Annotated in this window: 53 protein-coding genes; 28 read left to right on the forward strand and 25 right to left on the reverse strand. The window is 50.9% G+C overall.

Annotated elements, in window-relative coordinates; all coding sequences use genetic code 11:
• Positions 1 to 110: 110 nt before the first annotated feature.
• From CLV60_RS28265 to CLV60_RS28285, 5 genes are all read right to left on the reverse strand, one after another.
• Positions 111 to 1829, reverse strand: coding sequence for a RagB/SusD family nutrient uptake outer membrane protein (locus CLV60_RS28265; protein ID WP_106598766.1), 1719 nt, complete (start codon positions 1827 to 1829; stop codon positions 111 to 113).
• A gap of 10 nt (positions 1830 to 1839) precedes the next feature.
• Positions 1840 to 5415: a TonB-dependent receptor gene (locus CLV60_RS28270; protein WP_229211167.1), complete on the reverse strand. Its 3576-nt coding sequence runs from the start codon at positions 5413 to 5415 to the stop codon at positions 1840 to 1842.
• Positions 5416 to 5655: 240 nt separating this feature from the next.
• Entirely contained in the window at positions 5656 to 6741 is a 1086-nt protein-coding gene (locus CLV60_RS28275; RefSeq protein WP_170118887.1) for a FecR family protein, read from the reverse strand.
• Positions 6742 to 6847: 106 nt separating this feature from the next.
• Positions 6848 to 7420: an RNA polymerase sigma factor gene (locus tag CLV60_RS28280; RefSeq protein ID WP_170118888.1), complete on the reverse strand. Its 573-nt coding sequence runs from the start codon at positions 7418 to 7420 to the stop codon at positions 6848 to 6850.
• 110 nt (positions 7421 to 7530) lie between these two features.
• Complete coding sequence (locus CLV60_RS28285; protein WP_229211180.1) at positions 7531 to 8877, reverse strand: glycoside hydrolase family 140 protein; 1347 nt, start codon at positions 8875 to 8877, stop codon at positions 7531 to 7533.
• Between the two features lie 544 nt (positions 8878 to 9421).
• Between CLV60_RS28285 and CLV60_RS28290 the strand changes: the two genes are divergently transcribed.
• From CLV60_RS28290 to CLV60_RS28365, 16 genes are all read left to right on the forward strand, one after another.
• Positions 9422 to 9931: a phage tail protein gene (locus tag CLV60_RS28290; protein ID WP_106598771.1), complete on the forward strand. Its 510-nt coding sequence runs from the start codon at positions 9422 to 9424 to the stop codon at positions 9929 to 9931.
• A 54-nt stretch (positions 9932 to 9985) separates the two neighbouring features.
• Positions 9986 to 10504, forward strand: a complete 519-nt coding sequence (locus CLV60_RS28295; RefSeq protein WP_106598772.1) for a phage tail protein — start codon at positions 9986 to 9988, stop codon at positions 10502 to 10504.
• A gap of 45 nt (positions 10505 to 10549) precedes the next feature.
• A complete protein-coding gene (locus CLV60_RS28300) occupies positions 10550 to 11071 on the forward strand; it encodes a phage tail protein (protein ID WP_106598773.1) in 522 nt (173 codons plus the stop codon).
• 48 nt (positions 11072 to 11119) lie between these two features.
• Complete coding sequence (locus tag CLV60_RS28305) at positions 11120 to 11617, forward strand: GNAT family N-acetyltransferase (protein WP_106598774.1); 498 nt, start codon at positions 11120 to 11122, stop codon at positions 11615 to 11617.
• Entirely contained in the window at positions 11599 to 11907 is a 309-nt protein-coding gene (locus CLV60_RS28310; RefSeq protein WP_106598775.1) for a DUF6916 family protein, read from the forward strand. The genes CLV60_RS28305 and CLV60_RS28310 overlap by 19 nt, the downstream gene beginning before the upstream one ends.
• Positions 11908 to 11972: 65 nt before the next feature.
• Positions 11973 to 16988 carry a cadherin-like domain-containing protein gene (locus CLV60_RS28315; RefSeq protein WP_106598776.1) on the forward strand — a complete coding sequence of 1672 codons (5016 nt, stop codon included), beginning with the start codon at positions 11973 to 11975 and terminating at the stop codon, positions 16986 to 16988.
• A gap of 143 nt (positions 16989 to 17131) precedes the next feature.
• A complete protein-coding gene (locus CLV60_RS28320) occupies positions 17132 to 18154 on the forward strand; it encodes a sensor histidine kinase (protein WP_106598777.1) in 1023 nt (340 codons plus the stop codon).
• Entirely contained in the window at positions 18151 to 18867 is a 717-nt protein-coding gene (locus CLV60_RS28325) for a LytR/AlgR family response regulator transcription factor (protein WP_106598778.1), read from the forward strand. The genes CLV60_RS28320 and CLV60_RS28325 overlap by 4 nt, the downstream gene beginning before the upstream one ends.
• A 106-nt stretch (positions 18868 to 18973) precedes the next feature.
• Positions 18974 to 21214: a TonB-dependent receptor gene (locus tag CLV60_RS28330; protein ID WP_106598779.1), complete on the forward strand. Its 2241-nt coding sequence runs from the start codon at positions 18974 to 18976 to the stop codon at positions 21212 to 21214.
• 88 nt (positions 21215 to 21302) lie between these two features.
• Complete coding sequence (locus CLV60_RS28335) at positions 21303 to 21941, forward strand: hypothetical protein (RefSeq protein WP_106598780.1); 639 nt, start codon at positions 21303 to 21305, stop codon at positions 21939 to 21941.
• Between the two features lie 42 nt (positions 21942 to 21983).
• The gene (locus CLV60_RS28340) at positions 21984 to 22244 is read left to right on the forward strand and encodes a hypothetical protein (protein WP_106598781.1); all 261 of its coding nucleotides are present in this window, start codon (positions 21984 to 21986) and stop codon (positions 22242 to 22244) included.
• A 226-nt stretch (positions 22245 to 22470) separates the two neighbouring features.
• The gene (locus CLV60_RS28345; protein ID WP_106598782.1) at positions 22471 to 25614 is read left to right on the forward strand and encodes a SusC/RagA family TonB-linked outer membrane protein; all 3144 of its coding nucleotides are present in this window, start codon (positions 22471 to 22473) and stop codon (positions 25612 to 25614) included.
• Between the two features lie 12 nt (positions 25615 to 25626).
• Complete coding sequence (locus tag CLV60_RS28350; protein WP_106598783.1) at positions 25627 to 27522, forward strand: RagB/SusD family nutrient uptake outer membrane protein; 1896 nt, start codon at positions 25627 to 25629, stop codon at positions 27520 to 27522.
• A gap of 5 nt (positions 27523 to 27527) precedes the next feature.
• Entirely contained in the window at positions 27528 to 28217 is a 690-nt protein-coding gene (locus CLV60_RS28355) for a DUF3823 domain-containing protein (protein ID WP_106598784.1), read from the forward strand.
• Positions 28218 to 28275: 58 nt separating this feature from the next.
• On the forward strand, positions 28276 to 29583 hold the full coding sequence (locus tag CLV60_RS28360; RefSeq protein ID WP_106598785.1) for a glycoside hydrolase family 99 protein: 1308 nt from the start codon (positions 28276 to 28278) through the stop codon (positions 29581 to 29583).
• A gap of 78 nt (positions 29584 to 29661) precedes the next feature.
• The gene (locus tag CLV60_RS28365) at positions 29662 to 31230 is read left to right on the forward strand and encodes a M81 family metallopeptidase (RefSeq protein ID WP_106598786.1); all 1569 of its coding nucleotides are present in this window, start codon (positions 29662 to 29664) and stop codon (positions 31228 to 31230) included.
• A 63-nt stretch (positions 31231 to 31293) separates the two neighbouring features.
• Here CLV60_RS28365 and CLV60_RS28370 read toward each other — a convergent pair whose 3' ends face one another.
• From CLV60_RS28370 to CLV60_RS28390, 5 genes are all read right to left on the reverse strand, one after another.
• Positions 31294 to 31989 (reverse strand): aspartate/glutamate racemase family protein, encoded by a 696-nt coding sequence (locus CLV60_RS28370; RefSeq protein WP_106598787.1) that lies wholly within the window; start codon positions 31987 to 31989, stop codon positions 31294 to 31296.
• A 26-nt stretch (positions 31990 to 32015) separates the two neighbouring features.
• Positions 32016 to 32597, reverse strand: coding sequence for a hypothetical protein (locus CLV60_RS28375; protein WP_106598788.1), 582 nt, complete (start codon positions 32595 to 32597; stop codon positions 32016 to 32018).
• A gap of 48 nt (positions 32598 to 32645) precedes the next feature.
• On the reverse strand, positions 32646 to 34298 hold the full coding sequence (locus CLV60_RS28380; protein WP_106598789.1) for a PQQ-dependent sugar dehydrogenase: 1653 nt from the start codon (positions 34296 to 34298) through the stop codon (positions 32646 to 32648).
• 51 nt (positions 34299 to 34349) lie between these two features.
• Positions 34350 to 34760, reverse strand: a complete 411-nt coding sequence (locus CLV60_RS28385) for a DUF6157 family protein (protein ID WP_106598790.1) — start codon at positions 34758 to 34760, stop codon at positions 34350 to 34352.
• Between the two features lie 90 nt (positions 34761 to 34850).
• Complete coding sequence (locus tag CLV60_RS28390; RefSeq protein ID WP_106598791.1) at positions 34851 to 35237, reverse strand: winged helix-turn-helix transcriptional regulator; 387 nt, start codon at positions 35235 to 35237, stop codon at positions 34851 to 34853.
• Positions 35238 to 35314: 77 nt separating this feature from the next.
• Here CLV60_RS28390 and CLV60_RS28395 point away from each other — a divergent pair, with 77 nt between their 5' ends.
• On the forward strand, positions 35315 to 36205 hold the full coding sequence (locus CLV60_RS28395) for an NAD(P)H-binding protein (protein ID WP_106598792.1): 891 nt from the start codon (positions 35315 to 35317) through the stop codon (positions 36203 to 36205).
• 33 nt (positions 36206 to 36238) lie between these two features.
• On the opposite strand, the gene CLV60_RS28400 is transcribed toward CLV60_RS28395, so the two are convergent.
• The 4 genes from CLV60_RS28400 to CLV60_RS28415 are packed head-to-tail and all read right to left on the reverse strand — an operon-like array spanning position 36239 to position 38854.
• Entirely contained in the window at positions 36239 to 36652 is a 414-nt protein-coding gene (locus tag CLV60_RS28400) for a putative toxin-antitoxin system toxin component, PIN family (RefSeq protein ID WP_106598793.1), read from the reverse strand.
• Positions 36642 to 36854: a hypothetical protein gene (locus CLV60_RS28405; RefSeq protein ID WP_106598794.1), complete on the reverse strand. Its 213-nt coding sequence runs from the start codon at positions 36852 to 36854 to the stop codon at positions 36642 to 36644. Before CLV60_RS28405 ends, CLV60_RS28400 begins: the two co-directional genes overlap by 11 nt.
• A gap of 44 nt (positions 36855 to 36898) precedes the next feature.
• Complete coding sequence (locus tag CLV60_RS28410; RefSeq protein WP_106598795.1) at positions 36899 to 37663, reverse strand: methyltransferase domain-containing protein; 765 nt, start codon at positions 37661 to 37663, stop codon at positions 36899 to 36901.
• A 6-nt stretch (positions 37664 to 37669) separates the two neighbouring features.
• Positions 37670 to 38854, reverse strand: a complete 1185-nt coding sequence (locus CLV60_RS28415) for an ATP-binding protein (RefSeq protein ID WP_106598796.1) — start codon at positions 38852 to 38854, stop codon at positions 37670 to 37672.
• A gap of 216 nt (positions 38855 to 39070) precedes the next feature.
• Here CLV60_RS28415 and CLV60_RS28420 point away from each other — a divergent pair, with 216 nt between their 5' ends.
• Positions 39071 to 40543: a BNR-4 repeat-containing protein gene (locus tag CLV60_RS28420; RefSeq protein ID WP_229211168.1), complete on the forward strand. Its 1473-nt coding sequence runs from the start codon at positions 39071 to 39073 to the stop codon at positions 40541 to 40543.
• Positions 40544 to 40602: 59 nt separating this feature from the next.
• Here CLV60_RS28420 and CLV60_RS28425 read toward each other — a convergent pair whose 3' ends face one another.
• Positions 40603 to 41064 (reverse strand): glycine zipper family protein, encoded by a 462-nt coding sequence (locus tag CLV60_RS28425; protein ID WP_106598798.1) that lies wholly within the window; start codon positions 41062 to 41064, stop codon positions 40603 to 40605.
• A 171-nt stretch (positions 41065 to 41235) separates the two neighbouring features.
• Here CLV60_RS28425 and CLV60_RS28430 point away from each other — a divergent pair, with 171 nt between their 5' ends.
• Positions 41236 to 42603, forward strand: a complete 1368-nt coding sequence (locus CLV60_RS28430; RefSeq protein ID WP_106598799.1) for an alpha/beta hydrolase — start codon at positions 41236 to 41238, stop codon at positions 42601 to 42603.
• A 133-nt stretch (positions 42604 to 42736) separates the two neighbouring features.
• Here CLV60_RS28430 and CLV60_RS28435 read toward each other — a convergent pair whose 3' ends face one another.
• The 3 genes from CLV60_RS28435 to CLV60_RS28445 all read right to left on the reverse strand — a co-directional run bounded on the left by CLV60_RS28435 (position 42737) and on the right by CLV60_RS28445 (position 44703).
• Complete coding sequence (locus CLV60_RS28435) at positions 42737 to 43375, reverse strand: hypothetical protein (protein WP_211302284.1); 639 nt, start codon at positions 43373 to 43375, stop codon at positions 42737 to 42739.
• Positions 43376 to 43450: 75 nt separating this feature from the next.
• Positions 43451 to 43903: an SRPBCC family protein gene (locus tag CLV60_RS28440; RefSeq protein WP_106598800.1), complete on the reverse strand. Its 453-nt coding sequence runs from the start codon at positions 43901 to 43903 to the stop codon at positions 43451 to 43453.
• A 2-nt stretch (positions 43904 to 43905) separates the two neighbouring features.
• A complete protein-coding gene (locus tag CLV60_RS28445; RefSeq protein ID WP_229211169.1) occupies positions 43906 to 44703 on the reverse strand; it encodes a hypothetical protein in 798 nt (265 codons plus the stop codon).
• Between the two features lie 135 nt (positions 44704 to 44838).
• Between CLV60_RS28445 and CLV60_RS28450 the strand changes: the two genes are divergently transcribed.
• Positions 44839 to 45594, forward strand: coding sequence for an MBL fold metallo-hydrolase (locus CLV60_RS28450; RefSeq protein ID WP_106598801.1), 756 nt, complete (start codon positions 44839 to 44841; stop codon positions 45592 to 45594).
• Between the two features lie 211 nt (positions 45595 to 45805).
• A complete protein-coding gene (locus CLV60_RS28455) occupies positions 45806 to 45979 on the forward strand; it encodes a type II toxin-antitoxin system ParD family antitoxin (protein ID WP_106598802.1) in 174 nt (57 codons plus the stop codon).
• A 4-nt stretch (positions 45980 to 45983) separates the two neighbouring features.
• On the opposite strand, the gene CLV60_RS28460 is transcribed toward CLV60_RS28455, so the two are convergent.
• Positions 45984 to 46259: a SymE family type I addiction module toxin gene (locus CLV60_RS28460; protein ID WP_106598803.1), complete on the reverse strand. Its 276-nt coding sequence runs from the start codon at positions 46257 to 46259 to the stop codon at positions 45984 to 45986.
• 148 nt (positions 46260 to 46407) lie between these two features.
• On the opposite strand from CLV60_RS28460, the gene CLV60_RS28465 reads away from it, so the two are divergent.
• From CLV60_RS28465 to darG, 3 genes are all read left to right on the forward strand, one after another.
• Positions 46408 to 46608, forward strand: a complete 201-nt coding sequence (locus tag CLV60_RS28465; protein ID WP_106598914.1) for a helix-turn-helix transcriptional regulator — start codon at positions 46408 to 46410, stop codon at positions 46606 to 46608.
• A gap of 78 nt (positions 46609 to 46686) precedes the next feature.
• Positions 46687 to 47328 carry a type II toxin-antitoxin system toxin DNA ADP-ribosyl transferase DarT gene (darT, locus tag CLV60_RS28470; protein ID WP_106598804.1) on the forward strand — a complete coding sequence of 214 codons (642 nt, stop codon included), beginning with the start codon at positions 46687 to 46689 and terminating at the stop codon, positions 47326 to 47328.
• Between the two features lie 7 nt (positions 47329 to 47335).
• Positions 47336 to 48394, forward strand: coding sequence for a type II toxin-antitoxin system antitoxin DNA ADP-ribosyl glycohydrolase DarG (gene darG, locus CLV60_RS28475; protein WP_106598805.1), 1059 nt, complete (start codon positions 47336 to 47338; stop codon positions 48392 to 48394).
• A 263-nt stretch (positions 48395 to 48657) separates the two neighbouring features.
• On the opposite strand, the gene CLV60_RS28480 is transcribed toward darG, so the two are convergent.
• Both CLV60_RS28480 and CLV60_RS28485 read right to left on the reverse strand, forming a co-directional pair.
• Positions 48658 to 50418: a hypothetical protein gene (locus CLV60_RS28480; RefSeq protein ID WP_106598806.1), complete on the reverse strand. Its 1761-nt coding sequence runs from the start codon at positions 50416 to 50418 to the stop codon at positions 48658 to 48660.
• Positions 50419 to 50584: 166 nt separating this feature from the next.
• The gene (locus CLV60_RS28485; protein ID WP_106598807.1) at positions 50585 to 52828 is read right to left on the reverse strand and encodes a M28 family metallopeptidase; all 2244 of its coding nucleotides are present in this window, start codon (positions 52826 to 52828) and stop codon (positions 50585 to 50587) included.
• A gap of 153 nt (positions 52829 to 52981) precedes the next feature.
• On the opposite strand from CLV60_RS28485, the gene CLV60_RS34375 reads away from it, so the two are divergent.
• From CLV60_RS34375 to CLV60_RS28500, 3 genes are all read left to right on the forward strand, one after another.
• Positions 52982 to 53167 carry a hypothetical protein gene (locus tag CLV60_RS34375; RefSeq protein ID WP_106598808.1) on the forward strand — a complete coding sequence of 62 codons (186 nt, stop codon included), beginning with the start codon at positions 52982 to 52984 and terminating at the stop codon, positions 53165 to 53167.
• Positions 53168 to 53188: 21 nt separating this feature from the next.
• On the forward strand, positions 53189 to 53503 hold the full coding sequence (locus tag CLV60_RS28495; RefSeq protein WP_106598809.1) for a GIY-YIG nuclease family protein: 315 nt from the start codon (positions 53189 to 53191) through the stop codon (positions 53501 to 53503).
• Between the two features lie 119 nt (positions 53504 to 53622).
• Positions 53623 to 54192, forward strand: a complete 570-nt coding sequence (locus CLV60_RS28500; RefSeq protein ID WP_106598810.1) for a helix-turn-helix domain-containing protein — start codon at positions 53623 to 53625, stop codon at positions 54190 to 54192.
• Positions 54193 to 54210: 18 nt separating this feature from the next.
• On the opposite strand, the gene CLV60_RS28505 is transcribed toward CLV60_RS28500, so the two are convergent.
• The 3 genes from CLV60_RS28505 to CLV60_RS28515 are packed head-to-tail and all read right to left on the reverse strand — an operon-like array spanning position 54211 to position 55594.
• On the reverse strand, positions 54211 to 54573 hold the full coding sequence (locus CLV60_RS28505) for a DUF1304 domain-containing protein (RefSeq protein ID WP_019943105.1): 363 nt from the start codon (positions 54571 to 54573) through the stop codon (positions 54211 to 54213).
• 39 nt (positions 54574 to 54612) lie between these two features.
• Entirely contained in the window at positions 54613 to 55173 is a 561-nt protein-coding gene (locus CLV60_RS28510) for a hypothetical protein (protein ID WP_106598811.1), read from the reverse strand.
• A gap of 13 nt (positions 55174 to 55186) precedes the next feature.
• Positions 55187 to 55594, reverse strand: a complete 408-nt coding sequence (locus CLV60_RS28515) for a hypothetical protein (protein ID WP_106598812.1) — start codon at positions 55592 to 55594, stop codon at positions 55187 to 55189.
• A 206-nt stretch (positions 55595 to 55800) separates the two neighbouring features.
• On the opposite strand from CLV60_RS28515, the gene bla reads away from it, so the two are divergent.
• Positions 55801 to 56535 (forward strand): subclass B1 metallo-beta-lactamase, encoded by a 735-nt coding sequence (gene bla / locus CLV60_RS28520; RefSeq protein ID WP_106598813.1) that lies wholly within the window; start codon positions 55801 to 55803, stop codon positions 56533 to 56535.
• Positions 56536 to 56761: 226 nt separating this feature from the next.
• Here bla and CLV60_RS28525 read toward each other — a convergent pair whose 3' ends face one another.
• The gene (locus CLV60_RS28525) at positions 56762 to 57505 is read right to left on the reverse strand and encodes a ThuA domain-containing protein (protein WP_106598814.1); all 744 of its coding nucleotides are present in this window, start codon (positions 57503 to 57505) and stop codon (positions 56762 to 56764) included.
• Positions 57506 to 57671 lie beyond the last annotated feature (166 nt).

Below are 57671 nucleotides of genomic sequence, written 5' to 3' on the forward strand. Positions count from 1 at the left end.
TGACCCCTTGTTAATTTAACCAGGCTTCTATCAGTCTCAAAAATCCAAAAAGCCTATTTACAGCCAAATTGACTCGGGCCTTTTTAGTCAGCCCCAGGGATTCTATCATACTAATAGCCAGGATTTTGTATCAATGTAGCTTTGCCATTTTTAGTGCTGTAAACAATGGCCTGTTGAGGGATCGGATAGTACTGGTGCTTCTCCTCGAATTTGGCGCCGCTGAGATAGGTGCGGAGATTTTTTTCCTTTTCGAGGTAAGTATTCAATACCTGCACGGCCACTCCCCATCGCACGAGATCGAAGAAACGATGCCCCTCCATCGCGAATTCCAGCCTTGTTTCGAACCGGACGGCATCGCGTGCGGAAGCGGCGTCTTTCCACGGATCATTGTAAAGGCCTACCATGTAGTTCGCCGCGGCCTTCCCGGCATCAGTTTTCACGAAACCGTCCGGATTCGCGGCGCGTTTACGGATCAGGTTGACATATTCGCGGGCTTTTTCAAGATTACCCAGCTCCACTTCGCATTCGGCCAGCCAGAGGAGCACGTGATCATAGCGGATCAGGCGGTAATTGTTAGTACTGAGCCGCGGGTTGCCTGTTTTGCCGGACTCGCCTTTGCTTACAATCTGCTTTTTGGAGGAATAAGGTCCCGCATAAGACTGATCACGGATCCAGAACCGGCCCGGATGCACACCCCAATCGATATAAGGAATGCCCCGACGACCAAGCGTCCAGTCCAGGCGTGAATCGAGACGACCGGTATACGGCTCAAACGGCGCCGAAGAAAGCAGTCCTTCATCATTCTTGACATTCTCGTCATTGAATGTCCCGATCATCGGTAAACCCTTTTCGTCGGTTTTGTAAGCATTCACCAGGTTCTGGGATGCCTGAAAAAAGCCGCAGCATCCACCCGGACCATTCGGGTACATATAGGTAAGCTCGTCGCCTGCATTCCCTCCCGAGCCGTCGGCGGCCGTAACAGTATATTGTACCTCAAAAACCGATTCGGCATTATTCCGGGTCTCAGCTGCGAAATTGTCATGAAAACGATCCATCAGCTTGTACTTTCCACTGTTGACCACTTGCAGCAATGCTTCCTTCGCCGCCGTCAGGTGCTGTGCATTCGGCTGTCCTTTTGGGAAACCCTGAAACATATGGCATTTACCCAGGTAAGCGTATGCCGCATTTTTGGTCGGCCTGCCGGGGTCGGTTTGCGTCACCGGCAAGGTCTCCGCCGCAAACTTGAAATCGGCTTCGATCTTCGGCCATACGTCCTCGGTGTTAGGCAGCAACACGCTTTCCGGATTTTCCGGATCCCACGTCTGCTCATCGAGATAGGAAATATTCCCCCACATTTTTTTGGCTTCGAAGTGGTAATGCCCCCGCAGGAACCGGGCTTCGGCCATAATCTGCGTCTTCCGCTGCTCCGAAAGGCCCTGTACCTTGGGCAGCGATCTCAAAACGTCGTTCGTACGTGCGATGCCGTCATACAGCGTGCGCCATTTCCCGTAAATGTGGGTGTTGGTCGAAAGCCATACGTAGCGTTCGAGGAACGTTTGTTCGGGCTGGTCACCGGCGTCGGAGCCTTTGTAGGCGTCGTCGGAAACGACGCTGCCGAAAATCCAGTTCGAAACTGCGCCGTGCCACGAAGTAACGCCGCTGGTGCCGATGCCATCAAGTAATGCGTATGCACCCACGAGCGCGCCCTCAATGCCCGCGGTGGTAAGGATAATATCAGGACTGTATTGCCCCTGGGGCCGCTTTTCGAGAAAATCGTCGCCGCATGAGGTAGCGAACAGCAGGAGTACCGGTATGAATATCTTTTTCATGGTAATGATTTTAAAAGCCGAGACTGATACCTACGATGAATGCTTTGGGTGTGGGATAAACCCCTTCGTCCACGCCGATCTGGCGATCGGAGCCGCTGTTGAAATTGCGGAGGTTGATTTCGGGATCCAGACCGGTGTATTTCGTGAAAGTGAGCAGGTTTTGTCCCTGTACATAAACCCTCAGATGATCGGCGCCGATTTTGGACAAAACCGATTTCGGCAAGGTGTAACCGAGCTGGATATTCTTGAATCGCAGGTAAGAACCGTTCTCTACGAAATAGGTCGACGGCTCACCGCTCTGGGCATCGTTCGCGTCCAGAATCGGTAATTTGGCATTAGGGTTACCGGGCCGCCACGAATCGTAAAGCATTCTTTTGGAACGGTTTCCCTGAAAAACCTCAAAGTCGGTCCAATAGCGCACATGGTTGAAAATATCATTCCCCTGCACGCCCTGGGCGAAAATGGCGAGATCGAAACCCTTGTAGCCCACATTCACATTGAGGCCGTAGGTAAAATCCGGGTGCGGGTTGCCGATGTAGGTTTGATCCTGCGCGTTAATAATGCCATCGCCGTTCACATCGCGGTATTTGAACTTGCCAACGCCTTGCGTCCGCTGGCCATCGATATAAATGTTGGAATCGTAGTAACCAGGAAATTTGGCGTGATTTTGTACTTCTTCCTCATTCTGCATGATACCATCGATGATGTAGCCGTAAAATGAAGAGATCGGCCGGCCGGCAATGGAGCGTGTTACAGCTGGGGTACGAAGTGAGAAACCGGGCAGGAAGTCGTCGGCATTTTGGGGGTCGAGCGCGATGATTTTGTTGCGGTAAGTCGAGAAATTGACGCCAATGCTATACGTCAGCTGTCCGTCCAATGCATGATCCTGGTAGTTCAGGGCGAGGTCTACGCCCCGGTTTTGCATGGAAGCAATGTTCTGAGCAGGAATGGCGGCGTCGCCGAGGCGCGGATCGTACGCTTTGGTATACAACAAATTCTTCGTCTGCCGGTCGAAAACGTCGAGGCTCAGATCCAATTTGCCTTTGAAGAAATTAGCGTCTACCCCTACATTGACTGTCGTCGTAGTCTCCCATTTAGCATTCGGATTACCAAAGCGACCGAGATCAAAACCTTGCATATAGCCGATTGGGCTGCTGCCGAGTCCGTACCCACTGCTGTTCGGATTGCTCTGGTAGGTTGAATAAGCATTAAAATCCCCGATTTCCTGATTGCCCGTTTGCCCCCAGCCTGCGCGGATCTTCAAATCACTCACAAAATCGACACCCGACATAAAGCCCTCCTTCGAAATGCGCCAGCCTACACTCGCAGCCGGAAATGTGGCGTAGCGCGACGCTGCCTGAAAGCGCGAGGACGCATCGCGGCGCAAGGTGGCTTGGAGCAGGTATTTATCATCGAATGCATAATCCACCCGCCCGAAATACGAGAACAACGACCAGGACGAAGACGCATAACCGCTGTTGGTAGCCGTAGCAGGATTACCGGCATCAATGTACCGCAAATCGATATTGTTGGAAAAGAAGCCCTGACGGTAAGCATTTACGAAATCGCCAAAGGAATCGATGGATTCCAGGCCCACAAATGCATTCAAATGGTGTGCCTCTCCGAATGTCTTGTCATACGTGAGGGTATTGGTCCAGGTCCAGGAATAACCATAACCCCGGTTCTCACTCAGGCTGTTCACGTTGGTTCCGTGCGCGAGCTCGATCTCAACCGGCGTGTAGTACTTGCCGGCGGAGGCGGTCAGGTCAAGTCCGAAACTGGTTTTAGCCGTGAGATTTTTTAAAATATCAAACTCCGCATAGGCATTACCAAACAGCCGCAGGTCTTTGTAGCCGTTATCCTTATTACGCACGAGCTGTCCAACGGGGTTGTTCGCATTACCCAGGTTACTACCCAGCGTACCCGCGAAATTACCGCCAATATCATACACCGGAATGATCGGCTGCGCGCGATAGGTGTTCGAAACCTGGCTCGTTTCGCTGTTGTTGCCGTAGTTGCCCTGGCGCCTTCCGTAGGCTACCTGCAAATTCTCCCCTATCCGCAGCTTCTTTTTAATGGTAAACTCCGTGTTGGCCCGTACCGAATAGCGTTTGTAGCCATTGTAAAGCAAAATACCAGTCTGGTTGAAATAGTTGGCCGAAAACGAATAGCGGCTCACCTCCGATCCGCCCGACACTCCGAGCTGGTAGTTCTGAATGGGCGCGTCGTCGAAAACCTCACGCATCCAGTCGGTACCCTGCTTGTTGGCTTTGGTAATGGAGAATTTGGTTTTACCGAACTGCGGGTCGGTATAGCGGTCGTAACTGTAATTGGCCGGATTTACCCGCGGGTCGCCTTCTGCGGTGCCATCGGGAATGATGTAATCCGGGATCACCGGCGTCGGGCCGTTGCCATATTGCGAATGCTCTGGATTACCTGTCTTTGGATTCACTACATTGGCGTTCTTCTTGCTCTGCCAGAGATACTCGCCGTACTCCTGGGTATTAAGCAAATCCATGGTTTTGGCCAGCTTCTGCACCCCGAAATAGGCGTCGAATGTCAGCTTCGGCACACCGGTTTTGCCTCTTTTGGTGGTGATGATCACGACACCATTCGCAGCACGCGAACCGTAAATGGAGGCAGAAGACGCATCTTTGAGTATCTGTATCGACTCGATGTCGTTCTGATTGATCGTGTTGAGGTTCCCTTTCGTCGGCACCCCGTCGATAATGTAAAGCGGGTCGTTGTTCCCGAGGGTCCCATACCCGCGTACACGTACGGCCACGCCTCCGCCCGGCGTATTATCCGTGCCCACGGTTACGCCCGCGGCGCGCCCCTGCAACTGTTGTGCGAGGTTGGTAGCCGGCACGGAAAGCAGCTTTTCGGCATCGATCACGCTCACCGAGCCGGTAATATCCCTGCGCGACTGTGTGGTGTAACCCGTCACGACCACTTCGCTGAGCGCCTTAATGTCCGGATCGAGCGCGACATTGATCACTGAGCGGTTTATCACCGGAATTTCCTGCGACACATAACCGACAAAACTGAACACCAGCACGGCCTTATCGTCGGGCACGACGAGTTCGAAACTGCCGTCGCCACCGGTAATGGCGCCCTGCTGTGTGCCTTTCACAACCACGCTCACGCCGGGGAGCGCTTCCTTGTTATCGGAGCCCGTCACCTTGCCTTTTATGCCTATATCCACCTGGTGGAGGTACGGCAGCGGCACGGGTTCGAGCAGCTTCGGAGAGTCGGAAAACGACTCGTCGGCTTTGCGGATCAGGATAATATAGTTACCCGACACCGAGTAATGGATCTGCAATGGGCCCAACAACTCCTTCAACACTTTGCTGAGCTTCTGATTGGAAGCTTCGACGGTCACTTTCTGGTTCGAGATCAGGGACGGAATGTATGAAAACTTGACTTTGGCATTCTTTTCAAGGGTCGTCAGCACCTGTTTCAGGTCCTGCTGCCTGGCTTGAAGCGTGACCTCCCGGTTCAGGATTTCCTGGGCTACGCCGTCGTTGGCGAGGGCCAGGCTCTGAAAGAAGAGGGACACCAGAAATGGTATGCATGTAACTTTCATCGCAGCTACCAAATATTTAAATGGTAAACTATTTTTTTTCATACTTTTACGATGGTTTTTGGGTGTTCACAAACGACAAAGACCTTCCTCTCTCCCGTTTTGGGAGATTTAAGTTTCGCTTAAAATCAGGGGAATTTTCAAAGCCGGAAACGCTGGACCCGTTCCCGGCTTTTTGCTTTCTACAATCGGTGTTTAATCATATGTTAAGGGTTTAGGATGAATAGGTAGGTAAATGGAATGTTATCTGCAACCTTCGCTCGAAATGACCACCTGGCCATCGCTGACGCGGTAAGCGGCTCCAAGGGTTTGGGTAATGATGTCGAGCTTGGTAAAAAAAGGCTCATTGCTCAATTCCACGCGGAGCGAACATTTCTCCATCACGGTCGCGTCGTACACGATCGGAATGCCGTACACTTTTTCCAATGCAGAGAATACTTTGCTGACCGGCTGGTTTTCAAATACAAAACCGGCTTCCGGGTCGGGCTTGATGAGTTCGAGCGGCATATTGGTAATGGACTTGGAAACGACATTGTCTTTCACCGAAAATATCGCCTGTTGGTTGGGCGTCAGGAGTAGTTCGGTACTGCGGTCGGTCGGATTTTCGATTTCTTTCAAAGGCAACACCGACACCCTTCCGCTCCTTACCAGCACTTCCACATTCGTATCGGTGGCTTTGACCAGGAAGCTCGTACCCAGCACGCGGGTTACCAATCCATTGGCATATACAAAAAACGGGTTCTGCGGGTCTTTTGTCACATCGAAAAATGCCTCTCCGGAAAGGAATACCTCCCGCTTTTTGTCATGGATAAAATCCGCCGCGTAGCTGATCCTGCCCGCCGGCGCGAGGCTCACCTTGCTGCCGTCCGGTAATCCGACACGCATGGCCTTGCCCGTGGTATTGACCACCTCCTGCAATGCATTCGACGACTCCGGCGCATACGCCACCCGGCGGCCAGTGCCATTCCCCGTTTGCTGCGTTTTCCACCAAAAAGCAACGCCCAGGCCCACAACCAGCGTTACCATCGCGGCTACGGACAGCCATTTGCGCCACATCAAATGTTGCACCGGCTCTTCCACTCCCGCTTGCGTCGTATGCAGGATCCGCTGCACCTGGTCTTCGAGCTGCTGGTCGGTCACAATGGCCGCGTGTTCCCGCCAGGTAACGATCAGTTCCCGGGCTTGCTGCATAATCACTTTTTTATCGGGATAGAGGCGTACGATCTCTTCCCAAAGCCCTTCCGTCGCGTCGGCTTCACCCGCTACCCACCGTCGGAAACTGTCGTCTTGCAGGAAGTCTTCCAGATCGTAATCTTTATAATATTTCATAACAAAACACCATTTGGTGTGTTTACAGGGAGGATAATCAGGAAATGCTGAAATCATCATCGAAAAAAGCTGAAAATCTTTCGATAATTCTTCAACCAATTGTAAATCAATACAATAAAATCACAAACAGGGAAGGCAGAATGGTATGCCATTTATCACGGAAGAGCCGCAATGCTTGCGAAAGCAGGTTCGCTACGGCAGGTCGGGAAATGTCGAGTACCTCGGCGATCTGCTCGTGGGAAAGGCTTTCAAAAAATTTGAGGTGGATGATTTCACGCTGGCGGGGCGTCAGCGAATGCAGTACCGTTCCGATTTGCCGCTTGCGGCGCTCGTCGGTCTCGGTCGAGATCAGCCGGCTTTCGATATCCTCCTCCGCATCGCGGCCTTCATGCCAGCTTTCAAATGGCGTAAGCGCATGCGTCCGCTCGATCTCTTTGAGCAGCCGGTTGCGAAGGCTTTTTAGGAGATAGGGCCGGATTTTGTCGGTGTCGGCCAGGAAACGGCGACGGTCCCAGAGCGAAGCGAAAAGGTCGTGGATGCAGTCGTTGAGCGTATCGCGGTCATGGATGAAACGCGAGCCATACTCGAACAGCGCGCGGAACTCGCCCCGGACCATGTCTTCAAAAACGGCGGCGTCGCCGTTTTTGAATTTCTTCCAACGTTCGAGGTCCTGCTCCATCGGTCGGCCGGTGTACAAAATGAATGCTGTGAATGATCGAATTTCTTTATTAAGTAAAACTTTACCCGTAATTACTCCAATCCGATCATACACAATCATGTCAAATGCCGTCAGGGCTTCTTGTAACCCTTTGCCGCATCGTCGATCACAAGCACCCAGTCGTGCCCGTAGCCGGATGTAGGCGGAATGAACTTGTTGACCGTCTGATTATCGAACTTTCCTGCGTCCCGTACCTTGCCGCTGCGCGGGTCATACCAGAAAGCTTCCAGGCTCGTGCCGGATATTTTGCCGGGGTTGACGGAAAAAGGTTTGCCGGATGCCGTATATACAAAAAGGTAATCCTTACCCCGTGTCGCCTGTACGCGCTCGGGCGCGGCCAATGCGCCTTCAATCACAATGGACTGGTCGGGAATGCGGTCGGTAATCGGGCGGGATTCCATCAGTTTTCGTACATATTTCATTTCCAGAGCGCCAGGCAGGTCGAGGGCCTGCTGCCAGAAAATATGTGGGCCGTTCACTGCCTCGCGGTTAGGCGAATACATTTGCCAGATGTCGTGGCAGCCATACGTATGCCCGAGCGCGCCCGCGAACAAATCGAGGTAGGCCGATTTGCGCACGTCGTACGCGCTGGATGTACCGTTCTCTTTTGCATTAAAACAAACCGGGTGATCTTCGTAAATAGGCTCCGCATCGATAACCGGCTTCACGAGCGCGCGGTTGTACGAGCGCTGGATGTTGTCATATACCGGCGAATCGCGGCAATGGCCTGTCTGAAACATATTGAAGTCAAACCACTCGTCGTCGTGGAACCACTCGCTGGACCCTTCCTTGTTCGGCTGCGGGTGGTAGGTCATCAAGGCCTTGTCGTGCCCTCCCACGCCCTCCGCGATCCCTGCGGCCATTGCCCGCCAGATTTCCACGTCGCGGCTGTCTTTGCGGGGCTGGCGGTCACCGCCCAGGACCCATATCATGTTCTGTTTGGTCTTATAGCGGTTGCCGAGCCATTTACCGTAGGCTTTTGCGTTGCTTTCGTTGAAAATTTCCGGCCCCTTGCCCCAGGTATTTTTAAAAACCTTGTCGCCCCAGGTCGGCAGGAAAGCAATCGTCAATCCATATGCTGCCGCTTTGTCGATAATGTAATCCACATGCTTAAAGTAGTTCTCATTCGGCTGCGTGGGGTCGTTGTTGAGCAAGGGTTTTTCGCCATACGGATTAGGCTCGCCCAGGCCATCGAACTCGGCCAGCGCTACTGCCTGGATGACGGTAAAACCCTGTTCAGCGCGCTTTTGGAGGTAGTAATCGGCGTCGGACCGGTCGAGGCGGTGAAAGAGCTCCCAGGCGGTGTCGCCAAGCCAGAAGAAAGGCTTCCCTTCTTTGAGTAAAAACCGTTTGTTTTCGCTTATCGTATAGTGCTGTGCGCGTACACCCGCGAGCGAACAGCAGAAAATTGCCAGCATCAGGAACCTGCTTGATTTCATTGAAATACCGGGTTATTTAAGTATGATCCATTCATAAAGCAGCGGCGACCTGATTCTTAACATTCAGTGCCTGAATATTCTAACAAAAAAATGAGTCTCTTGCGTTTATCGAAATCCATTGATGTGAAGCAAGCCGGATAAAATTTTTTTTCTACCGGTCAGTAATTTCAATCAATTCATAATCAATAAATTGATCTAAATAGTTATTAGATTTTTATAAGATTATACGTAGAATAATTATGACCGTTTAGTAATTTATTTCATCGAAATGGCGATATATCACTAATATTGAAGTACTATTTTTACATAACCTAAGCCAAACGAACCTCCTTATGAAAAGAACTTCTACATCCCCCGCTGTTGTCATTGCTGTTTTACGGGTATCCTCTTAATCAGGACAGATACTTACCCGTTCCATACTGCTCATCAACACTCATTTCGACTACACTTCATCGATACTGCCGTTAGCCGGCAGGACAATGTCAATATTTTACATTATCCATCAATTAACCCATTTCATTTTATGGCTGAACCATTTCTATCTGAAATCCGGATGGTAAGTTTCAATTTCGCGCCGAAAGGTTGGGCGCTTACCAATGGGCAGTTCCTCCCTATCAATCAAAACCAGGCATTGTTCGCGTTGCTTGGTACTACTTACGGGGGTGACGGGCGAACCACCTTTGCATTGCCGAATTTTCGCGGCAGGGTACCTATTCACTTCGGAAACGGGCACAACCTCGGGGAAAGCGGGGGACAGGAGGCGCACACGGTATCGATGAACGAAATGCCCGCTCACAACCACGTTGTGAACGCCATCGACTCGGGCCCTTCGAATTCTAGTGACCCGACGGGCGGGTTTCTGGCCAACAGTTTGCCGAATACCATTTATTCGACAGTCCCAAATGCGCTTACATCGATCAATCCGGCCACGCTTTCAAACGTGGGCGGCAGCCAGCCACACAACAACATGCAGCCCTTTCTGGTGATCAATTTTTGCATTGCGCTGCAAGGGATTTTCCCAAGCCAAAACTAACGTCAGGCAGCTATTTCCAGTCATCCAACTCAAAACACAAAACCTCAAAAGTATATGGGACAACCTTACGTAGGAGAGATCAGACTATTTGCAGGCAACTTCGCGCCCAACGGGTGGTTGTTCTGCGAAGGGCAAACACTCCCGATATCTGAAAACGAAGTCCTTTTCCAATTAATAGGAACAACATACGGCGGCGATGGAGAGGAAACTTTCCGCATACCGGATATGCAGGGGCGCCTGCCCGTTCACATGGGTACGGGCGCGAGCGGTACCACCTACCAGATCGGGGAAAGTGCCGGAACCGAAGAGGTAACGCTTACGACACAGCAGATTCCTCAGCATACGCACGCCTTCATGGCCAATACCGGCGGTGCCGATGTAGCCAGTCCCAAGAACGCCGTTCTAGGGACGTCCACCACGGTAAACTCTTTCATTATCAGCACGCCTGCCCAGCCGATGGCGTCACAGGCGATCGCGCCGGTCGGTGGAAGCCAGCCGCATACGAACTTCCAGCCGTATTTGTGTGTCAACTTCATCATTTCCCTGTTCGGAGTATTCCCGTCGCAAACCTAGTTTCCGGCGACCGGCAATTGTAGAACCTCAAAACCTATCCATCCAATGGCAGATCAATTCGTAGCAGAGATAAGAATATTCCCTTTCAACTTCCCTCCCACCGGCTGGGCATTTTGTAACGGACAGCTCATGCCTATTTCGCAAAACACGGCCCTGTTTTCACTGTTGGGAACGACCTATGGCGGCGATGGCAAATCCACATTCGCATTGCCCGATATGCAGGGCAATTCACCCATGCAGCCCGGGCAGGGGCCCGGACTTTCGCTCCATGACCTTGGAGAGCAATCGGGGGTAGAAAATGTGACATTGCTCACAAGCGAAATCCCATTCCATACCCACGTCATGAACGCAGCACCGGAAGCGGGCGAACTCAAAACGCCAAGCCCCAACGCTGCGCTCGCATTTTCGACCCAAGGGAGTATTTACGGCACGGGATCACCCAATGCGCAGATGCATTTCCAGGCAACATCGATCGCCGGGGCCACGCTTCCGCATAATAATATGATGCCGTATCTTACAGTGAACTTCTGTATCGCATTACAAGGCATTTTCCCGCAGCGCCCTTAGCATGGCGCTGATAGGCATTGTTTATATTTTTCTGATTTATCGTAAAAAATGAAGCTTACCAATACCACTCTTGCACTCAGGCCTATTACGCCCAAAGACACTCCTTTTTTGAGGGAAGTCTATGCCAGTACAAGGGAAGCAGAAATGGAGAGGGTTCCGTTCTGGACTGACCTCATGAAGAAAGAATTCCTGACCAGCCAGTTCGAAGCGCAGCACGAATACTATCAGAAAAATTATACCGGTGCCTATTTCTGGGTGATTGAATTTGAAAACAAAACCATCGGGAGGCTTTATCTCCACGAAAATTTCCAAGGCAAGGGTATGCGGATTATTGACATCAGCATCCTGCCCGACTACCGGAACCGGGGATTCGGCCAGGCTATTTTTAAAGATCTCATGAACAGGGCGGCAGACCTGGAAAGGCCGCTCACGATCCATGTAGAAGCCTTTAATCCGGCCAAGAACCTGTATACCCGCCTTGGATTTAAAAAAATCAGTGAAACCAATGGAGTTTATCATTTAATGGAATGGAAACATACGATTTAAGCCAGATAACGGCAGCAGAATTTAAAGCGCTAACCGGCGAACCGGTGGTCATCCATTTCGCAGAAAATTTTTCCCTGCCGGCTACCATTACGACTGTTAACGAGCTGAACGGCTATACTCCCCTTGAAAGGAGTTCATTTTCAGTCGAGTTTCAGACCAATGGGGATCGCAGGGTCATTCCACAGGGCATTTTCAGGGTCGTTCATCCGGACGGGAAATACCTCGACATTTTTTTAGTTCCCATAGCCCAGGACCCGCTGGGCACGCGCTACGAAGCTGTTTTTTCTTAACCGGACTTTCCGGACCATCTCAACTTTCAATCCTATGACTCAAAATTATTCTTCAAACTGAAACCATGAAAACTTTCTACTTCTACCTGGCAGGCATTGCCCTGCTGGCGTCGGGGGCCGAAATGGCCAGCAAGCTTTCTGGAGACAAGCCAGTTTCCCAGGAATGGGTGGCGAAACCGGAAACCAAGTCCGACAAAAAATCACAAGAAAAAGTGCCGTTTGCACGCGCACGGAAAAAAGCGGGTGCCAAGGCATTTCTCGCACCCAGCATTACCGCTACCAATTCCGATGCCGTCATCAGCGGCGGGGCTACCGCGGGCGGTGTGCTGGAATACACGGTGGTGATCGCCAACGGCGGGCCTGATCCTGCCAACGGGACCACATTTACGGAAACGATCGACATCAACACCACGCTGGTCGCCGGATCGGTGGTAGCAAGCCCCATTGCCGTAAACGACAGTTATTCGACGATCGGGAACGTAGGGATTAATATCGACGCAGGCTCGGGCCTTTTCGCTAACGACGTGAGCCCCGGTGGCACAGCCCTTAGCCTGAGCGGCTCCACGACCATTACCAGTACCGGCGGTGGTACCGCCACCGTTACAGCCGCAACCGGGGCGTTCACCTACGAGCCGGCGGCAGGTTATACCGGTACCGATACATTCACCTATGATATTCAGAATGGCTCCGGGATGACTTCCCAGGCCACGGTAAGCATCACGGTCAGCAATATGATCTGGTTCATCAATGACGATGCCGCAGCAGGCGGTACCGGAACGTTGGCGAAACCATTTAACAGCCTGAACGGCTTCCAGGCGATCAACAATGGAACCGGCAATAATGCGAAAGACGGACATTTCATATTCATTTATAGTGGAAACTACGACGGCGGTATTAACGTCCGCAATAATCAGACCGTGTTCGGACAAGGCGCGGGCACTGCCGGTTCGACGCTGCTCACCCTTACCGGCCTTTCTGCACCAAGCGGCAGCAACCTGCTCCCGGCCGTCAACGGCACCCGTCCTGCATTGACGAACTCAAGCGGCAATGTATTCAGCTTGTTAGGAGCGGCCACAGTTCAGGGGCTTAACATCGGAAACAGCTCCGGTGCCAAATTCCAGAGCACCGCTTCCGGTACGTTCACGGCAAGCCAGATCGACCTGACCGGCACCGGTCCCGCGCTGAATATTTCCAATAAAGCGCTGGCGGCTACTTTCGGCCAGGTATCGTCCACCGTTTCCAGCGGCACGGTCAGTCCGATCAAGCTTTCAAGCGTTAGCGGTAACCTCACCATCACGTCCGGAACGCTGACAGCGAACAACAGCACCAATATACCGGCGCTCGACATTTCCGGCGGGATTACCCTTGCCGTTACCCTGACAGCCGTAAACGCAAACGGGGGTAATAAAGGGATGATCATTTCCGGTACTAGTGGCTCGTTCCAGGTAACGGGTAGCGGAACTACCCTGGGAAGTGGAGGAACGATCCAGAATATCGCCCAGCGTGGCATCGAATTGCTGAATACGACCAACATCACCCTAAAAAACATCAACCTGACCAATGCCAACACGACAGATGGCACGACACCATCCGGCACACCAACCGACATGGCTAATGGAAATGCCAATGCCGCTGTACATGCACTGAATACCAACGGCCTGACGATGGACCGCATTATCATCAGCGGAACGGTGGCACAGGAAGGTATCAACCTGCGGGGTACCAGCAATTTCAACTTTACCAATGGTGCGGTTGGTTCGTCGGGCACTGCGGGCAACTCGTTTGAAGGATGTCTTTTTGCCGTAAACACAGGTGGTACGAACACGATCACGAATTCAACCTTCACTGATCCGGGAGGCCGTGCTGCTTATTTCGCAAATTTCAGCACCAACATGACATTGCTGACCGTCGATAACTCCACTTTCCAGGATGCCGACGGAGCCACAGGTCTTCAGGTGTTCGGCTACGGCACTTCCAATGTAAAAGTGAAGGTGCAGAACAACTCAAAATTCCTGAACTGCCGGGCAGCCGGTTTTGAAGCGCAAGCCAATGACAATTCATTGATGACCGTCGAAATCAAAAACTCAACAGTCGACCCGGGCAGCGGTGTAGGCCGGGGGATCGATGTTTCGGCACTTAACAATAGCACGGCGAAGTTCAACATTGAAAGCAACAATGTAAAACATAACAGCGGTATCGGGATCAACTCTTTTGGCTCGGGGAATGCTACCATTGAAGGAACCATTCTGAATAACACGACTGACAACCCCTTGCTGTCCAATTCGGTATCCGGCATTGTCGCCACGGTGGAAGGTATCACAGCGGGCAGCAACACGGCCAAAGCCACGGTTCTCATCCAGGGTAACACCGTCAAAAACGTACAGAACGTGCATGGTATCAGCACAGGTGCTACGGTCACGGGCGGTTCGACGAGCAACTTTTCGCTTGTCAACAATAATGTTCAGTTGGTGTCAGCCATCGCATACTATGGTATAGATGTTAATGCAGCCGCTCTTGATCCGCTGGTTGCCCTCAACAATGCCATCATTTGTTCCAAGGTGAGTGGCAACACCATCAACATGTCGTCGCCTACCAACTTTGCGTATCGTGCCAGGGCGGGCAATACCTCTTCTACCTTCCGCTCGGAAGGTACCGGATCTTCCATCGTAAACGTATGGGATAACGGTGGTAATACGCCGACAGGCCGTGCCATTCAAAGTGGAGCGGGAACATTTACATTCAATCAAACCTGTGCGCAGCCAGGAGCGCTTACGTTCCGCGAAGGCGTAGTGGAAGTGCTGGGTGAGAAGGAAGAAGCCGATAAGGCATCGACCCAAACGGCATTGGCTGAGCCAGTCGCTGCGCCTGCTGCGGAACCGGAGGTAGCTATCGCAACTCCTGCTGCACAACCGGTTACCGAGCCGGTCGTTAGCAAAGCAACCGAAACTGCCGCTCCGAGCCCCGCCAGAACAGAAGCGGTCCAGGCTGGCGAGACGGTAACCGTAAATGGTACCGGTAGTGGCTTTACCATTCCAAGCGGCAAGAGCACGACCATCAAGTTCCGGGTTACGATCAACAACAATATCCCGGCTTCGGTTTGTCTGCTTTCTACACAGGGTACCGTATCAGGAAGCAATTTTGCCAATGTCCTCACCGATGATCCTGCCACTGGCGGAAGTAACGAACCGACCACTACGACGGTAACTTCAACGCCGGTAATCACTTTCTGCCCAGGCAACCAGACTTTCTCGCCTGACGCAGGAACTTGTACGTCAACACAGACATTTACGGCAACCGCAGACGGATGTCCGGCACCTACCATTACTTACACCGTAGGTGGCAACCCGATCACCTTCCCGTACGCATTCCCGGCGGGTAATACCACTGTGCTTGTAACGGCCTCGAATGGCATCGGAACAGCTCCAACCTGTTCGTTCACTGTAACGGTAACCCCTACCCCGGCGCCTCCGGTGACCGACCAGCCGGACGCACAGACCATCTGCGCGGGTTCCGGTACGACGTTCACGGTAGCGACTTCCCAGGCAGGCGCGACTTATCAATGGCAGAAAAAACCATTCGGCGGCTCATTCGCGAACATTTCAACCGTTTCAAACCCTACTGCGCATGATGCGACGCTTACGCTGGCTAACTTACAGGTGGCAGATAACCTCGCGGAATACCGTTGTATCATTTCAAATCCTTGTAACAATAGCACTTCCAATGCGGCGGTACTGACCGTGAACCAGATCACCGGTTCGAGCATTGCTGGAACTACTGCTGTGAATCAGGGTGCGCCGGCGCCAAACGTTACGTTCAGCGCTACCGGCGGTACTTTGCCTTACACATTCACGTACAAGATCAATAACGGAACGAACCAGACTGTGAGCACAACAGGCGTGCAAACCAGCGCAACTGTAAGCCAATCGACAGCTGCCGTGGGCACATTCACCTACGAACTGGTGACTGTGACAGACGCACAGAACTGTACGCTGACGCCACCTTCGGCTCAAACTGCTACTGTAACGGTATCGAACAATCTCACAGCTACGATTTCCGGCAGCACCACTGCTTGCCAGAACGAAGTATCGTCTAAGATTACCTTTACGGCTGTAAATGGTATCGCGCCGTTTACATTTACCTACAAAATCAATGGCGGCGGCGATCTGACCGTGTCAACCACTGGCGTGAACACAACAGCAACGGTAGACGTGCCGACAAGTTCGACCGGGTCATTTGTTTACAGCTTGACTAACGTGGCCGGCGCGGGCGGTGCAACGACGCCGATCTCCGGACAAACGGCTACGGTGAATGTAAATGCGAAACCGACCATTGCGTTGAGCGGCGCTGAGTATCAATGCCAGTTCGCGGCTACTCCTCAGACTTATACGGTCTTCTTCACGGCTACCGCGGGTGCGGTGATCACGACAGACAAAGGAACTGTCAGCGGCAACACGGTTATCAATGTTCCGAGTAAGGAAACGGCGACCATTGTTGCTACCCTGAACGGCTGTTCAGACACGCTCACAGCTTACAAAGACTGCTCGCTTCCTGTAACACTGATTGATTTCAGCGGTGCGAAAGTGGAGAATACCATTGCATTGAGATGGAACACCGCCGAAGAAACGCACAGCGATCGCTTCGATATCCAGCGCAGCGCCGACGGCAAGAACTGGGCAACGATCGGTACGCAAAAATCACAGGGTGAGAGCTATTCAGCGGTGAACTACACATTCGTTGACAAAAAACCTGCGTCGGGCGATAACTTCTACCGCCTTAAAATGATCGATACCGATAAAACATTCGCTTACAGTAAGATCATCAAGGTTGGCTACGATCTGCCGGCGCTGAACTCCGAGTCTTATCCAAACCCGGTTTCCGACGTTCTGAACCTCAGGAGCACGGATTGGAGCCAGGTTAAGGCAGTGGAAATGCATAGTCTGACAGGTCTTTTGGTTTACAAATCGGGTAAGACCGTTTCGAAGACCATCGATGTGAAGAGCCTGCCGGTAGGCATGTACATTCTGACGATTACGCACAAAAACGGTGAGGTAGTCAACCGGAAAGTGCTTATCAACCGATAGTTACGACACCAATGCGTTATTAAAGTGTTGTTTAGATTAACTGTATCAGGCGGGGAGTTTCTCTCCGCCTGATTTTTTTATATCGCTGCCCGTTTCTTTTGATTAGCAGGCGATTCCTCTAAATTTGACTTTTTACACTTCACATGACATCCTTAAAAACGCAGCAAAAACGGGAGATTGCCATCCACGTCGGCATATGGGTGACCATCCTGCTGCTGCCATACCTCATATCTTCCGCCGATGAAGGATACAAGATCGGCGGGTTACCTGCTGCGTTTTTCGTGCTGGCAGGGTTGATCCACGCCGGGATTTTCTATTTCAATGCATTTTACCTCTATCCAAAACTGGCCCGCGGCTGGCGCTGGTGGTTGTATATACCCTGCGCGATAGCCGTAATCATGGTTTCCTTTGCGCTTAAATACCAGATCGTGGCACACTTTTTCCCGGAAGTGGTCCTGAGAAGCGCAGCGGGGTTGATATTTGGCCCGTCGGTGCTGGTGTTCGCGGCAAGCCTTGTTTACCGGCGGGTTAGCGAGGGTATTCAAAAAGAACGGGCACGAAAAGAATACGAGGCACAGCAGGTGGCGGCTGAATTGAAACTGCTGCGATCGCAGGTCAACCCACATTTCCTTTTCAATGTACTGACCAACATGGTAGCACTTGCAAGACAACGATCCGACCAGCTCGAAGACGCACTCCTTCGCCTGGCTGATCTCATGCGTTACATGACGTACGACACGCAGGCGAAGCAGGTGACTCTGCAGCAGGAAACGGATTATCTCAAAAGCTATATTGAATTGCAAAAACTGCGCTTTTCGGATGGAATGCGCATTGAATTGGACGTTCAAATGAACGCGGATGCCGGTAGCTTGCCGGTGGAGCCGATGATCATGATCCCGTTTGTGGAAAATGCATTCAAACATGGTGCATCCCGGCTCGACGAACCTTACGTTCTCATCCGTCTCAAAGCCATCGACGGGCTTCTGACGCTAACGGTCGTCAACCCGTACGATGCCGATCCCGAGGTGTCCAACGACGACAATTCCGGCATCGGTCTCGAAAATGTACGCACCCGGCTGAAACTCATTTATCCCGATAAGCACACCTTCGCTATCGACGACCGCAACAGCATCTTCACCATTACCCTCAACCTGAATTTACGATGATGCGATGCCTCGCTGTGGATGATGAAAAGCTCGTGCTCGACCTCCTCGTCGACAATATCCGCCAGGTTCCCTACCTGACGCTCGCGAAAACCGCACGCAATGCAATGGAGGCCGTAGAAATATTGCAAAATGAGCCCATTGACCTGCTTTTCCTGGATATTCAAATGCCCCGCCTCAGTGGTTTACAGTTTTTAAAAACCCTCCCTGATCCGCCGCTCGTAATCCTGGTGACGGCTTATGATAAATATGCATTGGAAGGTTTCGAACTGAATGTCGTCGACTACCTGCTCAAACCCGTGAGCATGGAGCGTTTTCTGAAAGCCTGTAACCGTGCACACGAACTGTTTGAACTGAAACACAAAACACCTGCTACAATAGCGCCCGCTAACCTGCCTGATTTCTTTGTGAATGTCGAATACTCACTGGTAAAAATAGTGGCCGCCGATGTGGCGTGGGTAGAAGGGTTAAAGGATTATATCAAAATATGGCTTTCTTCCGCCGCCAAGCCGGTCATTACCCGCATGACATTCAAAGCATTGGAAGAAAAGCTTCCCGAACCTGCATTTGTCCGTACCCACAAGTCCTACCTCGTCGCCGCTCAGAAAATCACTGCTGTCAAGCGCGATTTCGTGCTGATCGGCACCACCGAAATTCCCGTCAGCGAACATTACAAAGACAATCTTCGCAAAATACTGAACATCGCGCCCGATTGATGGTCGCAGGATTTGCCGGTTTCGTCGCGGGCATTAGCCGTATGGTCTACTCTCTCTGAAATGCATTTGTGCGCATCATAGCTTTGGTCAAAAAACAAACAAAGCCATGATTTCCAATGCATTCAAAACCAAACTCATCCTGATAGCGGGCAGCCTGCTGTTCGCGCTGGCCGCCGGGGCGCAGACCCGCATCAATGGCGAGGTAACGGGCCCGCTGGGAGAAGCCGTGCCCGGAGCACAGGTTCGCATAAAGGGTTCCCCGTCAGGTACGATGGCCGATTCGCTCGGCAAGTTCGATTTCGTGACTACGCGACGAGGCAGTCAGACGCTCGTTGTTTCGTCACTCGGTTTCAAAACACATCAGCAAACCCTTACCGTTGCGGATAGCACCCTTACGCTCTCCATTACCCTCGACGATGCCGCCAACACCCTCGAAGCTGTTACGGTGAGCGCAGGCAGCTTCGAAGCGAGCGACAAGGCCAAAGGCGCTTCGCTCACGCCCATCGACGCTTACACCGTGGCCGGCAATGGCGGTGACATTTCCAATGCATTGCGGTCGCTCCCGGGAGCGCAGCAGGTAGGCGAACGCGAAGGGCTGTTTGTACGCGGCGGTACGAGTGACGAAACCCGCATGTTCGTCGACGGTACCCTCATGAAAAACCCTAACTATGCCTCCGTACCGGGTATTATGCAGCCCGCCCGCATTAACCTGTTCCTTTTCAAGGGCGTATTGTTCAACACCGGTGGCTACTCGGCTTTGTACGGACAGGCTATGAGCAGCGCATTGATCCTGGAAAGTATCGATCTGCCTGAAAAAAGCTCCGCGAATTTCAGCGTCTTTCCATCCAATCTCGGAGCGGGTTTCCAGCATTTGTCGAAATCGGCACGAAGCAGCTACGGCGGCGGAATCGCTTACAGTAACCAAAGGTTGTACAACCAGGTAGTACCGCAGCACCCCGACTACTACCATGGTCCGGAGTATACCAGTGCCAATGTGAACATCCGGTTCAAAACCGGGAAAACAGGCATGCTGAAAGGTTACGTGGCCTTTGCGCAAAGCAACATCGGCGTGCGCAACGCGGACACTGACAGCGCGTCGCTCCGCTCCGATTTCAGACTGAAAAACCCAAACACCTACGGAACCATCAGCTACCGGACCGACCTCGGCACCAACTGGCGCCTCGTCGCGGGCATGGCCTACGCTTTCGATAAGAATCGCATCCATAACCGGGTGCTTAGCGGAGGTGACGAGCCCATAGTCCTGCCTCATGCCCCATTTTCCACCAAGAATAGCGACATCACCCTCCGCTCGCATTTCGCACAGGGCCGTGCCGTACTCACACGCAGCTTCGAGCGCAACCAGGCATTCCGGTTCGGTGGCGAGACATTCTATTTCCACGACGTGCAGCATTACAACGGCAACGCGGCGACGCTCCGCGACCAGCTGTCGGCTGTTTTTATGGAAGGCGATATTCATTTAGGCGAGCACGTAGCCTTCCGGCCGGGGCTCCGGGCCGAGTATTCGAGCTTGCTTCGCAAAGCGGTGGTAGCGCCTCGTGCGAGCCTGGGGTATCGGCTGGCAACGGGCAGTCAGCTGAACCTGGCGTATGGTGTTTTCTACCAAAAACCGGAGAACCGGTATCTTTTCGAAAACCGGCACATCGGATTCTCCCGCTCGGAGCATTATGTGTTGAATTACTCCAAAAAGGCTAACAACCGGTTTTTCCGGACGGAGGTTTACTACAAAAAGTACAAGAACCTGGTGCGGACATTTCCCGACATCACCCTGAGCGGCGATGGCTATGCGAAAGGGTTGGAGCTCTTCTGGCGGGATAAAAAGACCGTCCGCAACCTGGATTACTGGGTGACCTACACCTACCTCGACACCAAGCGCAACTACCTGGATTACCCCGAAAGCATCCGGCCGTCGTTCACGAGCCCGCATACCTTCACCATCGCGGTCAAACGCTTTTTCCAGGGCATTGCTACGAATGTCAATGTCTCGTACTCCTACGCCGCCGGGCGACCGTACTACGACATTCGCGCAAGCGGCGACGCCGGTACCCGCATCTACGACTCAGGCACCGCCCGCCCCTACAATGTGCTGAACCTGCACGTGTCGAAAATGATGACCTTTTTCAAAAAATCGAAATTCAAGGACTATTCCGGCTTCGCATTCGGCGCTAACAACATCCTCGGCACCAAACAGGTATTCGGCTACAACTACGCTTACAACGGCAATTTCAAAACCCCCATTACCCTACCTGCCAAACGCTTCTATTTCATCGGCGTGTTCATGAGCCTGGGCATCGACCGCACCGAAGACCTCCTCGACCAAAATCAGTAACATAATAAAGTTCTCCCTCCCCAAAACCGCATTCACTCATTCACTCATTCAATCATTCACTCATTCACTCATTCAATCATTCAAAACTATGAAAACGCTCATCACCACCATCCTGCTCATTTGCTCCGTCGCATTCACATTTGCGCAAAACGGAGACTATTCCGCCCAGTTAGAAGCTTCCGTCAAGAAGCTCGATCAGGCCAGGTCCGTTGCCGATTTTCAGGCGCTTGAAAAAACATTCGTCCAAGTGGGCAACGCGCAGAAAACCGAATGGCTTCCGTATTACTATGCCGCTTTTTGTAATGCCAAAGCCGGCTTTCTCCTGCAAGACGACGGCGAGAAGATCGAACCTTACAGTGTGCGCGGTGAAGCGCAGATCAAGAAAAGCGAATCGCTGGCCAAAGGCGATAGCAAGGTGTTGGCTGAAATTTACGTCGTGCAGGCGATGATTTACCGCACCAAGGTTTTCATCAGCCCAATGACCATGGGCAGGCAGTTCGGGCCACTTTCCGACCAATTTTTAAAGAAAGCACAAAAACTGGATGCCGTTAATCCGCGCGCCATTTACCTCGAAGCCTGGACTAAATACTACACCCCCAAACTCTGGGGCGGCGACAAGGACCTGGCCAAAGAGCTCGCCGGGAAGGCCATTCAGAAACTTCCTGCGACTGCATTCAGCGTCATGCCGCATTGGGGTAAGACCGAAAGCGAGGCGCTGCTTAAATAGCGATTACACTTCATCATTGTTTCACTTAAACTTTTAGAAACCATGTTTTTCGGATTATTGATTTTTGCTCGCGTCCTGTTCGTGTCCTGTATGGTTTTCATCATCGGCTACATCTACGGACCGTTCTCCCAACGCCGCGGCCTTACCATTGCCGCACGGGTAGCTGCCATTGCGATCATTTTCGCGTTCATCATGATGAACATCTTTGCATTCCGGGCTGCATCGCACGGCGGGCCGTGGCAACATGGCCGTTGGAATCATTGTGATGACGGGCATCATCACAAAATTGAAGCCAAGCCCTAAAAAGCAGCAAAGTAGTACAACGCCTCGCAGCCATTGTGAGGCGTTTTTTTATTGCCCAACCCCAAAATCACCCAATATTTTACCGGGATAATGTAAAAATCAAGCGAATTAAGCGCCCCATTAATGGTTTGTTAACCATTTCTTAATTAGCCCCCGATTACTTTGACCCCACGGTTCGGCCGACCGATTTCATGCATTTAAACGAACAGGAACTTAACCCTACGGTATGAACAAACAACTTCTATCAAAACCCTTGTGCGGGTGCCGCATCCGGACGTTACTCCGGCATGTATGTGCCGCACTATGCGTAATGCTGCTCGTGCAAACGGGCGTAAGGGCGCAATCCGCCGCAGACGAAACCCTTATCAGCGGCGAAGTGAAAGACGAGAAAAGCAGCGCCATTCCCGGCGCGAGCATTGTGCTGCAAGGCACCACGAAAGGTACTACCACCGATGCCAATGGAAAATTTTCGCTCTCCGTTCCCAAATCGGGGTCGGTGATCATCGTGAGTTTTTTGGGGTACAAAAGGCAGGAAATCGCGGTCGGCAGCCGCACGAGCTTTGATGTGCAGCTCGAACTCAGTACGGATGAATTACAGGAAGTAGTGGTGGTGGGTTACGGCACGCAACGCAAGCAGACCCTCACCGGCGCAATTTCAAACATCGTTTCGGAGCAGATCAAAACCACCACCCACACCAGTTTGGCGCAAAGCCTGCAAGGTAAGGTAGCCGGCGTGCAGATCCGCCAGAACTCCGGCGAGCCGGGTTCATTCAGCACGAATATCAATATACGCGGCTTTGGCGAGCCGTTGTATGTGGTCGACGGCGTGGCGCGTGACGGCGGATATGAATTCCAGAAGATCAACCCGGACGATATCGAGAGCATTTCGGTGCTTAAAGACGCTTCTGCGGCCATTTTCGGTATCCGTGCTGGAAATGGGGTGGTTATCGTGACCACCAAAAAAGGCAAGCAGGGCAAGCCGCAGTTCAGTTACAATATGGTGTACGGCCGCCAAAGCCCTACCGACGTGCCCAAAATGACGAGCGCATTGCAATGGGCCGAAATGCGGAACGACGCGGCGAAGAACCTGGGTGAAAACCCGGTGTTTTCTCCCGAAGAAATCGAGAAGTTCCGCAGCGGCGCACCGGGTTACCAGGGCACCGACTGGTATAAGGAAACCCTGAACAAATCGGCGAGCCAGCAGCAGCATTTCATTTCGGCATCCGGCGGCGAGGGTGTGGTGAGCTACTTTACCAGTTTTGGTTATCAGAAAGAGAACGGTTTGCTCAAAAGCGGTGATATGGGTTATCAGAAATACACTTTCCGCTCCAATATCGGAATTGATTTAACCAAAAACCTGAAAGCGGACCTGATCCTCTCGGGGCTATTCGATAAGCGGGACCAGCCGGGCGATAACTTCTTTAACATTTACAAAGGTACCCGCATTGCGTTGCCCACAGAGCGCCCGTATGCCAACGACAATCCCAAGTATCCCGCGCTGCTGAGCGGTGGTTATAACCCCGTTGCATTGGCGGATAAGGGATTGACCGGGTACTCGCAGGAAGTGAACAAGTTCTTCCAGTCGACATTTGCCTTGACCTACACCGTTCCGTTCGTTCCGGGACTCCGTATTAAGGGCTTGGTGGCTTACGACAGCAATAACTACCGCGCGAAATCGGTTTCGAAGGCTTACAACCTGTACACCTACGACGCTGCCACCGACAAATACACTGCTCACGCGCAGCGTAACCCTTCCCGGATCGGCAACAATTTCACCGACAATAACCGCATTACATTCCAGGGGCAGCTGTTTTACAACACCGTGATCGCGAAAAACCATAACCTGGGCGCGACATTGGTGTACGAGCAGCAGCAATCGCACAACCGCTGGGCGGGGCTGGGCCGTGAGTATGCATTCTTTACCAACGACCAGATCGACCAGGCGGGGCTGAACAACCAGACTACCAGCGGTTCGGAGTCGGAATATGCGAGTCAATCGTACGTGGGTCGTTTGAATTATGATTTCAAAGAGAAGTACCTGCTCGAAGTGGCTGCGCGCTACGATGGTTCCTACCGCTACCATCCCGACCGCCGCTGGGGCTTGTTCCCCGTGGTATCGGCCGGATGGCGCATTTCGGAGGAGAGCTTTATCAAAAGCATTCCATTCATTTCAAACCTGAAACTGAGAGGTTCGTATGGCCTGGTGGGTGCCGATGCGGGTGCACCGTTCCAGTACGTGCCCGGTTTCTCGCTCACTGGCGGTGGCGGGTATGAGTTCACCAACGGCAACTACACGACCGGTGCGGCCTCACCCGCGATCGTGAACGAGAAGCTGACCTGGTTCAAGTCCAATATCCAGGATGTGGGTATCGACGTAGGACTTTGGGATAACAAAATCGATCTCACCTTCGACATTTACCAGCGCGACCGCAAGGGCTTGCTCGCACGCCGGAACGTTTCGCTCCCCAATACATTTGGCGGTACATTGCCCGAAGAAAACCTGAACAGCGACCGCGTGCGGGGAATCGAATTCTCGGCGGCTTACAATGGGCAGATCCGCGATTTCAAATACGGCATTTCGGGTAACTTCAACTTCGCACGCACGCAGAACCGCTACGTGGAGCGCGGCGAGTTCCTGAGCAGCATGGACAAATGGCGCGGCGGCGCTACCAACCGGTGGAACGACGTCGTATGGGCCTACCAGCTCGAAGGCCAGTTCCAGAGTAAGGACGAGGTCATTTACGCACCTATCCAGAACGGCGACCTGGGCAATACCCGCGAGCTGCCGGGCGATTTCAAATACAAGGATGTGGATGGTAACGGGGTGATCGACGGCAACGACGCTATTCCGTTGTTCTTCGGCGGCGATCCCAAGATGTATTATGGTGTGACTTTGAATGCGTCGTGGAAAGGTTTCGATTTCACGGCATTGTTCCAGGGCTCAGGCAAATACAGCGTGCGTTTCCGCGAGGTATATGCCGAAGTGTTCGCATTCCGCGGCAACACGCCTGAATATTTTTATGACAGATGGCACCAGTCGCCCGACGGCCAATGGATCCCCGGCGAATGGCCTGCTTCGCGCTTCAACTATAACGTGGGCGCTATGTACGCCGAAAGCGGCGCGTGGCGGAAAGACGCTTCCTACCTGCGCTTCAAAAGTGCGCAGCTGGGCTACACTTTCAACCTGCCGTGGCTGAAAAAGATCGGCATCAACGATGTGCGCGTGTATGGTAATGCGCACAACATCTTCACCTGGGCCGATTCGTTCGTGAAGCCTTTCGATCCTGAAAAAGTGGAAGGGTTGTTCGGGGCCGGGCTCACCTACCCGGTGACGAGAAGCTACAACTTCGGGATCAATGTCAAATTTTAATATTAATTGATAATGAACTATTTAAAAAAGACCCTAACGCTGTTGTTGGTACTCGTGGCGATGAGCTGCGGCGACGTGCTCGACAAGCAGCCGCTCGATAAGTTGCAGGGCGAGAACCTGTTCTCGAATCCCGAAGGCGTGAAACTGTACATGGCGAACCTGTATTACCAGCTGCCGATCGAGGATTTTACATTCTTCCGGCAGGGTTTCAACTGGAATACCGGCGATCCCAACAATGGCGGATTCGCTCCGGCAATGTCTACCGACGAGGCTGTGCATACCGAATTCGGTGATTTTATCGGAGACGGCGATTTCCAATGGTGGGACCAGGGCTACAGGCTGATTCGGGACGTGAATATCCTCATCGACATTATCCCTACCCTGGACGTTACCGACGACGAACGCAAAGCGCTGATCGGCGAAAGTGCATTCATCCGCGCATATGCTTATTTCGCATTGGCCAAACGCTACGGCGGCGTGCCGCTGATCACCTCGGTGCAGAAGTACGAAGGCGATGTGGAAGCCCTGAAAGTGCCCCGCAGCACCGAGAAGGAAACCTGGGATTTTGTATTGAAGGAATGCGATACAGCCGTTGGTAACCTGGGTGATTCATGGCCGGGTGGCGAGCGCCGCGCCACCAAATGGGTAGCATATGCACTCAAATCCCGTGCGGCATTGCACGCAGCCTCACTGGCCAAGTACGCTGATCGCGCCCCGATCTCGGGAACGGCAGTGGATCAGAAGCTCGTCGGGCTGGAAAAAGCAGCCGCGGCAGAGTTTTACAAAGCGGCCATCGACGCGTCGGAGGCGATTATCAATTCGGGCAAATTCAATTTGTACAAACCCGCACCTGCTACACCCGAAGAGGCTGCCAACAACTACCGGCTGCTTTTCGAAGACCCGAACAATGCACCGGAAGAAGTAATTTTCATCAAGGGGTATGCGAGGCCGGGCTCCGGCACGGGCCACAACTACGGCATCTGGTACCAGCCCAACCAAACTGCCAACGGCTGGCCGCACCCGGGCCGTATGAACCCGACGCTGGAACTGATGGACGTATACGAAAGCTACGACAAACCCGGCGAAAGCGCACCGCTTGCTACATCCGCAGTCGCCAACGACCTGACCGATTATACCGGCTTCAATGCAGCTAAGCAATACAAAAGATTTGATACCGAGAACGATATCTTCAAAGGGAAGGACGCGCGCATGTGGGCAACGATGATACTGCCCGGCACCAGTTGGAAAGGCCAGAAGATCGTGATCCAGGCCGGTTTCATCAAACCCGACGGTTCGGCGCAGATCATGGGCGGCGATCCGTTCACCCACGGCGGCACGACTTACTACACGTATGGTGCGTCCGACCGGACAAAATACTCGGGCTTCGACACCTGGGGCGGTAATAACACCCGCACCGGTGTGAGTTTCAAGAAGTTTTTGAATGAAGGGTTGAACATCGCGCCGGGCTGGAACCAATGCGTGACCGACTTCGCCGATTTCCGGTACGCCGAAATCCTGCTGAACTATGCCGAAGCAATCGCCGAAAGCGGTACAGGCGACAAAGTGAAGGGGGCAAAAGCACTTAACGACATTCGCCGCAGGGCCGGACATAAGACCGAGATCCAGCTGACGATCAACAATGTGATCCGTGAAAGAAGGGTCGAGCTCGCATTTGAGCACAAGCGTTTCTGGGACCTGATCCGCCGTCGCGAATACCACACGGTGTTCAACAACACGATGCGCCATGCATTGCTCCCGATCCTCGACCTGCGCGTGACACCTGCGAAGTACATTTTCGTGCGCATCAATGTGCCGCGCAGCAACCCGTCCACATTCGATTACCGCCAGTACTACCGCTCGATCCCGGGCATCGGGGCGAATGGCCTGGTTCAAAACCCGCAATATTAAAAATCATGAAAAAACTGACCATTCATATTTCCGCCCTGCTGCTGCTTTTCGGTGCAGCGGCGTGCAGTGTCGACAACTACCCTGCCCCTGATTCGCAGCTGTATGGTACTTTTCTGGACGCCGAAACCAATGAGCCTGTGGAGCAGGACATTATCCGCGGCAGTACCATCGAGTACATCGAGCACGGTTATGCTTCGAATACCAAACAGACGATGATCATCAAAAACGACGGCAGCTACCGCAATAACCTGATCTTCGCAAATACATACACGATCACCCCCGTGCGCGGGAATTTCGTACCGATGGCGGCACAGGACGTGACCGTCAAAGGCGAAACGAAGCTGGATTTCAAGGTTCAACCTTACATTCGTGTGAAGGAAGCCAGTATTGAAAAAGTGGGAACCAAAATCGTCGCCAAGTTCAAATTGCAGCAAACCGTGATGAACAATGTGAGGAAAATCGGCCTGTACGCGCACCCGGAACCGTCTGTGGGCGAGCCTATGCGCGTGGCGTTGGCCGAGCAGGAAATCAACGGTGCAATAGACCCTAACAAGGTTTATCAATTGGAGATCGACCTGCCTTCGAACAGCAACGTCTTGAAGAATGGCAATCAGTATTTCTTCCGCGCGGGCGGCATTATCGATGCGCCGGAGTCGAAGTTTAACTATGCCAAAGCGGTTAGAATTGCATTGTAAAATTAGTGGCGCCCGGGGAGTTCCAATCCGGGCGCTTTTTCATTTCAAATCCAATTTCATGAAATTATTCCAACTCCTATTCTGCCTTTCTATGATTTCATTCGGCTGCAAAGGCAGCGACGAAAATCCCAAAACCGATGATCCCAAGCCCGTTGAGGAAGTAAAATACGACGAGTCGCATTCCCTGTTTAAGAGTTACAAAGGCCTGGTAATGGCAGGCTACCAGGGCTGGTTCACGGCTGAGGGCGATGGCGCGGGCCGCGGCTGGCACCATTACCAGAAAGCCGGAAAGTTCGAGCCGGGCTTCGCTTCAATTGACTTCTGGCCCGATGTAACGGAATATTCCAAAACCTATAACACTACATTCAAATATGCCGGAGGTGAAACGGCCAGGGTTTACAGCCCCTACGATGAAGAAAGCGTGGACCTGCATTTCAAATGGATGAAAGAGCACGGAATCGATGGCGTATACATGCAGCGATTCGTCTCCGAAGTGAAGGGTGAAAGCGGTAAGCGGCATTTCAATAAAGTACTGGCCAATGCGCTGAAAGCCTCTAAAAAATACGGGCGGGCTATCAGCATCATGTACGACCTCAGTGGCTCCACCTCGGCGGATATGGATTTCATCGTGAAGGACTGGGAAGAGCTCCAACAGCTGTTTAAACTCTTCGACGGGCAGGAAAACCCTACTTATCTGCGGCATAACGGCCGCCCGCTCCTGGCCATATGGGGCGTAGGTTTCAACGACGGCCGCAAATACACCATTGCCGACATTCAGAAGCTGATGGATAAGTTGAAAGGGCCAACCAGGAAGGCTTCCATCCTGCTCGGCGTACCGTATTACTGGCGCGAACTCGGCCGCGATACCGAAAACTCGCCGCTATTGCACACGGTGATCAAACAAGCCGACATTATTATGCCTTGGGCGGTTGGGCGTTACAATGCCTCTACCTACCTGAATGTCGCCGGCCCGAACCTTCCCGCCGACATTACCTGGTGCAAAACGAACAAAATCGACTACGCACCGCTGGTTTTCCCCGGATTCAGTTGGGGGAACCTCAAAAACGATCATTCATTGTATAACCAGATTCCCCGCAACAAGGGCGAATTCCTGTGGCAGCAAATCGCCGGTGCAAAAATGTCGGGCGCCGAGGCGCTCTACGTCGCGATGTTCGATGAAGTAGATGAAGGCACCGCCATTTTCAAAACGCGGAAAGAAGGCGATACGCCATTGAATGCGGATGGCAAGTTCGTGGGCATCGAGCCCGACCTGCCTTCCGACTATTACCTATGGCTGGTGGGGCAAGGGGCAGAGTGGTTCCATGGGAAGACTGGATATGGCGTAGCAAAACCGGCTCGAAAGTAAATACTAGCTCCATTCCGCCAATTTTCATTATGTTTAAACAAAATAGAGGCCCCAAGCCCATTTGTTAAAACAAAATATATGAAAATTACATTTTCCCTGATCTTTTTTTTCCTCCTCGCGGGTGTGCAGACTTTGTGCCTTGCCGATGGAGAAAAAAAATCCAAGGCGTTGCCCCGAATCGCCATCGCGGGGCTCGGCATCGAGTCGAGCACGTTTTCGCCGGCGCGTACCGAAGAACCTGCATTCAAAGCCAAATATGGTGAGCAGATTTTTACCTCTTACCCGTTCATGGCCCCGGATTCCAGCTTGCGGAAACGTGCCGAATGGCTGCCAGCGCTGGTTGGGAAATCGCTGCCCGGTGGAATGGTGACAAGAGCAGCCTATGAGTCGCTGGTGAAGCAAACGCTTGAACTTTTGAAGAAAAACGGCCCGTACGACGGACTGTATTTCGATATTCACGGCGCGATGAGCGTCGAAGGCCTGGATGATCCAGAAGGCGATCTCATCACGCGCATCCGCGAAGTGATTGGCAAGAAAGTACTTATTTCGACTTGTATGGACTTGCACGGCAACGTATCATGGCGCCTGGCCCAGCATACCGACCTCATTACCTGCTACCGGATGGCCCCGCATGAAGATGCGATGGAGTCCAAGCGGCGGGCCGTCGCGAACCTGCTCTCACGTCTCGAAAGCGGCAAAGGCAAGCCTGCATACAAGGCCTGGATTCCGGTGCCGATCCTGCTTCCCGGCGAAAAAACGAGTACCCGCATTGAGCCTGGGAAGTCGCTGTACGCCAAGGTGGCCCCTGCTTCGGTACAGCCCGGTGTTGTCGATGCGGCCATGTGGGTAGGCTATGCATGGGCCGACGAACCGCGTAACCACGCCGTGGTGATGGTTACCGGCGATGATAAAGCCAAAGTGACCGAAAGTGCCGAAATGCTGGCAAAAAGTTTCTGGGATGTGCGCAGAGAATTTGCATTCGTAGCACCTACCGACGACCTGAAAGGCGCATTGAACAAGGCGCTCGCCAGCGATAAGCACCCGTTCTTCATCAGCGATTCGGGGGATAACCCTACCGCCGGCGGTGCAGGCGATGTTACGTGGACGATCACGGAAATCCTCAAACGCCCAGAATTCCGGAGTGAAAACGGTCCGTCATTGATTTACGCCTCTATTCCAGGCCCGGAACTGGTTGAGGCAGCCGTTAAAGCGGGCGTGGGAGGTAAAATCGATGCGCATGCCGGTGCAAAGGTGGATGCGCGTTTCGCGCCTCCGATCCACCTTGTCGGTACTGTGGAGGCTATTTATCACGGCGACGTCAATGCGGAAACCGAGGTAGTTGTGAAGGTAGGCAGCGTGCGTGTGATCGTCACCAAAAAACGGAAACCGTACCACAAAGAAGCTGATTTCACCCGACTCGGCTTGAACCCGCGCAAATCGGATATCGTGGTCGTGAAAATCGGCTATCTCGAACCGGAGCTGTACAATATGCGCGCCGACTGGATTTTGTCGCTTACGCCCGGCGGTGTCGATCAGGACCTGGAACGCTTGCCTTACAAGCGTATCAAACGTCCGATGTTCCCTCTCGATAAGAATATGAAGGATCCTGATTTGAAGGCTAAACTGGTGCCGTTGTCAGACCAATAATAATGCCATGCATGTAAAAGCGGGCTGTCCTGAGAATGGGCAGCCCGCTTTGCTGTTTTTTACTCACTCCGCCAGTGCAAATGCGATAGCAGCATCGGAATGGATGCGGGTGGTGTCGAAAACCGGTACCGGCACATCTTCCTGACCAAGTATCATCGGAATCTCCGTACACCCCAGGATAATCCCTTCGGCACCCTCACGAATCAGTTCATCAATAATCGAAAGATACCGCTGCTTTGTTTCCTCCCGGACAATGCCCTTCCCCAGTTCGTCGCGCAGCGTATCCTGAATGAAATCCCGGCTCTCCTGCGTCGCCGGCACAATGGGTTCGATGCCCAGACTTTCCAGCTTGTCTTTATAAAAATCCATTTCCATCGTGAACTTCGTACCAAGCAGGCCTACTTTGCGGAGCCCCGCCTGCTTAATGGCGTCGGCTGTTACGGTGACGATGTGGATGATCGGCAGATTAATTTCAGCTTCCAACCGGTCGGCAACGGCGTGGGCGGTATTCGCACAAAGGACAATGGCCTCCGCTCCCGCTTTTTCCAGATTCCGGCAGGCATCGCGCAGAATGCGGAACGTCTCGTCCCATTTACCGGCCGTATTGTTGCTTACAAATGCGCTGAAATTGATCGAGTAAATCATGCATTCGGCATAGTTCAACCCTCCCAGCTTTGCATTTATGCCTTCATTGATAAAACGGTAATAATCGACGGTCGAGACCCAGCTCATACCGCCTACAAGGCCTAATTTTTTCATTTTATGGTGTAGTAATTAACAAGGACTCAGACATTCCCCCCGTCGGAAACACGACCGGTAACCCAAAGCAGAAATAATGCATTGAAAATGAGTGTGAGGGGAATAACCGATAGATTTTTAAAAAACAATATGATTACCCATTCGGAAGACTTCTCCGCAATGATATTGTTGACTTTCAGTTTGTAGTAAAGACAGGTCTGGAAAGCTGTGTAGTCGATCAGCAGGTTAGTAACCCAGGCGATCAACAGATAAATCACAAAGCTCGCAAGCAATGACCTCCAATGCATTTTCAGACGAACGCGCCCTTTTTGCCAGTGCTCCGTCCAGGCTTTGCCGCTGGTGAACATCTGTTTCAAGCGCGAAAACCCTCGTTTTAGCTGCGTGAGACCTAATGCGTACACAAAGAGTAAGATCCTCGCAGACTCTACGATCACTTCCATGGCAATATGCAAACCAGGGGATATCGGCCCGAAGGCACCGAGTTGCACAATGCGGCCGATGGCGGCGGTGAGACCAAGTCCCAGAACGATGAGGTAATGGTTACGGAAAAATAATAGCGTTTCGCGCAGCCAGGTCAGGCTTTGAATAGCGTTAATGTTCTTTTTCATGGCGTTTTCAGTTTTTGGTAAATTAAAAAATAGACGCCGAAAAAGCACTTACTTATAGGCTATTTTCAATTTTTGAGAGAAGCCGGTGGCTGCATTGTCGATAAAGGCGGTGTAGATTCCCTTCGGCTTCCCTTCCATATTCAATTTCCAATATCCGTCGGTTGTAATGGAATGGCTATCAACCAGCAGGCCCGATGCATTGTAAATAACGACTTTATCTCCTTGGGCAAGGCCTCCGACCGTGATCTGGCTGCCTCCCGGATTGGGGAAAATGAAGGGCTCCCCGCGCGTATCCATCATGCCAGTCAACAGGGAACTGTGTTGGATGGTACCGTCCAGGTCGACCATTTTCAGCCGATAGTAATTTAAACCTTGCAATGGCTCACTGTCTGTAAAAGCATAGGCACTCCCCGCTCCTTCTCCTGGCAGCGTCGCGAGTGTTTCAAAGATGCGGCCGTCGCGACTCCGCTGTATATCAAAATGCGAAAATTTGGATTCCTGTCCGGTCCTCCATTCGAGTCGGAGGCCGGTACCGGTTCTTGCAAGTTTGAAATAGAGGAGCTTTACCGGAAGCGGGTCGCCCGGGTTGGTGATTTTAGATAGCGTACCATTCAAAAACGACAATGTATAAAGCTCGCCCGCCTGGTCCTCGCCGAAGGAGATCAATGAGGCATAGGTAAGGCCTGCATCAGGTTTAGCCACGCCCATCGGATCGATATAGCCGATTTTCCCACTCGAATAATCACCGAAAAAGTAATGGCCTTTCATCGACGGATAACGCGAGCCGCGGTAAACAAACCCGCCCATTACCGACGCATCGTTGCCGCCGTTGTTGGTAAAGCCGGGATATGTGAGCTTGGGAGCCGTGTAGGTGGTCCCCTGCGCGCAATGCGACGCATTGTAGCTCTGTGTACCTTCGAGGCAGTTCCAGCCAAAATTCGAAGGTTGCCCGCCGAATGGATATTGCAGATAGTTGATCTCCTCCCAGCCGTCCTGCCCGTTATCCCCGATCCAGAGATCGCCGGTCTGGCGGTCGAAACCGAATCGCCAGGGATTTCTCAGGCCAAGCGCGAATATCTTCCCGAGCGGGTTATCGCCAGGCAACGGACTGCTGGTATCAAGCCGCAGGAGCTTCCCGAAAAGCTTACCCATGTCCTGGGAGTTATTGTCCGGGTCTCCGGCCACACCGCGGGATCCGGGGCCATTGTCACCGGTGGAAATGTACAAAAAGCCATCCTTCCCAAAAGCCATATCACCGCCCCTGTGGCCTCCAAGGACGTTTCCGTATGGAATGGTGAGGATTTTGACTTCCGAATTGGCATCCGCCAGATCGGCGTTACCTGCCTGCCGCGAGAACCGCGAAACCTGCACTTCTGTTTGGCTTTTTACCACATACAGTATATAAAAAAAGCCGGAAGTCTGGTAATCAGGCGGGAATGCGATGCTGAATATCCCTGCCCAATCGGGATCATTGATTTTCGCGCCAATATCCAGAAATGGCTGCGAAAGGACGGCCCCGTTTTTGAGAATCTTGATCTTCCCGCCTATCTCCGCCACGAAAAGACGACCATCCGATGCATGTGTAACCTTCACGGGTCGTGTAAAACCGTTGGCGACTGGTTCAATGGTGAGCTTGAGTTGTGCAGAACCGTTATGTACAGCCGCGATCAGCAAGAGAGCGATGCAGATCAGTTTTTTCATGAATGCAGGTTAGAGGAGTCACGTAAATATACCAAATAACTCCTCCTTATGCTACCGGCTCGACTTCATTGCCTTCACCGTTTTCAGGTCGCTTGCTTTCAACTTTTTATATTCGTCGCTATCGCACGCAATCAATGCGATCTTTCCTTCCTCGTCGTTGTGGACGCCCCATCCGTACCGTTTGGTGAGTGGTGAGCAACGCATACAGGCCTGTCCTTTTGAAAAAAACTGTTTTCGGGCCTCTTCCAGTTCGCTTTCCGTGAGATCCTTTCTTTCCGCAAAAACCTTGAACAATACATCATCAGATGTGAATTTGTAGGGATTCTTGCTGATCATGTCATACTGGATACCGGCCACGGTTTTGGACTCACCCTTCATCGGCGGTATTTCACCAGCGGTTGCAGGGCAATCGTCTGCGACCTCAATAAGTGTGTTTTCGTAGTTGGTGGTGTGGACTTTCATAGCTGGTCTGTTTTGGATGCAAAATAATGTGCCTCGTGACAACAGTGTGTCAGGAGGCCAACCAAAATCCCAAAAAACTTTGCCCGCTGCTCACACAGCCATTTCCTCCGCTACCAGTGAGTTATTTCGCTTCATATCCCGGTACGCCCATTCTGCCATGGCATTGATCACCGATTCAAGCTCTTTGCCGCCGTCCGTTAGCGTGTAGGTAACATACGGCGGCACCACCGGCTTGGCTTCCCGGATGAGCAAGCGGTCGCCTTCGAGCTGTTTCAAATGCTGGATGAGCATCTTTTCGGTAATGTGCGGCATCGCTTTCTTGATCTCACTGTAACGCTTGCTTCCTGCCAACAGGTGGTACAAAATGATCGGTTTCCAGTGGCCGCCAATCTTGTTCATCACATACGTAACCGGGCATTCCTGCATTACGATCCCGCGGTTCGCATTGTAAGTCGAGTTTTCTTTGATTTTAGTCATACATACTCTCGGGTAAGTACTTGTCAAAAAGTAAGTACAAATATAGTTTTGTCCCATCAAAAAACAATTCGAAAGACATGAAATACATCATCACCGGGTCACTGGGCAATATCAGCCTTCCCGTAACCCAAAACCTCGTTAAAGCTGGCCATGAAGTAGTTGTCATCAGCAGCAACGCAACCAAAAAAGCACAGATCGAAAGCCTGGGCGCGAAAGCGGCGATTGGCTCAGTACAAGACCTGGCCTTCCTCGAATCTGCATTCAAAGGCGGTGACGTCGCCTACCTGATGATACCTTCGGATTTTTCCGTTGCCGATTACGCCGCATTCCAGCTGGAAGTAGCGGACAAATATCTGGAAGCCATCCAATCTGCCGGCGTCACGCGCATCGTGCTCCTGAGCAGCATAGGCGCGCACTTGCGCAAGGGGGCAGGACCGATCGATGCGTTGGGTTACCTGGAAGAAAAACTGGCACAAACGCCAGGTTTGCACGTTAAAATCCTTCGCCCATCCTATTTCTTCAACAATTTGTATGCGCAAATCGGCCTGATCAAAAACGCGGGCATTGCCGGAAGCAACTTCGGCGGCACCGAGGAAAAGCTGGTGCTCGTCGACACCGACGATATTGCTAAGGTGGCCACTGAGCAACTGCTTGCACCATTTTCCGAAGTGCAAACCATCACCTACATTTCCAGCGACGAGCGCCACCCTTCCGAAATTGCCTCTGTACTCGGCGCAGCCGCAGGTAAAGAAGGCACGCCTTGGGTTACCTTCGCCGACGAAGACGCCTTCAACGGCATGCTTCAAGCCGGCCTGAACGAAAGCTTCGCCGGCCTCTACCGCGACATGGGGCAGGCACTCCAAAGCGGCAGAATGCAGGAAGACTACTGGAAAAACCGCGGGGAAATCAAAGGCACTTTCAAACTGGAAGACTTCGCCAAGCGGTTTGCGGGGGCGTATCAGGGGTAGTGATGAATGCGCTAATTGATCATCCTCTGCCGATCAATTAATGCATTCCAATAAGTTCGTCAATGTTATAATGCGCGTCTTGCCAATTTGTCCGATATCCAACAAATCGGAATCGCCGGTGATCAGGAAATCGGCATTGGAGTCAAGCGCTAATGCAAGCAGAAAATTATCTTTCGGATCGCGACAGATGTCAACCTTAGTCGTCACGTTTTTAAATGTCGCCACTTCGTGAATAGTAGTTAGCAGCTCCGCCACCGTTTGAAAATCGAAATACCTGGCAAATTTGGGACGGCAAGCCACGCTGACAAACTCCTGGACGAGCTCCTCGCTAAAAATGAGAGTTACTTTTCGGGAAAACAGCAATTCATCCAGCTTCGCATTACCGGAGATGAGAAAGCTGATCCAAAGATTCGTATCAATAATAATTCTTCGGGGATTATCCTGCATATCGCTTCGTCCTTTCTGATTCGACTTCGGCTGTTATTTCTTCAAGCGTCGGAGTTGAGTCAGAATTGGAGCGTAGCTTTTTCAAAACGGAGGCGAAACCACTTTCACCAGGATTTTGAATGGAAATCAATTCCATTTCTTCCAGGTCTTTCAGCAGTTTTGTGGCTTTGGGATCCAATATGTTGATCAGCAGCGTGTCCATATCTCAAATTTACAGAAAAGATCACACTTATCCTGTCAAAAGATTCAAAACTGCGCGCCTATCAATATCCTTTTAAATGGGTAGAAAACAGGCTCTTTTTGAAAATGATTATTCAGCAAAGCCTGGTAGTCGTCGAGGAACTGCATCTTTAATGATTCCGGTAACCGTTCGAGATACGGAATCAAGGCCGTGCCGGAAACCCAAGTCAGTAACGCATCCACGTCATTGAGGATGAGCGGGTATATTTTCTCGAAAACCTGCATGGATTTGCCGCCATTTTCGAAAAGGATTTCAGCATAACGATCGAGTTCGAGCACGGGAGAGATCCGGTTCCAGCCCTGGTACAAGTCCGCATAAGGCTCCTCAGCAGCGAGTTCGTTGAGCAAGCGGTTTGTCAGGTTGTGGTGCTGAGCCGGCATTTGCACCAATAGCTGTCCTCCGGGTTTTATTTTGGAAATAATATGCGGAAACAGCGTTTCGTGGTCCGGCACCCATTGCAGGGCCGCATTGGAAAACACGACGTCCCATTGCTGCACCTTTTCCAATTGCTTTTCAATGGTAATGCATTCGAAACTCAAAGTACTCCCATCCGCTTTCCGCGAGTTGCTGAGCATTTCCTCTGATGAGTCGACGCCCAATACCCTGGATTCCGGCAAGGTCTCGGCCAATTTCGTCGTCAGCTCGCCCGTGCCACAACCGAGGTCGATCAACTCTAACCCCGGCCGTACTTTCAGCAGGGCGGCCAAATCATAAAACGGTGCGGAGCGTTCCGATTTGAACCGATTATAAATCTGCGGATTCCAAGCCATAGCCTATCATATTTTTAAATTGAGTAACTCAGTAACCATCCCGGCTAACGGAATGGCGGTAACATCCTTAGCAAGAGGAAAGCGCTCCTTGCCCGGATATACCAGAAACCGCCTTTCCGCCTTAATATCTTCACAACCCAGGTAAAAGCCCTTCGAAAGGGAAGGCGAGATCGATCTTTTGATCTCGATCGCGTAACGCTCCGTGGCCCCCCGTTCCAGCACCAGGTCGATCTCAGCACCGGCAGCGGTGCGGTAATACCACGGCGTCATACCCAACGGCAATGCAGCCATCAGGTTTTCGATCACAAAGCCTTCCCAGCTGTTGCCCGACACCGGGTGGCCCAGCAGATCGTCGTAAGTAGCCAGGTTGAGCAGTGCGTGCGTAAGACCACTGTCGCGTATGTATACCTTGGGCGTTTTCACGAGCCGCTTCCCGACATTTCCCGACCATGGCCGTAAGGTACGGATCAGAAAGAGATCTTCGAGCAGCTCAACGTAGCGCTTCACCGTCGGCAAGGCGATATCTAGACTCGAACTCAGCTGGGCCGTATTCAACTGCCCACCCTGATGGTGCGCCAGCATGGTCCAGAGCCTTCGCAATAAGACGGTCGGAATGCGGGGGCCGAACTGCGGAATGTCCCGTTCCAGATAGGTATTGATAAAATTGAGCCGCCACCGGAAGCTGTTCAGGTCGTTTTTGGAAAGAAAACTATCCGGAAAACCACCACGCAGCCACAATTTATCCTGTGCAAGAGGGCCCGTTTCTTCGATCTCGTTGATAACAAACCCCGAAAGCTCACGATAGGCGATCCTCCCTGCCAGCGTTTCCGCCGATTGCCTTAAAAGATCCAGCGACGCGGATCCGAGAATCAGAAATTGCCTTGTCCGAAGCCCTTCTTTCCTGCGCCGGTCGATAACGCCCCGCAGCACAGGAAAAAGCTCGGGCACACGATGGACTTCATCCAGAATGATGAGATTACCCTTATGCGCCTCAAAATATGCTTCCGGCTCATTTAACTTGGCCAGATCAAGCGGGTTTTCCAGGTCAAGGTAAATGGGCTTCGGATCGAGCGATTCGGCCACAAGCTCTGCCAGGGTCGTCTTCCCGATCTGGCGCGGACCCAATACGCCCACAGCTGGAAAATTATCCAGTAATTCGTCGATTTCTTCCTTTGCTATCCGTGGTATCATCCTTGTAATTATAACACCAAATGTTAGATTTACAAGGTAAAAATATCAATTACAAATTAATACTGCAAGTAATTTACCTTGTAATTATAACATCTAATGTTAGATTTACAAGGTAAATTATGAAAGACAGCACTCTGCTTTCCACTTATTATCAGTAACAAAACCCCAATCACCGGCTTTAATAGCAATGTGATCACCAGTTACACTTCCCGCCCTATGACCGCCGCAAAAAAATCCATTGAGTTTTCAAGACAATACCTGACTTTCCTGACATTTCTGACTTTCCTGACCACCCCCACCCTCGCCCAGAACACCGACGGCCAGTTTGCGGAAGCGGAGATCATCATGAAAAAAGCCAACGGCTTTCGCGGCATCTGGTACATGAACCAGCCCTCCAACGACGAATATGTTTACAAATACAGCGGCGGGCTGGCCGTTTACCCGGCCAATCACCGGCCATTCGCCATTTATGCGAGGCAGGTGGATAAAACCTTCTTCTGCTTCGGAGGCACCGACAGTACCAATTCCACATTGCTGCATAATGTCTCCTACTTCGATCACAGAACGGGCAAAGTAGCCAACCCGCTGACGATTCTGGACAAAAAGACCACCGACGCACACGATAACCCCGTAATTTCGATCGACGACCGTGGTTACATCTGGATTTTCTCGACCTCTCACGGTATCTCGCGTCCTTCCTATATTCATAAAAGCAGGAAACCTTTTGATATCAGCGATTTCGAGCGGGTGAATGCAACGGAGCTAGTCGATGGCAAGCCTCAGCCCTTTGCCAATTTCTCCTATTTTCAGGTTTACCACATCAAAGGCAAAGGATTCATTGCGCTTTTTACCAAATACAACAAGGCGGGACAGCGGGTGATCGGGTACAATACTACTGCCGATGGCGTGCATTGGAATGAGTGGAAAGTACTGGCACACATCGAGGAAGGGCATTATCAGATCAGCACCGAGCGGAATGGAAAAATCGGCGTCGCATTCGACTACCATCCCAAAGGCAAGGGCCTGAATTACCGGACTAACCTGCATTACCTCGAAACATCGGATTTCGGAAAAACCTGGCAGAATATCGAAGGAACATCGGCGCAGTTGCCATTAACCAGCCCCAAGAACCTGGCCACAGTGCACGATTACGCGAGTGAAAAGCGTAACTGCTACTTGCTCGACATTACCTTCGACCAGCAAAACAAACCTGCTATCCTGGTCATCGCCAGCAAAGGCTACGAAGCCGGTCCTGCCAACGGCCCGCGCGAGTGGACATTATACCGGCCGGGCAACCAGGGTTGGGAACACCACATCGTGACGACATCCGACAACAACTACGATATGGGCTCGGTTTATCACATTTCCAAAAACAGCTGGCGGGTCGTCGGACCGAGCATGGATGGCCCACAAGCCTACAATCCCGGCGGGGAGGTAGCGATGTGGCGGAGCGACGACGGCGGCAAGCAATGGGCACTGGAAAGGCAGCTTACCCGGAACAGCCCGATGAATCACTCGTACGTACGTAAGCCCCTACACGCGCAAGACGGGTTCTACGCGATCTGGGCGGATGGTCATGGTCGCAAACCTTCGGAATCGTTTGTTTATTTTTCCAATGCCCATGGTGACGTATATCGGTTGCCGCGACAAGGCAAAAAGCCGATGCTGGTGCCCCTGCCTACGAAATGAGGCACAAAAAAATTGCCGGCCTTACGACCGGCAATCCGAATTATATAGCGAGTATGTGATTATTGTCCGTTACGTTTTTTCACCTGGTGGTCGACAATCGCGCCGGTGCCCGCGCCCACGCCAGCACCGATCACGGTACCGATGAGTGCGCCTTCCACACGTTTCTTGTTCACGATCGCGCCGGTGATGGCTCCGGTACCTGCTCCTACCAATGCGCCTTTGGCCGTATGGCTCCATTTCTTTTTAGTGCGGGCGGCTACGGGAGCGGCGGCAGGTGTGCTTGCAACGGCCTGAGTGTGGCTTGTTGCCTCATTTTTCTCAAGATCTTCCCACTTTTCCGCTTCCTGGCGTTGAGCTTGCAGGGCGTTCATTGAATCTATAATGGCCTGTTTTTCCATGGCTACGCGCATGGAATCGATGGTTTTTTGTTGTGATTTCAAGAGTGCTTCCTGCTTGTCTGACTGCGTGTTACAAGCCGCCAGCATAGAGGCAGCGAATAACATCGAAATAACAGCTTTCATCTTTGGTGTTTGGATGGTTATGCCAATGAATATGCCAAAACCGTGCCAGAGGTGCCGTTTCCAGTAATAACATATTCCACAAACCGCCTACCGGTAAATAACAAACGATTGAGTAGATCGGGGATACTCGCTAACTTGTAGAACTACCTCGATCCTTAAACAACCACCTCCATGGAAGGCATTATCAACGACGACCTCGACCAGCAATCGCAGCGCCCCGGCGCGAACGGCCCGCGGCCCTTTTTGAAACGGGGCAACAAAGTGACAGTTACCAGCGCCGAATACGACGGCCGCACACTGTGGCACATCACCAGCGACGGCACCAAAGTGATTGGAAACAAAGTGGAGCTGGATGCCTATTCGGGCTTGTCGGCTCTTGATAAATCGCATTTCTTCATCTGCTACCGTCAGCAGAAAGCGGGCATTCCGGTGATTGACATGGCCGATGCGCCCGACAAGCTGTACTTCGCCAACCTGCCGCCCTCGCCCGACCGCGATTTCAGGGTAACAGAGCTCTTTCCCGAGGTATGGGCCACCGGCGTGACGCAGGCTGTGAGCCGGCTACCGGAGTCCCGTAAGCATGTTTTCGTTTATATCCACGGCTTTGATTGGGAGCCCGGGCTCAAACTGGAACTCGCACCCCAGTTTGTACAAAGCTACCTCGCCCACCCCGAAAACAGCGTCGCCAATGTGCTCTACTTCGGCTGGCCGTCGTACGGATGGCGCAAGAAGGCCGACGACCGCTCCATTGGCTATGGCGAACAGTTCACCCGGAATGGTTTGTTTGAATACTTTGAAGTGCTCTCCCGAAAACTGAAAGAAGCGGGCAAAACGCTGAACCTCGTCGTGCATTCATTCGGGCACCAGCTGCTGAACGGCATGATCAACCCCGGCGAAGGCCACAGCATTCCGACCGGCATTTTCGAAAACATATTCCTGATGGCCCCCGACGTCACGCACCTGGCTGTGCAACAGGGAGGCGTACAGCTCCGGAATATGCGCAGGAAATTCAAAGGGCCCCATTTTCATTACAACTACACGCCATTAAAACAGCTGGCCAAGCACGTCCATATTTACTACGACCCGAGCGATTACCTGCTGTATGTGAGCTCCAAGCAATTCAACCTCAATGCAAATACCGCGGCCTTCGATCCCCGTCCCGATGCCGAAGGCCTTACGAGTGACTTCCGCAACCTGGGCAGCTACGGCGACAAAATCTTCCAAAAAGACCCGAACCTGAAGCTCGAAGATGGCTTCAACTTCTATAACGTGCTGGACATCATCAAGCAAGACACCGACGTGCAGGCGGACCCGCTCTATTACGGCTTTCTCAACAACGAGGACAATGCCATGGCCAATGCGCGTGAAGGCGATTACAGCGGCATTAAACTACTCAGCACTTTCTGGGACAGGTATTACCTCATGAACCATCACGCCTACCTGTTCAGCAGCAGGCCTGTGGTGGCACACGTGTTACAGCGCCTCGCAGGTGTGCCCGTGCAGCCGCACGTGAATGAGGAAGAAGCGCCTATTGTGTAAGGGGGCTGTATTAATTCAAGTCACGCTGAGCGAAGTCATACTGTCAGCCTTAGCGCAGTCGAAGGCATTCCACACCGCAAACATCGTGTTCTTCGACTACGCTCAGCATGACAGTTTATAATATCCGAGCCCTTCATTGCTTCACTGGCACCCAAACCTCCGCTCCCGGCCCCTTACCGGAAGTCAGTTCGATCAGCGAGAGTAAATACGCATTCTCAGGCTCGCCGCTTTGCTTGACCATTTGACGGAACGCGGCCTCACCCGCCGGGAAAACCGCCGTGAGGTCCAGCTTCCATGTGCCGTTTTCCTTATTAAACTCAAATGCCAGCGGCGTCTTCTGCCCGCGCACCAAAAGTTCTCCCGTAGCGAAATTGCCATTTACCTTCACCACACCCACCTCGTTGTTCATCACCGAACTCTTCCCAACCATGCCCATTTTAATGGCCGTCACCAGCAATTGCTTGCCGTTTGTCGTCAGGATTTCGTCTTTGGAAATGCGATGGCGAATGATCAGGACCATGAGTTTGTCCATCAAAGTAAGCTTATCCACCGCCAGTGAATCGGCAGTCTTCACTTTTTCGAGAATATTGCCGTAATAGTTGATTGTCTTGGTATCTACCTGCTCCACCGCTTCCTCGCCTTTGTCGTTAAGGATTGCTGATTTGTAAGCGTCAAACGTCTTTTTTACCTGTTGCTCCTCGGTTTGCTGGGCGGTGGTCAGTGTCGGGATCAGGAATAATGCCAGAAATGTAATGCGGGTAAAATGCTTCATTGGTTTTATTTGGAGTTGAAAAATAGGCCGCGAAGATAGCCCGATTGCATCAAAAAAGTGACACTTTGAAAACCGCTAGGCTCTTTCAAGGTCATGTTTTAAATGCAGATTCCTTTTCTGCAAGAACTTTCGCATGTAGTTTTCCAAATACAACTTGTCAAAAAGGACACCTAAAATACCGAAGGGTGTTTCGTATTGAAATAGGTCTGTCATCACCGTTGCCCCGTTTTCCTCGACAAAATGATGTTCGTGACGCATACTTTTGAAAGCGCCTTTCAACATTTGGTCCTCGAAAAACGTTGGTTCGATCATCCGGCCAATTTCCACAGTAAGCCGTTGCCTGACCCCGAGGTGTTTTGCCTCCCAGGTAACGACATCGCCCGCTTCGAACAACCCGGTCATTCTGCCGGCAACCACCTTCTCGTTCGTCCCAGACGTTGACGATAAATGGGCGTCAACGCTCCGTGCGGCGTCAAAGCAAGCTTTGATAGGCGCATGAATCACGGTCGTTAAATGAATTGTTGTCATGGTTAATTCAACTGCTTCAAAACCTTCCCATCCCAGAGACCTTTGTAGGTTTGATTCAAACCCTTGATTTCTATTCGAAAACTCTGGTCTTCGGCTTTATATTCTGACTCAATCACTTTATCGCTCTCATCTAGAAATTCGAGGCCGTAATGAAATGGTAGTTCTTCACTCGTGAAATGCATTTTAATACCCCCATTTTGCATATCAAAAATGGCAATGCGAAAATGCTCGGGATAGCCTTTGTCGGCGTACACCTCGTAACCCATATCCTGCGCGGCAATCATGACAAGCTGTTTGTGATACACCAGCGGATAGCAAAAATAGGCAAACGTATGCGGCCGGAAATCGGTGTAATACCGCTTGCCGTCGATGCGCAGCGAATAGCACATGTCAAAAGAATATTGGTCAACGCCATTGGCTTTCTGTCTGTATACCTGGTTGTGAAAAATCGTGTCGATCACGACCAGCGAGGGGTTAATAAGCTTGCCGGCCACATTCGCCGGGGCCTTTAATTCCTTCGATTTGAAAAGCAAAATACCACCCGGCTGCGGGAAGAGCATCGATAGCCCCGGATCGGGCTTGGGCATGAATGTCTGCGACACAATCTCCTGCCTCGTACGTGCGAGCGCCTCCGCATCCGTACTCGCGAGCGTGTAGGAGCCGTTTTGGATATTGAAGTTGAACGGCGCTACGACGAACGCCTGCGCGAGCGCATTGCCCGCGCACGCAATGAATATCAAAGTAAAACCAAATGTAAACTGCGCCACTCGGAGCGCTGCTTTACGGAAATGCATCATCATAGCCCAGCGGTTACCGATCTTGCTGCAAGCTAAACAGAACTTTCACTTCGCGATTAAAAAGCTATGAAAAATCGGCCAAAAACTTGCTCCCGGGCTGGTAAAGCCTAAATTTGATTTGTATAAAAACAACAAATCATGAAAACGACTTTCACCTTTTTGCTCCTGTTCGCGGCCACACTCTGCTGGGCGCAGCTTCCTAAGCCCGATGAAATCCCGACCTCCAAAGGTCCGCTCAAAATCCAGCCGCTTAACCACGCTACGCTGGCCCTCACCTGGAACGGCAAAACCATCTACGCCGACCCGTACCAGGCCCCCAAAACCTTCGTCGGCATCGCCAAACCCGACCTGATCGTGATCACCGACATCCACGGCGACCATTTCGACCCTGCCTCCCTCGAAGCCCTCGACCTGACTGGAACCATCATTGTAGCCCCGCAGGCCGTCGTCGACAAAATGTCCGACGCATTGAAAGCCAAAACGACCGTCCTCGCCAACGGCGCCACCACCGAAAAACTCGGCATCAGCATCACCGCCATCCCGATGTACAACCTCCCCGAAACCGCCGACTCCCGCCACACCAAAGGCCGCGGCAACGGCTACGTCCTCAAACTGGGCGGTAAATCGGTCTTCCTCAGCGGGGATACCTCCGGCATTCCGGAGATTAAGGCATTGAAGAACATCGATGTGGCATTTGTTTGCATGAATTTGCCTTATACGATGGATATTAACGAGGCTGCTGCTACCGTGCTGGCGTTCAAGCCGAAGGTGGTTTATCCTTACCATTATCGTGGGCAGGGGGGGTTTAGTGATACGGAAGCGTTTAAGAAGCTCGTGAATGAGAAGGATGGGAAGATTGATGTGAGGGTTCGGGATTGGTATACGGTGAAGTGAGGGCGTGCATATTGCAGACATCACGCGTAGTGCTTCGACCGCAGCGGCGGCCGCTTCGCTCAGCATGACAATTGAAAGATGTCAGTCTGAGCGAACGGGGCCGCCCGGCGGTCGAAGACAGTCCATACTGTACAAACCGCTCTCCTTCATTCATCAACATGATTTTTTGTGCGCGGGTTTTGATATTTTTATAGTACCAACAATACTCGCCATGGCCAAAAACAAATCTATTTCCCTCGGTCTGCATTCGGACACGCGTACTTCACAAGATGAAAAACTGAGACTATTAAGGCAAGCATTGATCAACGGTGAGCAAAGCGGTTGGGTTCACGACTTTGATCCTGAGGAATTCAAGGCCAGAATGCGGACCAAAAACAGTGCTTAGTAGGTCAATCTTGCTCGAAAAGCTCCTTTTGGGCATTCCGCCGTCTTTGACCTGATGCAGGCTCCGGCTCTTCCACCGTGTTGAGCGTAATCTCTATTTTGTTGCTCAAACACTTAACCGTTACTTCGTCGCCGCACTCGAAGCCGGCTGCTTCCAGCCATTTCCCGCAGAGGCGGATTTCAGGCGTGAGGACGTATCCGTACCATGCTCGTGGGAGGTATTTACCGTAGACTTTCAGGCGTCGCTCGGAGGGGTTCGAAGATTTTTTTCTGTGTGTCATAGTTGTTGTTTTACATAATTTACATAGCAAATAACAATATAAATATGATGTAAAACAATATTTATATCGCTCTTTCCAGGGTTTTTCGAAAATTGATTAAGTTCAGAATTAGCGCTAGATAGCATAAAATATGCAGTCGTCGCTAATTATGCGCCTCAATAGAATCAAGATAGTACTACACGAACAAGGAAAGACAAGCAAAGACCTAGCCCAGGAACTTAGCAAGGCCCAATCCACGGTATCACGCTGGTGCACCAACGACTCACAGCCGTCGTTGGAGACGCTTTACGAGATTGCGGTTTGGTTGAAAGTGGATATCAGGGAATTGTTGGTGAGTACAGCGAGTTGATTGATTTGTAAGGCCAGGCACGTCTTAACTCCACTTTGTGTATACTTAAAGTTAAAGACCTAAAAATGCCTTGTCCCCATGCTTATCAATGCGGATCGTAAATACTGCTACCGGATTTGTAACATTCAAAATTTACAGCACATACTGGAAGTGGGAATTTGCACAAGGAATCACCCTTCTGCCAGCAGCGAGTTTCATCCTATCGGAAATCCGGACATCATTGGTGCAAGAGATGCAACGCGCGTAAGAATCGATGGTTACGGGAATATCGGGGAGTACATCCCATTCTACTTCACTCCGCGATCTATTATGCTGTATAATATTGTTACAGGGTACTGGGCCCCGGTTGTTCCAAAGCTTGAAAGAGAAGAAATTCTGATCATACGTTCAGAAATTGGCATTTTAAGCCGAAACCCTCGTTTCTTCTTTACCGATGGACAGGCAAATGCAGCGTACTCGAATCATTACACTGATCTGAGAGATTTGGATCAAATTGATTGGGAAAGCATTCAGCAAAGTAATTTTCAGAAATCCGATTTAGACACCGACCGCCCCAGAAGATACCAGGCAGAATTTCTGGTCCATTCACATGTGCCATTAAAATCGATTGAGTCATTCCTTGTTTACAACGAACACGCAGAAGCTCTTGTTAATGCACATTTGAAATCGGCTGGCTTAAATATTGCAGTTACGGTCGCACCAATATGTTTTTTTCCTTAATTCGCCTATGATACGATTCTCAACCGGAGATTTGCTCCAAGCCAAAACGGAAGCACTCGTAAACACCGTCAACACTGTGGGGGTGATGGGGAAAGGCATAGCACTGCAATTCAAGGAAGCATTTCCGCATAACTACAAGATATATGCGGACACGTGCAAGCGCCATGAACTTGCTCCCGGAAAGCTGCTCGCCGTTTGGGACAACAACATGCTTCTGGGAAAACGACTGATTATCAACTTCCCAACGAAAACGCATTGGAGGAAGCCTTCGGAATATTCGTTCGTAGAGGACGGACTTATCGCCTTGCGAGAGCTCATTTCGGAACAAAAAATTTCAAGCATCGCCGTTCCGCCTCTTGGTTGCGGAAATGGCGGATTAGATTGGCATATCGTCAAACCTATGATTGAAGAGCATCTAGACGGGCTCAACTCAGAAATCGTTGTTTTCGAACCTAATGACCATATCAAGGCGATTTTACAAAAGCGGGCGCCCACCAAGGCCGTCAAACTAACTCCCGCCCGCGCTCAGCTATTATATGCATTGTTCGCCTACGAAAGCATGGGCGAGCACAGTAGTCTTTTCGCGGCCAACAAGCTGGCCTATTTTTATCAGCGACTTGGTCAGCCTTTGCAACTGACATTTACTGCGCAGCATTATGGGCCCTATGCGATTGGCGTCGAAAAGGTCCTCTATGCGCTGAATGGAGTGTATCTGAAAGGATTGGAACAAGGTCAGGCGAAAGCATTTGAGCCGCTAATGCTCAACTATGAAAAGTGGCAGGAAGTAAATGATTACATCAATAGCGAGCTCAGCCCTGAGGCAAAAGCGATCAACCAAAAGCTGCTGGCATTAATTAGCGGGTTCAGTTCGGACTTGTCACTTGAAATACTGGCTACTACTGATTTTATCCTTCAACACAATCCAGAATTTGGCATTGATGAAATTATGGAGCGGATTAAATCTTCGAGCAAGAGAAAAGGTGATTTGGTTAAGAGGGAGTATGTTGAGATAGCTGTGGGGCATTTGAGGGATATGGAGTTGGTTGAAAGTAGTTTTTCATTCTAAGTTGCAGCGGTGAACTTGACTTGACCGCTTATTAGCTTTTCGGTGTTCCTCGAAAGATAATAAAGGGTGAACTAGACAACTACTACATTTAGCGAATCAAGCTCGAAGCCTTGGAAGGTATTGAAGATGCAATACAACCATCCCCTTAATAGTACCATATATTTTGTTACTTGGTACGTGACATCAGAGATGGTCTACTTAAACATTACACACTCTCTCTAACAAACACGTCTAGCAGTAGAACCGGTGCTCTCTGTTATGACCTAAATACTTGAATCGAGATCTTCGTACCCTTCAACAAAAATACTCATGCTTGATTGAAGGGAATTATTACATTTTCTCCAAATATAACTTCGACTGAATAATGAGAAAGGAATCATCCTATTTCTTTCCCAAAGTTTTGTGTTAGTGGGTCTCGTAAGATGTTCATTTATGTACGAATCAACCATATCCTTAAATTTCACCCGGCCCGCGATCAAGTATGGCCTTATATAAATTAGAGAGTCTACGGTGATAATTGTTAACGGTTCAATTTTGTCCAACTTTATGCCCGAATTATCGCGCCGATTGCCTAGTTCCTCTCCAAACCACTCATTAATTAGTTGATTAAGGCCTGTGGCATTAAACACCTCCTCTGTGAGTATCAGGATCGGGTAAATTCTGACAGAGGGCATCTTGTCATATCTGTCAAAGTCAATATTTCCTGATTTAATTCGTTGTATATTGTCCAATAATTGATGAATGGCCTTAGATTGACGTTTTCCTCCGTTAGTCGTCTCTAAAAACTTTGACCTAAGTTCAGCATCTATTTCTAAATAGTTCAATGATTCCTTAGCCTCCTTCTTTATCAATGCATCTTTACACTCGATCAAAAAAATATTATTAAAGTCTCTCACATAATAGTCGGGCTCAGCAACCTCCTTACGTTTGTCATTTTGTCTTGCGACCCTAATTTCACGCCCAGAAAACGAAATTGCCTTTTTGGGAAATACGCCGTGTAACAATTTTGTCAATAAATACTCCTCGGTAAATTCTGTCGAATAAAAACTTCTAAAATTTTTAATCTGTATACTTAATTCCAGCGTCGAATTCAGCCTATTTAACACAAAATACCATCCACGAAAAAGTTTATCAATCACAAACTTGGCATATATGATTTTGTATAACCCATCATCCATTTTCATAACAGGCGTGTTTCTAATAGAAAGAAAGTCCATGTTTTCTTCAAATTCAGCTAGCACAAACTTATCAATAAATTTAATCGCTAGCTTGGACATAGGTTTGTCTCTTATGTCGATTATAGCATCTTTTTGGCACTCAATTGGGTCAAGCAAGAATATCATCATATTAAACAGTTCTCCAATTGATCGGCAGTTATAGTACTTCAAAGTCTCCAACAGGAGAGGCCTCGTTTTTTCATTCTCTCTCAGAAATAAGAAAAGATACTGAGATTTCTGAAATTGAACACTAAATTCAAGAGAGAGATTGTGATTAAGTATCTCATTATCAAACACCGATCCCGTTAAAGCAGTTAAGTATTCGATACGGTCACTCGAATAGTCGACTAAGAGCTGCGATGCCTTGTGCGCTCTTAGCATTATGTCTTCATTGAAGCACAAATAGGCTTTAAATAAGTTCAAACTCCCTTCATCCTCGTCGAATTGGCCCAAGACTTCGGTACTTTTATCAGATTTGAGTGCATACTCAAACAATTTTAAACTGGAAGGAGGATAAATAAAATGTGCAGCACGTTGCGTTTGTTGCTGTATTCGGTAAATATTATTCAATATTTGTGACAATTTAGCAGTTAAGTGCCCGCGAAAATGACGTCGTAGCACCGAAAATATATCTTCATCTCGGTCAAAATGGTTATGATAACCGGAAAAATTTATTGCTGCGTGCAACAGCATTTCTTTTGAAAACGCCTGCAATAACAAATCGACATCAATTTCTTCATTTGGAAAAAGATCATGAAATTTTAAAAGGTAGGGGGTGCGCACCTCTGCGCCATTCTGTTGTTTCATAAACTAACGAAAACAGTTGATTAGATCGGAAAATTTAAACTAATATTATACTTATCTCAAAATCAAACTTGTTACTTATCAAAAATTAATTATTCATTCGATGTAATGCACCTTTTTTTTATAAAAGAATTCTTTTTTCAAGCGGATTTAGCGAAAGGTTTGAAACTCACCTCCCCACCCCACACGCCCTCTCAACCTCCCCCACAAACCCCTCCAAAACCCCGCTCACCCGCAAAATCCCCTCCTCAGCCTCCTTCCAATTCTTCTGCTCAATCGCCTCCCGGATCATCGGCAAAGTCTTCACCCCATACCCCGTATAAAAGCCCGGCGCGTAAATTTGATGCCGGTACCACGGGCGGCGCGGCAAGCCATCGGCATGGATCAGCTTTCTTTCGGTTTTGTATAAAATCTCATTCAACTCCCTCAACTTGTCCGCAGGCAAGGAAGAAAACTTCGACGAGGAAGCAGCAAATGCTTTGGCGCTATTTTCCAATGCAACCAATGCATTATCCAGCGGCGCGAAATTGAGATACGGTGCTACGGATTGAACAGCAGGCTTCACAAACGGATCTTTGGGATCGGCTGCGGCTTCGAAGCGGCCTTCGGCGAGGAGTTTGTTGTGTTCCTCGGCTTTGGTGCGCGTGTTTTCGAGCTCCTTTTTCACTTCCGAGGCGTAGAGTTGTACGGTGTTGGCGAAGTTGGTGAAGTCGAAGGGGAGCACGTCGGCGTTGGCGAAGCGGAGGACGGAGCGGCCGAGGGTTTTGGCGAGCGTGACGCCATAGGCAAAGTCGCCGTCCTTGAAGCGGGTATAATGGTCGTAGGAATCGAAAATGGAATGGTAATCGCCGCCGGCATCTTCGCCGCCGTAGCCGACGTTGAGGGAGGCGATGCCGAGGTGCTGGATAAACGGCGTATAGTCAGAACCGGAACCCAGGGCGCCAATGCGGAGGTCGGCGCGGGTGCGGGCTTCCTGTTTGGCGGTCGGTGAGCCGTTGAGGATCGTGCGCGAGCGCAGGCGGTCGATCACGCTCGTGCCTTTTTCGGGGTCGATCACGTCGCGGCCTACCTGGTTGATGAACTTTTCGAGCGTATGCGAGCCGCCCGCGCTCAGGTACCCGCGACCGTTTCCGTCCGAATTGAGGTATACAACGGCCTTTTCCTTCAAAATGGACTGGTATTTCTCCACCCATTCCGTCGAGCCGAGCAGGCCGGGCTCTTCGCCGTCCCACCAGCAATAGACTATCGTACGTTTCGGTTTCCAGCCGGTTTTGACGAGCTCGCCCAACGCGCGCGCTTCTTCCAGCTCGGCCACGGCACCGCTCACCGGGTCGGCCGCGCCGAACACCCAGGCGTCGTGGTGGTTACCGCGGATCACCCATTGGTCGGGAAACTCGCTGCCTTTCAGCGTCGCGATCACGTTGTAGCAGGGCACGATATCGAAATTGAATTCGAGCTTCAAATGCACCTTCGCCGGGCCCGGGCCGATGTGGTAGGTGATCGGCAATGCGCCCCGCCAGGTCGCAGGCGCCGGTTGACCGGCCAATGCTTTGAGCAGCGGCGTCGCGTCGCCGTACGAAATCGGCAGCACGGGGATCTTCATCATCGCCGGGGCCTCCTCCACGGACAACCGCTTATGTGTCGCGTCCGCCACGAAGCCATTCGTGAGCGGATCGCCCGGCGCGAGCGGTAAATCCACCACTGACCCACGCTGCACACCCGACTCGTTTTTAAATGCCCCTTTGGGATATACGTCGCCCTGGAAATAGCCATCCTCCTTCGGATCGGAATAAATAATACAGCCGATCGCCCCGTGCTCGTACGCCACTTTCGGCTTGATGCCCCGCCACGAGCCACCATATTTCGCTATTACAATCTTCCCTTTCACATCCACGCCGAGCTTCGCCAACTCTTCATAATCGTCGGGCACACCATAATTCACAAAAACCAGCTCGGCCGTTACATCGCCATTGGCCGAAAACGCGTGGTATGGCGGCAAGACGTCCTTTGTTTGCGCGGAGGTAGCGTCCTCTTTCAATGGCTTTTCGATTAATGGGGCCTTAAATTTCGTCGGCTCCGTCAGTTCCAGAATCCGCACTTTCGGCGTCGGAAAAAGCACATGCACCGTATCGAGCCGCGCATCGAAGCCCCACGAAGCGAGTTTGTCGCGCAGGAAAAGCGCATTATTGAGGCCATAAGGCGAACCCAGCTGATGCGGGAAGGCCGTCATGCGCTTCATCCAGTCCCGGAGATTATTGGCTTGGAGTTGTTTATCGAATGCCGCTTCGAGGTCCAGCTCCTTCTTTGCTGTTTCGGCGCCAAAGCCTAAGAGCGGTTGCTGTGCCTGCGCGGAGGCGACAGCCATACCGGAGAATAATATGGAAGTAAATGTTCTTTTGAAAAGGTGTCGCATAAGAACGGAGTGAAAGGTTGATGGTGATGGTTAAATATAGTAAACGATGAGGAACAATGCCGTAGATTGGCGGATAATGTGCCACTGGAATGTACACGCACGCCAACATGCTTCTACTCCGTTCAGCATGACATGAACAGAGTGCAGGGTTTCATGAAAGTTGAATTGCAAAATGTCAGTCTGAGCGAAGCGGCCGCCGCTGCGGTCGAAGACAGTCCGTACCGCAACGTGTTTCAAGACGTCACGCTACTATGCCTCGACTGCAGCGGCGGCCGCTCCGCTCAGCATGACATGAACGGAATGCAAATATTAGATAGTGATTTATTTTGCCTTTCTTGAATAAACAAACCACACTATTCCATGAAATCGTATTACGTCTATATTGCCAAATGCGCCGATGACAGCTATTATACTGGCGTGACCAATGATCTTGACCGGCGCCTCGCTGAGCACAATTCAGGCAAAGACTCCGGATCATATACTTTCACACGACGTCCGGTTGAAATAGTCTTTTCGTATGAATTTAATGATGTACGGCAGGCGATTGCATTTGAGAAGCAGCTAAAAGGCTGGAACCGAAAAAAGAAAGAAGCAATTATCGCAGATCGATGGGAGGATTTGAAGGCACTTGCCAAATTTCAGAATGCAAGTCATTACAAGCGAGATCATGAATGAAAGTTGTCAAGGTACTAGCAAATCGTGAACAACATTTCTAAACTCTTCATCAAATGCCGTAAAAATGCCGCTATCATTCCCGCTCGGGAAAGGTTAAATTTGGGTAAAACAACTTCAATATGAACAACCTGAATACCTCTGAACAAATCAAAACCCTGCGCCGGGCGAAAGGACTTTCGCAGGAAACCCTGGCCGAAAATGCCGGCATTAATCTGCGTACCTTGCAACGCATCGAAGCCGGCGACACCATCCCGCGTGGCGAAACGCTCCGCCTGCTCGCTCAGGCGCTCGATGTGCCTGTGGAAAGCCTCGTACCCGCGCCCGCAGAGGACGCTTCATTCCTGAAAATCCTGAACCTTTCCGCCCTCTCGTTCTGGCTGCTGCCACTGGGCGGCGTGCTCGTTCCGCTCGTATTATGGCTCTACAACCGCCAGCGCGTCGCAGGCGTCATGGAGCTCGGCAAGCGCATCCTGAACTTCCAGATCACCTGGGCCATTATTGTATATGGCATTACGTTATTTATGGTATTCTCCACATTTGCCGGGCGGTTCTTTTTCAATCCGTTTGTGGTGGTATGCGTGTTGTTTTTGATGGCGTTTTTAAACACTGCGGTTATATTGATTACGCATTTCAAAATTGTGCGGGGCGAGGGGGATTATTATGGGATGGGGTTCAGGATTATACATTGACTTTTCAAACCCAATCTATCACAAATGCAGCACCACCAACGCCACAATCGCCGGTAAAGCCTGCACAAAAAAGATCTTTTTGCTCGCCGTAACAGCCCCGTAAATCCCCGCCACAATTACGCAACACAGGAAGAAAACCCCTACATACAACCTCCAATGATGGTCCTCAATGAGCAGCGACCAGATCAGCCCAGCGGCGAGGAAGCCATTATAGAGTCCCTGATTAGCAGCCAGCGTTTTGGTCGGCTTGAAGAGCTCAGGTGCCAGAGAGCCTTTGAAGGTTTCCTTGCCCTTCGTTTCCCAGGCAAACATTTCGATGTAGAGAATGTAAAGATGTTCGAGTGCGACCAGGGCGACTAAGATGGTAGAGAGTGTTTGCATGAGAATAAGTTAAAATGAAATGTGAAACTCGGTCTATGGCTACAACGGATCAGGAGTATTGGTTGCGCTGATAGCGTCTATTTTGGGATCTTCAACAGGTGTCTTGATCAACAGCTCGCGTTCAGCAATTTCCTCCTCCATCCTTATGATGTAGTAAGTTAGATAGATAGCGAGAATGTTGATCCCAAGCACGACTAGCTCCTCTTGCTTATGGATAGTTAGGTTAAGATTACTTGGACCAACCTCAAAACCGAGATCAGTACCACTAGAAAGGTCAATTTTAAATACCGCAGAAGCGCCCGAAACATACAAGTAGGCATAACCACCAACGGCAAACTGAACTATTTGCAAAACCTGGTTAATCTTTGACATGTACAACCCATTCCGGATTTCACCCCTCGTTAGTAGTCGCCCACAGTAAATTGAAAACCCGTAAAGAAATATCCCTGTGGCAATTAGCAAAAGCGTAATACCCTCGATAACACCGGTTTGAGTCAATGCATAAATGAACATTACTATCCCGAGGGCCCCACCTGCAATTTGGTACCAGGCAAGATTTTTTACACGACTTTTAAGTTTTGCAGTCAGTATTTGCTCCATTTTGCTAGAAAAATCAATCTTCGGCTATCCACTCAACGCGGCCATAGGAATAAGGGTCCCAATCTAGAAGCATCTGCCCCAGATTATTGATGGAAGCGGCCACTGTTTTGATACTGAACCGGGAGACATAGCTGTCGGGAGCCGGTAAATTGTTTTGGACCTCTATTTGCAAGGCCGTTTGCCCTCTCCATTCGTAACAATATACCTTTAATGCCAGGGATCTATTAGCCCCGCCAAAATCAAATTCGACGGAATCCTCGATCGAATTTGGAAATGCGCACAACGCGTCTCCCAATTCCTTAAACCACTCTACTTCACTAAATACTTCAATTGCCGTGGTATTAATACCGTTTGTAATCTCGAACCGATATTCTTCAAAAATATCGTCAATCACATAGATCTTTATTCGCTGTTTGCCCATTAATCAAATCAAATTCTCGCACATAGCTTCTTCCGCATTTAGAAACTCAAGAGCCGCGCTGTTTTCGACAAGGATTTGAAATCCCCCGGTGATTTCCCACAGCTCAGTTTCGCACGTCATTGAATGTAGCTTGTCAGGCCGCCAATATAACAATTTCCCTTATCTTGTCACACAATTTGCATTCACTTCTACTCACCAACCAACCCATGAAAAAACACATTCTCGCCTGCCTGCTCCCACTCCTATTTACCCTCACACGCGCGCAAACGCCCGACAAGAGTTTTAAAAGCGACGACCTTGAAATTCAGAAAATTAGCGACCACACCTATTCACACCTCACCTATCTCCAGACAGAAACTTTCGGAAAAGTACCGTGCAACGGCCTGATCGTTTTCGACGGAAATGAAGCGGTGATTTTCGATACGCCTGTGGATGACGCCACGTCAGAAAAAGTCATCCGATGGATCGAAGACAGCTTAAAATGCAAGGTAAAGGCCGTTATAGCCACGCATTTCCACGAGGATTGCGTTGGCGGTTTGAAGGCGTTCCATGAGCACGGCATTCCCTCATATGCGACCAACAAGACAATTGCTTTCGATAAAGAACACAAATTCCCCGTTCCTCAAAAGGGTTTTGACGATAAGCTGGATTTAAAAGTGGGCAAAAAGACAGTAATGGCAGCATTCTACGGTGAAGGACATACGCGCGACAACATCATCGGGTATTTCCCGAGCGAAAAAGTCATGTTCGGCGGCTGCCTGATCAAGGAAGTAGACGCGTCGAAAGGTAACCTGGCCGATGCCAACGTGGAAGCATGGCCGGCGACAGTCAGCAAAATCAAAGCAAAATATCCCGATGTAAAAGTTGTAATCCCCGGCCACGGAAAAATCGGCGATACCGCATTACTTGACTACACCATCAAGCTATTTTCACAGAAATAGACCGCAGAGCGGTTCCCAGTTTGTAGTAACCCGATCTACAAAACAATTTCAGCTCCGTCAGGAGCTTCCTGGCTCAACGGTCAAGGAAGCTCCTACGGAGCTGAAATCGATTTATGACGAACGGATTGCTATAAACAGGGGCCACGCTGCGGCCCATTATTCGCCATTCTGCGGTCAGCGGTCAGCCGTCGGCGGTCAAACAACCAACGCCCCAAACCGCCTCGCGCTACTTCACCCCCTTCCCTGTTGCAGCCCAGTAAATGCCGCCATACAGGTGATCCAAAAACGACTGATCTGAGTAAACCAACCCAATATGCCCCAGGCCGGTGTAGAATGCGCGGCCGCCGTCGAAATTGTGGTACCAGGCAATCGGGTGGTCGCCCATGCCATTGCCCTGGCTGGTTTTAGGATCGTATGTTTTTTCGTCAAGCGTAATGAGCACTTTCAGGTCGTCGGCATTGAGCGGCTTTTTGTATTCATACCACTCGTCGGTCCATAGCATGCGTTTGGGGAAACGTTCGAGGCCGGGAAAATTGCTGTCTTTCACATCCAGGAACGCGGTCTGCTGCGCCGGATGGGTTTTGAAATAGGCCCCTACCAGCTTGCCGTACCACGGCCAATCGTATTCGGTATCCGCTGCCGCGTGAATACCTACCCAGCCTTTTCCGCTTTTAATGTATTTTTCCAGGGCGGCTTGTTGCGTGTCGTTGAGGATATCGCCGGTTGTGTTCAGGAAGATCACAACCGAGTAATTAGCCAGACTTTTGTCATTGAAAACATCGGCACTCTCCTGCCAGTCGACCGAGAAATTATGCCTCGAGGCCAGGCTTCTGATCCCGGTTACACCCTCATGGATTGAAACATGGTGAAAACCCGCAGTTTTGGTAAAAAGCAACGCCTTGAATTGCTGCGCATGCGCCGTAACCGCGCTTCCGATCAGAAGAGACAGGGCCAGTAATTTTTTGAGCATGATTGTAATTTGGGTAAAGATGGAAATAGTATTTAAAACACGCTGTGGGGGAAATTTACTGATGGGGCTTTATGGGATTGGCCTACTTCTAAAATTGAAAGTACTATTTTAATGCCAAAATCAGAGCTAACATTAAAATATGACACATTTTAATGTTAGCACAATT

It is taken from the genome of Dyadobacter jiangsuensis, from assembly GCF_003014695.1.
Taxonomy (GTDB): Bacteria; Bacteroidota; Bacteroidia; order Cytophagales; family Spirosomataceae; genus Dyadobacter; species Dyadobacter jiangsuensis.

Coding starts and splice junctions, on each gene's coding strand:
- CLV60_RS28355 (WP_106598784.1), top strand. CDS start 27,528: ATGAAAAAACTGACCATTCATATTTCCGCCCTGCTGCTGCTTTTCGGT.
- CLV60_RS28445 (WP_229211169.1), bottom strand. CDS start 44,703: ATGATGATGCATTTCCGTAAAGCAGCGCTCCGAGTGGCGCAGTTTACA.
- CLV60_RS28460 (WP_106598803.1), bottom strand. CDS start 46,259: ATGACACACAGAAAAAAATCTTCGAACCCCTCCGAGCGACGCCTGAAA.
- CLV60_RS28500 (WP_106598810.1), top strand. CDS start 53,623: ATGAACAACCTGAATACCTCTGAACAAATCAAAACCCTGCGCCGGGCG.
- CLV60_RS28390 (WP_106598791.1), bottom strand. CDS start 35,237: ATGACTAAAATCAAAGAAAACTCGACTTACAATGCGAACCGCGGGATC.
- CLV60_RS28485 (WP_106598807.1), bottom strand. CDS start 52,828: ATGCGACACCTTTTCAAAAGAACATTTACTTCCATATTATTCTCCGGT.
- CLV60_RS28360 (WP_106598785.1), top strand. CDS start 28,276: ATGAAATTATTCCAACTCCTATTCTGCCTTTCTATGATTTCATTCGGC.
- CLV60_RS28265 (WP_106598766.1), bottom strand. CDS start 1,829: ATGAAAAAGATATTCATACCGGTACTCCTGCTGTTCGCTACCTCATGC.
- CLV60_RS28515 (WP_106598812.1), bottom strand. CDS start 55,594: ATGGGCAAACAGCGAATAAAGATCTATGTGATTGACGATATTTTTGAA.
- CLV60_RS28405 (WP_106598794.1), bottom strand. CDS start 36,854: ATGGACACGCTGCTGATCAACATATTGGATCCCAAAGCCACAAAACTG.
- bla (WP_106598813.1), top strand. CDS start 55,801: ATGAAAAAACACATTCTCGCCTGCCTGCTCCCACTCCTATTTACCCTC.
- CLV60_RS28525 (WP_106598814.1), bottom strand. CDS start 57,505: ATGCTCAAAAAATTACTGGCCCTGTCTCTTCTGATCGGAAGCGCGGTT.
- CLV60_RS28455 (WP_106598802.1), top strand. CDS start 45,806: ATGGCCAAAAACAAATCTATTTCCCTCGGTCTGCATTCGGACACGCGT.
- CLV60_RS28330 (WP_106598779.1), top strand. CDS start 18,974: ATGATTTCCAATGCATTCAAAACCAAACTCATCCTGATAGCGGGCAGC.
- CLV60_RS28385 (WP_106598790.1), bottom strand. CDS start 34,760: ATGAAAGTCCACACCACCAACTACGAAAACACACTTATTGAGGTCGCA.
- CLV60_RS28380 (WP_106598789.1), bottom strand. CDS start 34,298: ATGAAAAAACTGATCTGCATCGCTCTCTTGCTGATCGCGGCTGTACAT.
- CLV60_RS28480 (WP_106598806.1), bottom strand. CDS start 50,418: ATGAAACAACAGAATGGCGCAGAGGTGCGCACCCCCTACCTTTTAAAA.
- CLV60_RS28370 (WP_106598787.1), bottom strand. CDS start 31,989: ATGAAAAAATTAGGCCTTGTAGGCGGTATGAGCTGGGTCTCGACCGTC.
- CLV60_RS28410 (WP_106598795.1), bottom strand. CDS start 37,663: ATGGCTTGGAATCCGCAGATTTATAATCGGTTCAAATCGGAACGCTCC.
- CLV60_RS28430 (WP_106598799.1), top strand. CDS start 41,236: ATGGAAGGCATTATCAACGACGACCTCGACCAGCAATCGCAGCGCCCC.
- CLV60_RS28285 (WP_229211180.1), bottom strand. CDS start 8,877: ATGCTGGCAATTTTCTGCTGTTCGCTCGCGGGTGTACGCGCACAGCAC.
- CLV60_RS28350 (WP_106598783.1), top strand. CDS start 25,627: ATGAACTATTTAAAAAAGACCCTAACGCTGTTGTTGGTACTCGTGGCG.
- CLV60_RS28420 (WP_229211168.1), top strand. CDS start 39,071: ATGACCGCCGCAAAAAAATCCATTGAGTTTTCAAGACAATACCTGACT.
- CLV60_RS28365 (WP_106598786.1), top strand. CDS start 29,662: ATGAAAATTACATTTTCCCTGATCTTTTTTTTCCTCCTCGCGGGTGTG.
- CLV60_RS28280 (WP_170118888.1), bottom strand. CDS start 7,420: ATGGAGCAGGACCTCGAACGTTGGAAGAAATTCAAAAACGGCGACGCC.
- CLV60_RS28435 (WP_211302284.1), bottom strand. CDS start 43,375: ATGAAGCATTTTACCCGCATTACATTTCTGGCATTATTCCTGATCCCG.
- CLV60_RS28440 (WP_106598800.1), bottom strand. CDS start 43,903: ATGACAACAATTCATTTAACGACCGTGATTCATGCGCCTATCAAAGCT.
- CLV60_RS28320 (WP_106598777.1), top strand. CDS start 17,132: ATGACATCCTTAAAAACGCAGCAAAAACGGGAGATTGCCATCCACGTC.
- CLV60_RS28495 (WP_106598809.1), top strand. CDS start 53,189: ATGAAATCGTATTACGTCTATATTGCCAAATGCGCCGATGACAGCTAT.
- CLV60_RS28270 (WP_229211167.1), bottom strand. CDS start 5,415: ATGAAAGTTACATGCATACCATTTCTGGTGTCCCTCTTCTTTCAGAGC.
- CLV60_RS28305 (WP_106598774.1), top strand. CDS start 11,120: ATGAAGCTTACCAATACCACTCTTGCACTCAGGCCTATTACGCCCAAA.
- CLV60_RS28275 (WP_170118887.1), bottom strand. CDS start 6,741: ATGAAATATTATAAAGATTACGATCTGGAAGACTTCCTGCAAGACGAC.
- CLV60_RS28425 (WP_106598798.1), bottom strand. CDS start 41,064: ATGAAAGCTGTTATTTCGATGTTATTCGCTGCCTCTATGCTGGCGGCT.
- darT (WP_106598804.1), top strand. CDS start 46,687: ATGCTTATCAATGCGGATCGTAAATACTGCTACCGGATTTGTAACATT.
- CLV60_RS28465 (WP_106598914.1), top strand. CDS start 46,408: ATGCGCCTCAATAGAATCAAGATAGTACTACACGAACAAGGAAAGACA.
- CLV60_RS34375 (WP_106598808.1), top strand. CDS start 52,982: ATGAAAGTTGAATTGCAAAATGTCAGTCTGAGCGAAGCGGCCGCCGCT.
- CLV60_RS28415 (WP_106598796.1), bottom strand. CDS start 38,854: ATGATACCACGGATAGCAAAGGAAGAAATCGACGAATTACTGGATAAT.
- CLV60_RS28295 (WP_106598772.1), top strand. CDS start 9,986: ATGGGACAACCTTACGTAGGAGAGATCAGACTATTTGCAGGCAACTTC.
- CLV60_RS28340 (WP_106598781.1), top strand. CDS start 21,984: ATGTTTTTCGGATTATTGATTTTTGCTCGCGTCCTGTTCGTGTCCTGT.
- darG (WP_106598805.1), top strand. CDS start 47,336: ATGATACGATTCTCAACCGGAGATTTGCTCCAAGCCAAAACGGAAGCA.
- CLV60_RS28510 (WP_106598811.1), bottom strand. CDS start 55,173: ATGGAGCAAATACTGACTGCAAAACTTAAAAGTCGTGTAAAAAATCTT.
- CLV60_RS28375 (WP_106598788.1), bottom strand. CDS start 32,597: ATGAAAAAGAACATTAACGCTATTCAAAGCCTGACCTGGCTGCGCGAA.
- CLV60_RS28345 (WP_106598782.1), top strand. CDS start 22,471: ATGAACAAACAACTTCTATCAAAACCCTTGTGCGGGTGCCGCATCCGG.
- CLV60_RS28300 (WP_106598773.1), top strand. CDS start 10,550: ATGGCAGATCAATTCGTAGCAGAGATAAGAATATTCCCTTTCAACTTC.
- CLV60_RS28335 (WP_106598780.1), top strand. CDS start 21,303: ATGAAAACGCTCATCACCACCATCCTGCTCATTTGCTCCGTCGCATTC.
- CLV60_RS28400 (WP_106598793.1), bottom strand. CDS start 36,652: ATGCAGGATAATCCCCGAAGAATTATTATTGATACGAATCTTTGGATC.
- CLV60_RS28310 (WP_106598775.1), top strand. CDS start 11,599: ATGGAAACATACGATTTAAGCCAGATAACGGCAGCAGAATTTAAAGCG.
- CLV60_RS28325 (WP_106598778.1), top strand. CDS start 18,151: ATGATGCGATGCCTCGCTGTGGATGATGAAAAGCTCGTGCTCGACCTC.
- CLV60_RS28290 (WP_106598771.1), top strand. CDS start 9,422: ATGGCTGAACCATTTCTATCTGAAATCCGGATGGTAAGTTTCAATTTC.
- CLV60_RS28450 (WP_106598801.1), top strand. CDS start 44,839: ATGAAAACGACTTTCACCTTTTTGCTCCTGTTCGCGGCCACACTCTGC.
- CLV60_RS28505 (WP_019943105.1), bottom strand. CDS start 54,573: ATGCAAACACTCTCTACCATCTTAGTCGCCCTGGTCGCACTCGAACAT.
- CLV60_RS28315 (WP_106598776.1), top strand. CDS start 11,973: ATGAAAACTTTCTACTTCTACCTGGCAGGCATTGCCCTGCTGGCGTCG.
- CLV60_RS28395 (WP_106598792.1), top strand. CDS start 35,315: ATGAAATACATCATCACCGGGTCACTGGGCAATATCAGCCTTCCCGTA.